Consider the following 57,671-nt stretch of genomic DNA (forward strand, 5'->3'; position numbering starts at 1 on the left):
CGCCCGCCTGTCTTCGACCCTGCGTCCTACCGGCTGCGTCATGCTGTGGAGTGCGGCATCAACCTGCTCAAAGGCAACCGCGGCATGGCAACCCGTTACGACAAACTCGCAGTCCGCTACGAAGCCGTCATCGTCATCGCCGCGATCAACCAGTGGCTCAACGCCTTATGAAACAGGACCTAGCCCGTTGCGTGGTCTCGCGGGTCTCCGCAGAGACCGGTCGTCCTGCTTGACGGCCGGACTGCCGGGCCCGCTGGCTGTTGGACATCACCGCCCAGATGGGCGAGGGGCGGAGTGGCGCCCATCGATCGCCTTCTACGTTCATTACGAACAGGCGATCGCGTTTCTGGCCAAGCGACCTCCGCATACAGTCTGCGTTCTCCCGCAGTTCGAGCGCCGAAAGCGATCAAGCCCCTCGTTCCGCGAATCCGCAGACTCTGTTGCGGAACCACCGTCCCAGGTGTGCAGTGACAGCATGCAGCCTCCGAGCGCGCTTGACGAGCGTGAGCTGTCCTGGCCGCGGTACCAGCGTCCGGCAGGACCTGCCGCTGGACCGGCCCGGCGATGCCTTCATCTTCCGTCCCAGGTGCGCCGCTCCTGGGACGGCCCGCAACACTCCGACCGTGCGCCTGCCGATAATTGCATCCGCCCAGGTCATGGCTCTGCAAGGGCTTCGCGTAGCGTACGCGAGCTCCGGTCACCCGGGCGACGGAAACGGGGGCGGCAGGACGTGAACCGTGGGGAGTCGTAGAGCCGCGGGCCTTCGGGGGTGATATCCAGGCCATGAAACGTTCCGGGGTTCAAGGGGTTGGCGGCCAGGAAGCGGAGAATGACACCGTCGGGATCGGGGATGTCGAGGCCGGCACCGTACGGGCCGCGGTCTTGCACGCCGTTGTGGAGGATGCCGAGCTTTTCGCAGTGGTCCGCCAGAGCGTGCAGGGTTTCGATGTCGTCGGCCTCAAGAGCGAAGGAGTCGAAGCCGTCCAGGACGGGCCGGCTGGCGCAAGAGGCGCGCTCGCGCAGCGCAATGCCGAAGGCGCCGTCCTTCGCCACGAGCGCCACGCCGCGCAGAACGCCTTCCTCGAGGAACTCCGCGACGAGCTCAAGATCCAGCAGTTGCCGCTACCAGCTGATGCTCCGCTGGAGATCAGTCACCGGGATTTTCACATGCCTGATCCTTCGCAGGCCCATGCGCACTCCCTGGCTCGTCGGAATTTCGGTGCTGGGAAATGATCGAAGACTGTGGGTCTTCCGGCAGGGGTGCCTCCCTGGGAAGACAGACCCATGCCGCTTACGGTAGTGCCTAAGACGCGCGCTGACGACCGTCGGCAGATCCATCGACGACGAGGGAGAACCGGCAGGGACGGGCCAGCCCCGGTCGGGTTCTGGACGCCGCTGTGGGAGGTGCTTTCACAGGTCAGGGGAGGAGCATGCTCCTTCCGCCGGGCGCTGGGTACGGGCATTGACGATTGCTCTCTCACGTATGTGTAACCTGCGCCCGATCGTTGCCGAATACCCGTGAGGGTCGCGCTTGCTTATCGGATAATCGTCGTATGTCCGAGATCGATTTACCTCGGGAAGACGGCGAGCGGCGGGTCGTCGCCACCACCCTTACTCCCCAGCCACCCTCAGAGCAACTCTGGCTGGGTCATCTGAGCGAGTTGTGGCCGAGTATGTTGTTCGGCCTGCTGGGCGTGCTCGCGGTGTTGAAGTTGTTCGCCGCCGCTCATTTCGACCCGAACACCGCCTCCGCCCTGATCGAGTCCGGCGACGTGCCCCGGGTCGTCCTAGGGGCGACGTTGACGGCTTTTCCATCCGCCATCCTCTTCGCGCTCTTTGTCTTGTTTGCGCTCATTCCCACGAAACGAGCCAATCGGAGTCGAGGCAGCGAGGGTACGGTCAGGGCGTCGTCCGACGGTCAGGGCAGATCTTCGGTCAGTATGTCTTTCGGCCCCGCAGCCGCAAAAGGACCAGGGCAATGGTGGAACCCGACTCTCATACCCGTGGCGCTCTTTCTCCTTCTGAGCCTGGCGATGACCGCACCCTGGACGTATTTCCTTCTCCTTGTCATTCCCCTGGTCGCCCGATGGGCGCTGCTGCGCTTGCGGCTTCGGCCGACCATCATCACGGCCACCACCGAAAAGGGGAATCCCGAAATCCACCATGTCATAGGGAAGCGTGCCGGCGCGGACAGGCTGGCATCACGCGACGCCGGGCATGAGGATCGAGGCACGTACGGCAGTATCCAGACCGCCACGGCTGACGACAGGCGGGTGCGCACCGCGCAGCGCTGGACCGGCGGGGTGTCCGTATTGGCGCTCGTGGTGGCGACTGCGTTCAACACCTCTTTGTGGCTGCCCACCGAGACCATCCGTCTGGAGGCTTTACCGCTTTCCGTAAAACCGGTCGTGGGACACGTGCTGGCGGTGGGCGAGGACTGGACCACGTTGTTACGGGCTTCCGACCGCATGATCTTCAGAGTGAAAACCAGCACTATCGCAAGCCGTCAAGTGTGCACTCCGTCCAAGTTCCCGCTCACCAACCAGCCCACGCTGCTCTACTTGGCCCGCCAATGGTTGTCGGCAGACTTTCTCGCGCCACCGGATTACCCGCCGTGTCCGTTTACGTGATCAACTAGTACTCCAGTGAGCCGTTTTCATCCCCGTGTGGCGGGCTGCTGATCACAGCATGATCGCAAGATCGGCATTCGCCTGATGGCATGGCGAAACCCCTGGTAGACGGGTTGATCACCACAATCACGTCCGTCACCACCAGGGGCCTCGGATGCTCTTCTGGAATTGCCCCGGTTCGATAGACACATCAGGGCTTGCGACTACGCGGCAGCATAGTCGAGGACTTGGGCGTTCTTGAGCGTGTGTCGGCGTTCGTATTCGGCCGGGCTGAGCTGACCGTTGGCGGAATGGCGGCGGCGTGGGTTGTAGAAGCCCTCGATGTAGCTGAACAGGGCTCGTTCGGCATCTGACCTGGTGCGGAAGGTGCGCCGGTCGATCAGCTCGCACTCCAGCGAGGCGAAGAAGCTCTCGGTGATCGCATTGTCGAAGCATGTCCCGGTGCGGCCCGTGGACGGGCGGACGCCGGCCTGCTCACAGCGCTGACCGAAGGCAAGCGCGGCCAAGAGCTACAACGTGCCTGTCCCCTGTGACCGTCACGCCGCCACCACCGCCCAGGGTGCAGGGGTCGATCTGGGACTGGATCGGAGGGTTCTACCAAGCCATCTCGGAGATGACTGCGCCCGTCGCGGATGAGTGCTCCGATCCGGAATGCCAGGCAGCCAGGCACGATATCAACAACATCCTCGGCATCGATTCGAACTCCGAAAGATACCTTGCCGGTCGAAGGCTCGTCCTCGGCGAGCCGACTTCAGGCGCCCAGCCGAACACTGGGGTGGTCATTCCCCCGTCGAAGGCGATCGGGGAGATGGCGCAAGGAGCGACTCGCCTGACCGCGTGGGTCCTCAACAACGCCTCGCGGGCCGCCGACAAGCAGGGGCTGACACGGGCCGGTTTCGAGTTGAAGAAGCACGCGAGCAGATCCACGAACACGGGACAATGGCCGACTCCGACGGGGAAGAAGAACGCGCCGGCGTGGAACAGCCTGGGCGACCAAGTGGTCACCTCCATAACCCGGGATCCCCGCGCCGCGGTGCAGGTGTACACCAACAAGGCCGGAGATAGAGTCGTGGAGTACCTGCTGCCTGACAAGGGACTTCAGTTCCGGCAGCCTGGGGGGACGGGGTCGTGGACGCTGCATTCGTTCAGGGAAATGGGATGACATCGTGATCGTGACAAAAGAAGGGGAACGGCTCATCGAGCTCTCTGTCCTCAGCGTTCCGGGTACTGATGACTGGGTCGCCGAGATCTGGGATCTGGCGCCGAACGGTGGAGAGCTCATGCACGTCCACAAGTCGGCGACCGGAGAGATCCGCGTGACGGTTCTCGAGGAAGGGCTGGATCCCGCATTCGTTTCGCGATGGTCACGTCGCGCGGAGGAGGAGCTGCGCGACTACTGACATACGCACCGCCGGGTCTCCTTCCCCAGGAGGCCCGGCATGGCGGCAATGGAGCCCCGTGTGATGCCACAACTCACCCATGGCATCTGATCTGGCCTTCGTCCCTCGGCACACGTGCTCCTACGTCCGCTCTACCTGCTCCTGGTCCGTTTGTTCGGCTGGCTGACGCTACTCCCGCCGGGCGACACCTCCAAGGAAGTGGAGACCTGGCGTTCCTGATCCGCGACCGTGGCCACTAGCTCTGCACCTGCCGATAATCGCATTCGCCCAGGTCATGGCCATCTGGAGGCTTCGCGTCGCGAGCTCCCAACCACCCGGAGAGGGTGAACGCCTACGGCAGGATGATCCGCTGTGCTCCTACGCTTGGCCTACCTGCCCGTCACGAACGCGTTCGCCGCGCTGCGGTTGCTCCCCATGCGCGATCGGGACAAGGACATCGAGATCCTCGCCCTGCGCCACCAGATCACCGCCCTTGAACGCCAACTCGGCACCGACACCAGAGTGCGATTCGCGCCCGAGGACAGAGCCTTCCTTGCCGCTCTCCTGACCTCGCTGTCACGTAAGGTCCTACGCCCGCTGCGACTCCTCGTCCAGCCGGACACCGTGCCGCGCCGGCACCGCGATCGATGAAACGCCGTCCCGCTCGTACCTGTCGGCCCAAGCGCCCCGGGCGCCCACACACGATCCGCTCCATCCGTGCCCTCATTCTGTGTCTGGTTCGGGAGAACCCGGGCTGGGGCTACCGGCGGGTTCGCCACACTCGGTATCAAGGTCGCGCCGTCCACAGTGTGGGAGATCCTCAAACAGGCAGAGCTTGATCCGGCGCCAGAGCGGGCGTCCACCACGTGGGCCGACTTCCTGCGCTCGCAAGCCGATTCCCTGCTGGCCGCCGATTTCATCGAGACCATCACCCTCAAGGGGCAACGCAAGTACATTCTGGCGGTGATCGAGCACGCCACCAGGCGGGTCCTGGTGCTCGGCACCACCGCACACCCGAGCGCCGGCTGGGTCATCCAGACGATCAGGATTCTGGTGATGGATCTGGACGATGCGGGCTGTCGGGCGCACTTTCTGCTCCGCGATCGGGATGGGAAGTTCCCTGCCCTCACGGACGAGGTGCTCGCCGAGGCCGGCATCAAGACGGTGCTCGCCGACATCCGGATGCGGCGGATGAACTCGATCATGGAGCGGTGGGTCCAGTCGTGCCGTCACGAGCTTCTCGCCCCCTGCCTGATCTGGAACGGACACCACCTGCAGCACGCCCTGCGCGAGTACGAACGCTTCTACAACCAGCACCGGGCCCATCAAGCCCTGAACCACTCCGCCCCGCTGCGTCCCGCCCCGGACCCGATTACGGACCCGGAGCGAATCACCGACCTGAACATACGCCGACGAGACCGACTCGGCGGCGTCCTCCACGAGTACTCACACGCCGCTTGACCAGCATGGATGCAATTGTCGGTAGGCGCAATGACGCTGGGTCCGCCGATGGGGCGGCTGAGCACTCCCTCGTCAAGCACCACCAGGTAGCGAGGGGAGTGGGTGCGGGTGAGTGCCAATCGGAGCAACATGAGAGCCGGCCGTTGACGGGTCGAATCTGTGGCCCTGCGCTGGCAAGGTGCAGGGCCACCTTCCACGTGTGGCCTCGCCGCAGCTTCCTGACCGAGTCGAGCCGGGTCTGTTTACCGTCCAGGCATGGATGCGTAGTGTAACGATGAGGAGCGGGTGGGCGTTAACAGGATGTTCTGTACGCCCCACGGCCAGACGGAGGTCAACAAAGATGAGCTCTAGATCCGGCTTCAAGAGTCTGTTGGCCCGGCTCGCGGCACGAATGCGGGGGGCAAGATGGAGACGCCTTGCCTCTCCTGAAGACGTCCTGGAGACCGCATATGCGCGCTTCGTGATAGCGATCAAAACACTACCGGAACTAGGCGACGTCGACCTCCAGGAATTCATAGCAAACACACTTCATCTGGGTCGACACAAGCCATCCGAAGCCCTACCCCCCATCATGGATGAGCTGCAAAGACAACATCCGTCGGCGGTCTACAGGTTTGTGACGGTGTACCTGGATACGTTGCGCTCCGTGCACTCCCGGCGTGTTCACGAGCTTAGTGTCGGGCAGCTAACGGAGGCGATGGACCGCCTCGAAGATTCAATCTCTAGACACCGCGTGCGGCGGCTCTTCTACCTCGATAATGATGAGTTCACGAGACGGTCCGAGGCGCTGATTCGGGCCGCCATAAAGTCAGGGGTCTTCGATGGGAATACCACTGCCGAACTCCTCTCCACATTTGAGAAGCAGGGCGAGGCTGAGGAGCATTACGAACCTGAGAAGCAGGATGAAGTCGAGGCTACGCGCACGCTGGTGAATGGCCTTGACACGCTCTTCGCAAGGCTCGGACCTCCACCTGACCATCTGCTGACGAAAGATCGCGTACCCGTAACGAGCGGCGGAGGAGGAGCGGGGCAGTGAAGACTCGTCAGCCCCGCACCTCGCCCGACGAAGCGCCTGGCTCGCCGTCCGGCTTCGAGATCGCCTCCCTGTGGGGGCAAATCCCGGTTGAGCACTTGCAAGTGGCGCTGAAGGCTCTCGAACCTGAGCTGAAGCGTGAGCACGAGTTCCGCATGAAGCGGCTCGACAAGGAAGAGGCCGAGACATCTGCCCGACGGATGCACGCGCTCCAGATGACCGGGGTCATCGCTGGGCTCGTCCTGGCGGTCGGTATGATCGGCGGTGCGGTACTGCTCGGCAGTAACGGGCAGCCATGGCTCGCCGCACTGCTCTGCGGCGGCCCGAGCATCATCGTCCTGATCAAGATGTTCGTGCTGCGGAAGTCAGACAAGAGCGATACGGCAACAGTCAGCGAGGCGGGCAAGGCTGCCCTCCGAAGTCTCGTCCCGTAACACCCGTTTGTGGCTCCTCCGAGAACGCGGCCCCATCTGGTAGGCCCACGCAAGGCCGCCCATATCGGCTACGATCGCTCCTGATCGGCGAGTGTTACCGCAGGTTACACGCGCCGGAGGTGTAACAGTGCACACCCCGCTCCCGGTGGGGAGGATCAGGTTCAACTCCTGGCGGCGCTCTACAGGCTGCAACCGGGGGGTGGTCATGTTTCACGGCTCCATCCTCACCGACATGTGCCGCATCGTGCGCGAGCATGTCTCGCTGTGGAGCGACGTCACCGACGTCTACAACGCCTGCTGCGGCAACTTTACCGTCGAGCGGACCATCGCCCTCCCTCGGCAAGCGGCTGCACTCATGCGACATGCTCCTGTACTCGACGGCGATAGGCCGCTACTACGCCGGGACGGCTGAGCCGCTGCGGCTGTGCGCCTGCCGAAAATTCCATCCGTGCAGGTCAAGCGGCATGTGAGTATTCGTGGAGGACGCCGCCGAGTCGGTCTCGTCGGCGTATGTTCAGGTCGATGATTCGCCCGGGATCGGTGATCGGGTCCGGGGCGGTGCGCAGTGGGGCGGCTTGGTTCAGAGCTTGGTGGGCTCGGTGCTGGTTGTAGGAGTGTTCGTACTCGCGCAAGGCGTGCCGCAGGTGGCGTTCGTTCCAGAGCAGGCAGCGGTCGAGGAGTTCGTGACGGCAGGACTGCACCCACCGCTCCATGATCGAGTTCATGCGCGGCATCCGAATGCCGGTGAGCACCGTCTTGATGCCGGCCTCGGCGAGGACCTCGTCCATGAGGGCCGGGAACTTGCCATCCCTGTCTCGAAGCAGAAAGCGCGCCTGGCAGCCCGCATCGTTCAAGTCCATCACTAGGTTCTTGATCGCCTGGATGACCCAGATCGCGCTCGGGTGCGCGGTGGTGCCGAGCACGCGGATGCGCCTGGTGGCGTGCTCGATGACGGCCAAGACGTACTGACGCTGCCCGTTAAGGGTGACGGTCTCGAAGAAGTCGGCGGCCAGTATGGCATCGGCTTGGGAGCGCAGGAAGTCGGCCCACGTGGTGGACGCCCGCTCGGGCGCCGGATCAAGACCTTCCTGCTTGAGGATCTCCCACACCGTGGACGGCGCGACCTGGATGCCGAAGGTGGTGAGCTCCCCGTGGATCCGCCGGTAGCCCCAGCCGGGATTCTCCCGAAGCAAGCGCAGGATGAGGGTGCGGATGGAGCGGACGGTGGGCGGGCGGCCAGCCCGCTTCGGTCGGTAGGTACGGGCATGACGCCGTTTCATCAGATCGCGATGCCACCGTAGGACGGTGTCCGGCCGGACGATGAGCCGCAGTTGGCGCAGGGCCTCGCGGGGCAGCGAGATCAGGAGCGCGGCGAGAAAGGCTCGGTCCTCAGGCGCGAATCGCACTCTGGTGTCAGCGCCGAGTTGGCGTTCAAGGACGGTGATCTGGTGGCGCAGGGCAAGAATCTCCACGTTCTTGTCCCGATCGCTCATGGGTAGCAACCGCAGTGCGGCGAAAGCGTTCGTGACGGTGAGGTAGGCCAGGCGAAGGAGCACGGCCGATCATCATGCCGCACCCGCCTCCCTCTCCTGCTCGCCGGAACTCGTGCATGCCGCACGTAGCCCCCTAGCAGGGGCATGACCTGGGCGGACGTAATTTTCGGCAGGCGCACCTGCCACAGCTCACAGCCGCAGACGAGGCGATTGACCTCCTCCAGCCTGCGAAGAGATGACACGCATCACGGCACTACCGTCTGCACGGAGTCGAAGCGCAGCCCGCTGGAGCCCTCACCCGCCCCAGTGCTCCTGTGCCGCCCGGACCACAGGTGATACCGCCCGTCGCTCCATCGCGTGAGCTGGAAGGTGCGCACCACGTGCGTGCCGTCGCGCGGCACCTCTTCCTCTTCGAGCCGAAGCGGCTCGGCCGCGGTCAGCACGCGCCCGCGCGGCTCCACCGCGGTGGCGGTTCCGTCCGCGGCTATCCGTACCAGCGGCCGCCGCTCGAGCTGGATCACTCCCGATGTCGCTGCCACTCCCGCCGCCCGCACGGGGACGAAGGGGTGCCAGTGCTCGGGAACGTCGGTCATGAGCCGGTAGAGCAGCTGCGCGTCGGGCGTCTCGGTCTCCACCCGTTGCTGGGCGGCCAGGCGCTGCTGATGCTCTTCGTACCGGTCGACGGGCGTGCCCGCCCCGCCCTGGAATCGGCGTTCCACCCCCCACACCACGTTCGCCAGCTCGTCGCGGAAGAACGCCACTTCCTCGGTGGGTGGCGACTCCAGCACGTCGGCCACCGCCGGGGCCAGGAAGAACACACCGTCCAGGCGCCGAGGTCCACCGGGCGCGTCGAGGTCGAACATCCGAAAGCCGGCCGAGCGTGACGGCCCGACCTGCGTCGGCAGCCCGAACGTGTCCGTCACGGTGAACCGGTCCATGGTGGTCACCGATCCGACGGGCAGATCCACAGGAATGACGAACCAGTCGTTGCCGTACGTGAGCGCGAACTCCGTGAGCAGCAGCCGGCCCAGGTCGGTGCGGCCCGTCTCGAGCGCGCCGAAGCGCACGGTCCCATCCTCGATCTCCCAGAACCGGCCGGTCGGCATGCCGCCGTAGGACACGGGCGTGGGCAGCACGGTGCGCACCAAAGTACCAGGAGGCCGCGGCGTCGCCGGCGCGCCGAGCGACGGCCTGCCTGCCAGCGTGAACGAGTGCCAGTCCAGGCTCCCGCCGCGGTACTCGTCCGCGCGCAACAGGGCCAGGCCACCGGTCACTTCGGCCTGTATCGCGAACGCGTGCTCCAACCGGTTCGGCACCCACGCGTCGGCCGATCCGGCGGCAGGCTCGCTCAGCAGCGCACCCCACGCGGCCAGAAACGCGTTGGCGGCGGCGAGCACTTTCTCGCGGTCGCCCGCAGCGATCGCCGGCACAGCAGGAAGCGACGTCAGCTCTGCCGCGCTCCCCCGGTGCTCGACCAGGTCTGCGGCAAGACGCCGCGCGTCGGGAGCCCGTCCGACGGCGCGGCGACGCAGGCGCTCGGCCTCGGCGTCGTTGCCCGGCAGGTCCTCCACGCGCAGCGCGTAATGGTCCAGGTAGACGCGTGCGGCAGCGGTCGCCTTGTAGAAGCGCAGCAGCCGGAGCAGGTGCAGGCCGGCGGAGACCACGACACCGCTGTCGACGCCTGCCCCACGCACCGGCTCGCGTTCGACAAGCGCCTCCAGAGGCGCCACGGCGTCGTCGTGGTCCGTCGCGAAGTCCGCGGCATCGTCGCCGGGCGCTCCCAGGTGCAGCCGCGAGATCCTCCCCACGCTGAGCTCGAGGTTGGCGACGACGGGCGAGCCGGCGTCCTCTCCGCGCAGCTCGCCGAACTGCCGCTGCCGGGCGAGCATCCACAGCGGGTCAGCGATCTCGGCCCGCAGCCCTACGCGCAGGTCGTCGGTCCGCGGTAGCGGCTCGAGGCGCTGCCAGGTGGTGACCGAGCTCATGACTCCTCCTGAAGGAAGATCGCGTCGAGCTGCGCCACGGCGGCCACGATCATCGCGTTGAGATTGATCGAGGGCACCTTCGCCTCGAGGTTGAACGGCAAATAGGCGGCGGGCAGGAACCGCGCGGCCATGTCGACGTCGTCGATGTCGAGCTGGCGGATCCGGGCCAACGCGACCGCCTCGCGCACGGCCCCGGCCAGCGCCTCGACGCTCCACGCCGTCGCGCCGGCGTCGGCGGGCACGGCCAGTAGTATCGACTGCGGGGCGCGCGCCCCGGGCGCGTCGAAGTGGAACGACACGCCCGTGGTCTCCTGCCTGCTCGGCACGGTGTCGCTCCACTGGTCCACGACGAGCACCGCGAACGGCGCCTCGGTGTCCAACGCACCGGTCCAGTGCAGGACGAGCGACGTCGTCGGTGGCGGCGGGGTGTCGAACGGCAGGGCGACCCACCGTGCGCCGGGGCGGCGTGGGAGCTGCGCGACGACGAGATCGGCCAGTCCCGTGCGCCCGCCGAGCAGCTCGGAGCCTTCGAGGCTGCGAGTCAGGCGCGCGAGCGCCGGCCGGACCAGCGCGTGCTGCATCGCCCACGACGCGATGGCGAGGTCCGCCCCGGCGAGCAGCGCGGGGTCGGCCAGGCTCGCCGTGATCGACGCCCGCCAGTCCTCACCGTCGGGCGGCACGGGGCCGGGCAGCGTGAACCGCGCGAGCACGGGGAAGTCCTCGCCCAGCACCGCGCGCACGCGCGCGAGGTCGTGCGCGGCGATCGCCGCATCCTCAGAAGCGGCCCGGTCGAAGGCGTCCTCACGAGCGACCAGGTCGTCGAGCAGCCTTCTCGCGCCCCCGAGCACGCGCGCGGCCTGCGCCACCGGGTCCTGCGACCCGGGCACCGCCGCGGGCAGCAGGTCCGCGGCCCGCAGCAAGGCCTCGACGATGTCGTCGGCGGGCGGGTCGGGGTCGAGTGCCTCCAGCGCGTCCACGATGTCGGAAAGCGTCCCGACCACTGCGTCCGCGCGGCCCCGCAGCTCAGCGACGTCGAGCCCGGACGGCGGCCGCTCCGTGTCGGGCAGCAGCGACCGTGCGTCGCCCGGCCGCGAGCTCGACAGGAGCGCGGCGATGTCGGCCCCGAGCTCGATGAGCCCGCGCAGCCCGGCCGCGGTGGCGCCGCTGCCGGCGGGCGGCTCGTCCAGAAGCGCCACCTCTGCGGCCCCGGTGGCCGTGACCTGCGCGGCGACGCGCACCAGCAGGCGCTGTTCGAGCTCCGACGGCGCGCCCTCGGTGCTCGTCGTGCAAGCCATCACCGTGCCGAGGGCGGACAGCCCAAGCTCGGGCAGTGCGACGGCGACGTCCTGCAGCACGGCGCCCGCGGCGTCGCGCACCTGCGCGGCGAACCGGAACCGGTCGGCAGCCCCGAGCACCGCCCCGCACCAGGCGTCGACGCGCGGCTCGGCCGCGCGTCGGGCGTCGTCGAGCCCCGACCACCCCGCAGCGGGCGCGGCATCAGCGAGCGCCACGAGCACGCGATGGGAGTGCGTCGTCGCGGTCCGCGGCGTCCGGACCACACCCGGATCGGGGATCGGGTGCTGGCGGTCGAGCGCGTCGAGCGCCGCCGCGGCCCGCTCGGCGTTGCCGAGCACGGTCTGGTGGACCGACTCGGCCAGCAGCACGTCCGACACCGCGTCGAGGGCGTCGTCAAGCTGCTCGAGCAGCCCGTCGAGCGCCGTGCGGTCGGCCGCCGGCACGTCGACCGACAGCGAGTCGTAGTAGGCGTCGCCGCCCGCGCGCCAGACCTCGAGCAGGCGCACACCGTCGACGACGTCGCGCGCCGCGACGGCCTCGACCGCCGAGGCGGGCACCGGCCCGGTCGAGACCGCGGCGAGCGGGGTGCGCTGCCGGATCGGCAGGATGTATTTGGCGAGCGTGAGCCGCAGCTCGCGGACGCTGCGCTCGAAGCGGTATCCGAGCAGCGCGCCGATCGGCTGGCCGCGCCGCACGCCGTCGATCAGGTCGAGCGCGCGCTGGACGCGCACCGAGCCGAGGTCGACGGCGAACATGCCCTCGGTACTGTCCCCGTGCGCGAGATGGCCCGAGCGCAGCAGCGCCGCAGTTGTCGCGTGGGCGATCGAGGGCCCGTGCAGGAATCCCTGGCTAGTCGGCGCGGTGCGCGGCCGCAGGTCCTCGACGTAGCCGAAGCCACCCACGTACGTGCCGTCGGGACGGTCCTGCCGGACGGCGTCGAGCCGGCGCGTGGCGAGCGAGGTGTACCAGGCATCCAGGCGGTGGGACACGGTGTCGAGCGAGTCAGCGGCGAGCCGATCGAGCTCGGCCGTCGGCAGCGTGGCGAGCCGGCCCAGCGACTGGCGGAACTCGGCGAACCGCCGGGTCGGCATTGACCTCAGGAGCACGGTGTCGGTCTGAATCGCCAGGTGGTTGGCCAGCGTGCGGTTGCCGCTCACGGACCTGAGCACGGTCTCGGCCATCGCGACCGGCCCGTCGACCGTGGCGACCATCGACACGGGCTCGTCGTCGTCCGCCACGGTGCCGCCGGTCGTGGCGCCGATCCGCCCGGCCGCGCCGGCGCCGATCCCGAACACCTCCCGGTGTGGCACGCGCCGGTGCTCGGGCAGCGCGGTGATGGTGCCCTGGCGCAGCTCGGCCTCGAAGGTGAGCAGCGTGGAGCCGATCACGTACTCCTGCGCGGCCGACTGCCGCAGCAGCGCATCCAGCAGCGTGGACGCCGCGGCCGGGTTCGAGAGCAGCCGCCGGAACCCGCCGGTGGTGCGTGTGGCGTCGATCACCTCGGTGATGTAGTCGTTGGCCAGCCGCTCGGTCTCCGACAGCGCCCCGAAGGCGACCAGCGGCACGGGCACGGCCCGCGGAGTGGGCTGGATCGTGACGCCTGAGATGCGCGGCACCTGGCCGAAGCCCGCCAGCGCGAACGCGATGCGCCCGAGCAGCTCCTGCAGCGTCGCCGTGGCGGACATCAGGTCCAGGCTCGTGGTCGTGGTCCCGGCGAACGCCTCGTGGAAGCGGAAGCCGGCCGAGCGCGGCGTGCGTCGCAGCAGTTCCAGGACGTCGGCGTCGGGTCGGTCGGAGTCCCCCAACCGCGGCACAGCGCCGACGGCAGAGGCCCAGAACGGGCGCATGCCGTCGAGCCGTTGCGCCAGGGCGTCGAGGAACGCGTCGCCCGTGGCGGTCCGCCCGGCCAGCACGGGCAGCACTCCGTACGGCTGGCGGCCGACCCGCAGGGCTGGCAGAGGGCCTCTGCCACGGACCCACCGGCGGTGGTGCTCGTGCACCAGGTCGGCGGTGGCAGTGCTGACCAGCGGCTCCATGAGGTCGTCGAGGAATGCGCCGAGCGTCGAGGCCCACAGCGCGTTGTTCATGTCGGCGCAGGCGACGTCGTCCAGCGAGCCGCGCGCCGGGACGGCGTCGAGCACGTCGTCGGCGCCGATGCCGAGCGCCGCGTCGAGGCGCTGGGCCGCCTGCGGCGCCGTCCGCAGGACGACCGGGTCCAGCTCGGCGCCGTCCAGCAGCGGGTCGGTCCCGCGTGCGGCGCGGTCGGCGTCGGTCGTGTTGGTGGGTACGCCCGCGCCGAGCAGCGCGAGCCCGTCGGAGTAGAGGTGGTGGCGCAGCGTCTCTTGCAGCGTCGCGGCCGCGGCCCGCGGGTCGGCGCCCCAGTCGACGCCGAGCACGAGCAGCTCGTCGACGCCGTCGGCCAGCCGGCCGCCGCTCACCTGCGCCTGCGTGACGGTCACGGCCATGCCCGCGGCCTGCGCGGCGTCGTAGTCGACGAGCCACGCGATGGAGGGGTCGAGCGCGAGCGCGTCCTGCGTGTCGGGCGTGGGCGGCGGGGCCGACGCCGCGGCGTCCTGCGAGGCCGACGGGTCGTCGGGGTCGGGCGGCAGGCCGACGGGCAGGCCCTCGGTGACCGGCTTGCCCCAGCTGCGGAACACCTCGACGCCGCCCCGCAGCCCGATCGCGACCCACTGCTCAGGTAGCAGGCGCGCCGTCGGCTGGCGGGTGAAGGGCCCGGGCCGGGCAGCGGGCGGGACGCCGGAGGCCGGGTCGGTCGCGTCCACCAGGAAGCGCGCACGGGTCGGGCGCACCTTGCGGATCAGTGCGGCCCACGCGGCCGAGGCCTCGGCGTCGTTCGAGGCCGCCGCGCGCGCCGCCCAGTACGCCTGGCCTGCCGCGAACTCGCCTTCGGTCAGGCCCGGCTCGTGCGCGTCAACATGCACCTGTTCGGGATACACACGGATCTTGAGCGTGTTGCCGCCGTCGACGAACCGCGTCTCCAGCCGTACCGGGAACAGCGCGACCGGCACCTGTCCGTCCAGGCGCGCGACGTCGTCCTCGGGGCGTCGTAGCGTGCGGACGCGCTCGCGCAGCGCATCGATGCTCGCGCGAAGGGCGGCCTCGCGGTCCTGGGCCGTCTCCAGGTCACGGCGTGCTTTCGCGGCTGCCCGCTCGACGGCCCGGCGGGCGGTGGCCGCCGCGCCCTGCCGGTTCAGGGTCGCGAGCCGCGCGGTCGCGCGATCTAGCTCGACCCGGGCGGCGAGCCTCTTGGCGGCGGCCGCTTCGAGCGCGGCGCGTGCCGTCGCCAGCTGGGCGAGTTCGTCGGCCATCTCAGTCTCCCGGGAGCACGATCGGGCGCAGGATCCGCGCCTTGGACAGCACGGGCCGCAGCTGCGCGAGCCCACCGCCGTCCACGCCCTCGAGCACCTCGGCGGTGTGCACGACGGCCCGGAACGGACGCTGGAACGTGATGGCGGCCATGTCGGCGGACGTGCGGCCGAACGTGGCCGACGGCCCGCTGTCGACGATCCGGAGCGTGGTCCCGCCCAGGCCGCCCGCGGCGAGCGTGAGGTGCTCGCCCTCCCCCACGCCGGCGCGGTCCCAGGTCAGGTCGCTCCACGTCGTGAGCGCGCCCGAGCCGCCCACGTCGAGGCCGAACCTCGGTTCGGTCGGCTGCTCGGCCAGCACGAAGTACCAGCCGGGCGCAGGTTCCACGTCTTCGCGGGTGAGCTCGAAGCCCGCGAACGTCACGTCCGGGTCCACCTGGCCGCAGAAGATCGGCACCTTGATCACGGTCGGGGACGTGTCGAAGGTCCCGTCGAAGCGTGCGGGGGCCGCGTAGAGCACGGTGTGCGGGAACCGGCGCAGCAGCTGGCCGCGCACCAGCAGCACGAGCGAGCCTCGCAGGTCCGCTCCCCCGTTGGTCCCCAGCATGGCGGTGCTCCGGAACTCGTGGACCGGTGGGATGTCGGGGCCGCCGTCGCCCCGGTCCCAGAACCGCCGGAACGGCGTGCCGCGTCGGTCAGTCGGGTAGCCGCGCCACAGCAGCTCGCGGTTCATCTCGTGGTTGGCGCCCACCATGAACGCCTCGACGAACCGGGGGTTGGTCTCCAGCAGCGTCAGTGTGTTGTCGGGGATCAGGCCGAGACCGGGCAGGAACCGGTCGGGGTCGGCTTTGGCGAGCGGCCGGTAGAGCGGCTCTCCAATGACCGGCGCGGCCATGACCGGGTCGAGCGGCGTGAGCTGGGCGAAGCGGCCCACGAGCCCTTGGTGGAGCGCGCCCTGACCGATCCGGACCGCGAGCCGGGCCCGGGCCGTCACGACGTCATGCGGGTCGGTCGCGGCGACGAGCGTCGTACGCGCGGCGACCAGGTCGAGCTTGGACGGTGGCGGGATCACCGAGACGGGCGTGAGCTCGATCGCCTTGCGGTGGGCCTGGAACGCCTCGACGAACTTGCTGACGATGGTCACGTCCTTGACCGGCACGGGCACGTTCGGCGTCGGGAAGATCGGTCTCCCGACGACGACGTCGCCGTCGCGCGGAATCGTCACCACAGGGACGTCCGGCAGCGCGCGCACCCCGGCGGCGCTCAACCCGATCTGCGCGCGCACCGCCGCGCCGCGCGGCGTTGCCCCGCCCACTGGCGACGTCACGACCGCGCGCCCGAGGCCTGCGACCAGCGGGCCCGGCGGCGCCGCCGGGCCCTGGGCCACGATGGCGGTGAGCGCGGCGCCGCGCCTCTTGGGCTCGAGCACGAATCCGGTCACGCCGGGTTGCGCCAAGCTAGTCGCGAGAATCGCCGCGGCCAGTCCGGACACGGTCGAGGTCGTTCCCGCGGAGGCGGCGCTTCCGGTCAGGGCGACGACGCCGGCCACCGCGCCGATCGCGGACAGGTGCTCGGGCAGGAGCACGCCGGTCTTGGCGAGGTTGGGGCGCAGGCGCACGGGCAGCTTGGCGGGCCCGGCCGCGACTTGCCGCGCGACGTCGGCGAGTTGCCGTACGAGTGGCGCCGGCACGCGCCCCACCGCCCCGATCTCGGCGCCGACCTCGCCCGTCGGGGCGCGCCCGACCCGGTCGAGCAGGCGCGAGGAAATGAGCCCGTCGGGCACGGTCCCGAGCAGGTCGAACGAGCGCTCGCCCTGGGCGAGCTCACCGACCACCGCGACGGGAACCGAGGCGACCTCACGCAGCTTGGCTGCGCGAGCGGCGCGCACCAGGACGGTCGAGCGCGGCGAGAGCATGCGCCGGCAGCCGACGTCGAGCGCGCCCGCGGGGACCGTGCTACGGATGACCTGCCGGCTCAGCGCCCGTCCGGCGTGCAGCACCCGTGCGTGCACGGTGGCGGTGAAGGTCAGCAGCGCGTCCTCGGGCAGCGGGAGCACGTGCCGCCGGTGAACGCGGTCGAGCACCTGCTGCAGGAACCGGGCGCGGTCGAGCAGCGCGTTGGCCGCGAGCACGTCGCCCACCTGCTCCCAGGCGGCGTGCACCCATGCCTCCTGGTTGAGCCGCACGACCTCGGTGCCGAGCCCGGCCGAGGCGCGGTGCCGCGGGTCGGTGTTGAGCTCGCTTAGCCAGCGGTGCGGCGTGCCCACGAGCCGCTCGGCCTGTACGTGCCGCCCGCCGTAGATGGGCGGGGCCACGTCCTCGGCTTCCGGCGACGCGCCCTCGGCCACGCGGTCCGCGGGCGCGTCGAGGATCTCGGCGAGCCGCGCGACCCAGGTCGCGTGCGCGGGCGTCAGTGCGGCGCCCGACCCGGCTTCCGGGGCGCGCAGCGCACCCTCCAGCTCGACGATCCGCGCCGCCTCGGGCAGGTCCGGCAGCGCCGGGTGGGCCGCCGCGATCGACATCCGGCGGCGACCGACCGTGTCGGGCACCGGTCGCGGCACCAGTCGCCGCGCGAGCTGCTCGAAGTCGCCCTCCGGGCCGGTGCGGAACTCCCAGTGGAAGTAGGTGGGCAGCGTGACCGTGGGCCCCACCCCGCCGGCACCTCCCCAGGCGGGCGCGGTGGTGGCGGCGTCGGGCACCTGCTGGCCGAGCCCGGCAAGGCGACCGGACTCGAACGCGGGCACGAGCGCGGCGACGTAGTCGGTGTCGTCCTCGAGCCGGCGCGGGCACAGCAGGCGCGCGACGTTGAGGTCGGGGTTGTGCGCCAGGTGGTCGGGCACCGACGCGGGTGGGGCCTGCTCGACCACGTGCGCGTGCGCCCACGCCCAGGACTCGGCGAGGTCGGGCAGCTCGTCGGCCGGCACCGCGGGCGCCTCGATGAGGAGTTGCGGCAGCGGCCGGTCGCGGCGCACGGTGATCGCGACCCCCGGCTGTTTCTTGACGACGACGAGCACGAGCCAGGGCCGGAGCCGGTCGCCCGCGGCGGCGGCCGCGGGCGTGAACATCCAGGGCAGGTCGGGCGCCTCGAACTCCAGGAGCGCGAGCTGGTTCGGCGGGAAGTCGCGGCTCAGCCGGACGGGGTCGGTGCGGACGATGACGCGCGGGTCGACGCCGATGACGTCGCCCGGTCCGTGCACGTGCACGTTGACCTGGGCACTCCCGCCGTGGTTGAGCGCGAGCCGCACGGCGAGGCCGGCCCGCGCGGGGATGTCGCCTGTCAGCTGGTCGGGCGTCGGCAGCCGGGCCGCGAGCCCGCGGCGCACGAACGGCAGGAACCGGTACGTCATGGCGCCACCGCCAGCTCGGCGATGTCGGCCACGTACCCGCCCTTGACGCCGCCCGCGAGTGTGGCCGCCTCGGAGAACGTCGCGGGCGCGGTGGCCGACGCGGTCGGCGCGCTCTCGGTCGCGACACCGAAGGCGCCGGGCACGACGGCGATGCGCGCGTCGTCGACGGCGAGCCTGCGTGCGATCCCGAACGACGACGCCGCCGACGCCCCGTAAGCGGCCAGGCTCGCCAGGACGTCGGCGCGGACGACCGTGAAGGGGATGTCTTGCTCCTGGCGGAGGTTGGCCGTCTCCCACTCGGGCTCGAAGGCGACCTGCGTGGTGGGGACCGCGTAGGCGTCCGTCGACACGGCGATACCCGCGCGGAACCGCTCGAACGACGGCGTCGAGAGCTTCTGCTCCTCGGTGAGGTCCAAGTACTCGGCGCGTGCGAAGTGCTCGTCGCGGAACCCCGGGATCTCCTGCTGGCCGCCGACCGTGACCTGGGTGATGTCGTAGCGCGGCCCGTCGTTGGGGCGGGACCGGCCGACCCGCACGACGTCCTGCCCAAGCGGCACCACCTTCTGCGTGGCGATGAGGCTGCCGAGCGGGTGCGCGACGACGTCGTCCCCCGCATCGACGGTCCGCAGGCTCACGAGCGGGTCGGAGCCGGGCAGCTCGGCGTGCCACGCCCCGCGCTGGGACAGGGCGTCGCGCAGGAGCGGCCCGACGGCGACGGTGGGCAGCGCGGGTGCGTCGGCCTCGCCCCACGCGACCTCGAAGTCGATGCCGACGTCGAAGAACAGCAGGGAGATCGTGGCGTGCCCCTCGACCTCCCACCGCCCCGGGCCGGTGAGCGAGCCCCGCACCGTGAGCGAGGCGAGGCTGATGCTCTTGTACTTGACCGCCGCGCCGACACGGAAGTCGATCTCGAAGTGGAAGCGCGGCTCGAACAGGAAGAGCGCGTCGAACCCGAGGAACGCCTCGATCCGGAACCCGCCACCCGCGGCGACGAGGCTGGCCTCTGCGCCGGTCTGGAAGCTGTTGGACGTAATCGCCACGTATCCGACGATGCGAACGGTGACGATCCCGTAGTGGAGCTGGACGCCCACGCGCTCCTGCGGCGGGATGCCGGGCGGCAGATCGGTGAAGCGCGGGTGGAACCCTCCGACGGCGAGCAGGAACGTCGGGTCGGCTCCGAATCGCGCGCGTACCACCATCGAGCCCTGGACGGGCAGGCTCGCGATGTGCGAGTCACGCAGAACGGCGTCGATCGACAGCTCCTGCGCCGTCGTGTCGTAGGCCCCTACGACGTCGACCTGGAGCTGGACGAGAGCGGGTGCATCGATGCCCAGCTCGTCGACCGGAGGGATCTGGACCTTGAGCTGGCCCAGCAGCACGATGCGGCTGAATGACGGCTGGCCGGGCCCGGATCCGAGCACGTTGTCCAGCTGCAGGATGAGGCCGAGCTTGAGCGTGACGAGCGCGGGCGTGCTCCAGCCGAGCGTGAGCGCAGGTCCCACGGTCAGGGCGCGGGGCACGAGAGGGAAGACCGCACGGAGTCGGCCGAGCAGGGCGGGTGCGTTGGCCACCGGGTCGCGGGGGAAGAGCACCGCGTCGACGACGCCGGTGCGCAGCCCGTCTTGCAGCGCCTGGATCGACACGCCGTGCTGCAGGCCGATGATGCCGCCAACGCCGTTGAGCGTGAAACCGAACCCGAGCTGGACGGGAGTGAACTCGCCGAACACCAGCAGCAGCAGCGCCCAGCCCTCGGCACCGCCGGGCAGCTTGGTCGTGAGGATGCCGATCGCCTTGATCGACACCGACGCGAACGACAGCTCGAGCACGCCCGCGTACTCGCCCGCCTCGGTGTCGAAGAACAGGAACCCGCCGCCCTTGACGATGCCGGCGTCGAGCGAGAGCCCGATGCCCGACGGCGGCTTGAACTCGAAGCCCACGTTCGCCGGGCCGAGGTTGCCGCCGCCCGGTGGGAACGACAGCACGGCTTGCGTGCCCATGCGCTCAACGGCCATGGCGAACGGGCCGAGCGTGGCGGAGATCGCGCCCGAGGCCTCGAGCCGCAGCCCGTCGCCGCCGACGCCGAGCCCGAGATGCAGCATCTGGATCCGGATCGGCCCCAGGTCAAGGTCCATGGGGATATCGACGGCGAGCGCCGCGCCGCCCTCGAAGTAGACGCCGCGGTCGCTGGAGAATCCGGCCAGCACGTCCAACCCGACGCGGATCCCGCCCTTGGGCAGGATCGCGGCGAGGAACCCGTCGGCGTCCGACAGGTCGATGACGAGCTCGCCGTCCTCGACCGCGACCTCGATGACGAACTCGGCGTCGGCCGTGCCGGAGCCGATGTCCCAGGTGAGGTCGGCGCCCACGCTCGCCCGGACCCGGCCGGCGAAGATGCCCGAGCTGCCCGCCAGGCCGAACAGGGTCAGCGGCCCTCCGTCGGGTCCGGTCGCGCCGACGCCCAGGCGCACGCGGCCTTCGACGGCCACGCTCGGCGGGTCGACGCGCAGATCGCCCGGTGGAAGCAGGTCGATCGCCGTGCCCCCCTCAAGCCCGACCTCGAGCCCGAGCTCCAGGTCCAGCCCCGGACGCACCGGCACCTCGACGTCGACCTGCTCGTCGAACTCGACGCGCAGCGCGGCGCGCAGGCCGGGCACGGGGTCGTCGGTGCGGCCGATGTCCACGAACCCGATCCTCAGCACCGGAGGGCCGCCCTCGGGGTCCGGCTGCACAAACGCGAAGCCCGAGGTCATCGTGGCGAACCGGGCCAGGCGGCGTAGCAGCAGGTCCCAGTCGAAGTCGGGCGAGCCCCAGCCATAGATCCTCGCGAGCGCCGCCACGGGATCGTCGAGGAACGGCCCGAGCAGGTCGAAGCGCACGCGTCGCTCCACGTGCGCCGGCGCGTTCGCGGTGGTCGCGTGCTCGGTGAGCTCGACGATGCCCAGCAGGCCGAACACGCTGCTCAGCACGGGGTGCTCGCGCTCGAGATAGGTAGAAACCGCATAGCCCACCAGCCGCTCGGGCAGCGCAGTGCCGAACGCCTCAAGCTCGGCGCGCGCTGGTCCGGCGCCCGAGGCCGCAGCCTGGACGGCCGACCCAACCGCGCCGACGGCGGCAACGACGGCCCGGGTCAACGGCGCCAGGGCGGCGAGCGCCGCAACGATCGCCTCGACATTCTCGGTCTCGATCGCATCGGCGAGCTCCTCGATGCGCGGCCGCAGGGCGCCGAGCTCCTCGACGGTGTCGCCGACGGCGGCGATCACGCCCGGTGCGCCCAGGACGACGTCGGGCGCGGGCAGGCCGAGCTCGGCGAACAGGGTCTGGATCTCGCCGGCCGCCAAGCGGTCGCGCAGCGGCTCCAACGCGCGGGCCATCTCGAGCGTGAGCGTCTCCACGGTCATCGCCATCGCGGCACCTCCTGACCCGGCTCGTGACGGGCGGCGCGATAGAGGTCGACCCGGCGCGCGAGGCGGTGGAGCACGTGGGTTCGCAGCGGGCCGCGCACGGCCGGGAACCTCTCGACGACGACGGCCGCGACGGGGCCGAGCACGGCGTAGGCCCGCACGAGCGCGCGCATGGCCAGGCCGGCTCCGGTGAGTCGGGCGAGGTTGCGGTCGCGCCAGTCGCGCAGCGCGCACACGTCGATGTGGTCGGGGTCCTGATAGACGGTGCCGGCGACGAAGCACTTGGACTTCAGGGCGGCGCAGACCACGACGGCGTAGCCCTGGCGCCCGCCGTTGGCGGCGACCTGGACCGTGAACGCGCGGACGGCAACGGTCCAGCGCCCGACCTCGGGGTTGCGCACGCGGACGACCTCGACGTTGTTGAGCGAGTCAGAGAGATTCTGGTGGTTCGGGTCTGACACACCGTTGAGGAACTGGTTCCCGCGGAAAGTGGCGCCGCTCGGCGCGGTGACGATCAGGTCCAGGTCGTTGACCTGTGGCAGGGGCACGCCCGGCGTCCCGGGCGGGTCGGCCCAGACGAGCACTACCCGGAGCTCCTCGGCGTCGTCCTCGACGGTGACGTGGTGCGTGCGGAGGTCGCCCTGCGTCGGCCCCACCGCGTGGCGGACGTCGAACACCGACAGGCGGCGACGGGCGCCTCGGAAGAACAGCAGGTTCTGCAGCCGGATGAGGCCCCAGCCCTCGGTGTCGTTGGGGAACCCTGCGATCCCGGGCATGTCGACGGTCGAGGCCACCAGCGCTGCCTTGAGCAGCGATCCGGTGGGCTGGACGGCGTTGCCGGCGATCTTCTCGCCCGTCGGGTACCAGCCCTCGGTGAAGTATTGCCGGATGAGTGCGGCCGCCCCCGCCGCGTGCGGCGTCGCACGACTCGTGCTGGTGCCGGTGTGGGTGCCCTCGGCCGTGCCGAACAGTGCGGACGTCACATTGGTGCCGACGGCGACGACGTCGGGCTTGGTGCGGCCGTCCAGGGTGGGCCCGTTGTTCCCGTCGCCGAGGACCGCCGGCTCATCGCCGTCCGTGGCCGCCGACACGCACGCCGTGTTCTTCGACGTCCCCGGAGGGCCCTGCTCCTCGTTCGCGTTGCCCGAGGACCCGAGGAGGAGGTGGTCCTCATTGGTGTAGGCGAAGGTGTCAGCGTCGACGTCGATGGCCGTGTACGGGGCGGGGTTGCCCGCGCCGTGGCTCCCGTCGTGCCAGGAGTTGGAGTGGATGAAGGCACCGGCCACCATCGCCGCGTTGAGCTCGGCGATCAGACCGTTCGCCCGGCGCATGGCGTGCGTCGATGACGTCATGCGCGCTGCCCAGGCCATCCCGCGGTTGTTGTGACCACCGGGCTGGGTCCGGTGGTCACCGACGGCGCACCCCGCCACCACCGTCCCGTGCCGCGCCGGGGCCTCGCCCGCGGCGAGCTGGCGGATCTGGACGACTTTGCGGTGCGCCGGGCCGGGCGTGTTCGGCGCGGCGCCGCGGAAGAATTCGTGGTTGATGTCGACGGGGCTACTATCGAGGATGCCGATGATCTGCCCTTCACCATGCAGACCGCGGTCCCAGATCTGGTGCCCGCCCTCCGTCCCGGACTGGATCACCGACGACGCCGGCACGTCGTCGGAGACGATCTGCGGGGCCGCGGAGACGAAGCGGACGTCGTCGAGATCCGTGATCCGGCGCAGCACCGGCTGGAGCGTATCGAGGACGAACTCGGCGCGCGGCAGGCCACCGATCGCGCGCGGGTCGGAGAGCGCGACGTCGCGTGCGCCGACGTCGTTCAGCAGGGTGGCGACGACGTTGGTGTCGGCGCCGTCGAACAGCAGCGCGGTGAGCTCAAATGTGCCGTCAGGTCGGCGCGCCTGCTGCTCGAGACCGGGCGCGAGCTTGTAGGCGGGCAGGTAGTGAGTCACGGCGCGCACGAGGAGGTCGGCGCGCAGGCGGCGCACCGTGGTGCCGTCGATCCGCTCGACATACGCGAGGTTCGGCACGTACGCGGTGAGCGCCAGACCGTGCTCAGCCTGCAGCCGGGCCATGTCGCCGGCCACCAGCGAGCGCCAGAACTGCACGATGCGGGTCTGCGCGGGATCGGGGGCGCCGCGGCCTCGCCGCGGAGCGGGTGCCAGACGCGTGCGACGTCGGCCCTGCTCCTCCAACGGGTCGAAGGTCCTGGTGCCGAGGGTGACGAGGAACTCGCCGGATGCTGCGGGCTCTGTCATAGGCGCGCCCCGTCAAAACCGGCTGCCGCTCAAGCAGGCAGCGCTTCCACATCGGTGACCACGTGCGTCAAATCGGCATGCGCTGCATCCGTCTACACACCGGCACCAACCCCAACGGACCTTCCTCCGTCCCTCATCGTGGCGACCCGGCACACGGCTGGCAAGACCCACTTCAACGCCACATCACCACGATCGAGACGAGCCTCAGCCGCATCGGTACGTCATAGCGCGGTACTGCGCTTGACCACTGCGCCTGCCGATAATTCCATCCATGCAGGTCAAGCGGCATGTGAGTATTCGTGGAGGATCGCCGAGCCGGTCTCGTCGGCGTATGTTCAGGTCGATGATTCGTCCGGGATCAGTGATCGGGTCACGGGACGGGACGCAGCGGGGCTGCTTGGTTCAGGGCTTGGTGGGCTCGGTGCTGGTTGTAGAAGCGTTCGTACTCCCGCAGGGCGTGCCGAAGATGGCGTTCGTTCCATACCAGGCAGCGGCGAACTGTTGCTGGCGCTCGTGGTGCAGACTCACACTGTGCAGGCGCTGCGGGCCGCGGTGGAGCAGACCGGCGGATTCGCCACCTAGCTGGCCCACATTGGGGAGGTCGCCGTCTTCCACGGCGACCCGCACGTCGCGTGATACACGATCACGGTGGAGGAGAACCGCTGTGCGCGGCCCTACGGCAAGGCTGCGGACTGGTCACCGAGTTCGTCCGCCGCCGTCTCTTGCCAAGTCCGGACGTTTCCCCCTGACCAGCGGTCGAGGAGCACGGCGTCGTGGCTGATGGCCAGGACGCCGGCGCCTGTTCGCTCGCGGTAGGTCTCGATCCTGGCGACGAGGTGGGCCTGGGTGGAGGCGTCGAGCATCGTGGTCATCTCGTCGCAGATGAGGTAGCGGGGTTCGCGGGCCAGGGCGCGGGCGACGCAGGCGCGCTGGAGCTGGCCGTCGGACACCTCGTGCGGGCGGCGGGTGAACAGCTCGCCGGTCAGGCCCATCTCCTCGGCCAGCTCGTAGGCCCGGTCCAGAGGGCGGCGGGCGGCGCGCAGCGGCTCGGCGATCACGTCCAGCAGGGTGAAGCGGGGGTCGACGGCGAGCCGGGGCTGCTGGAAGATCAGGCCGATCGAGGTGCGCTGCGGGGCGCGGTGCCGCCAGCGGGTGATCGGCTGCCCGTCGAGGGTGACCGTGCCGCCGGAGGGGCGCAGCAGCAGGGCCAGCACGCGGGCGAGCGTGGACTTGCCGCATCCGCTGGGCCCGGCAAGGCCGAGCGTCCGGCCGGGGTGGACGGTCAGGGACACGTCGTCCAGGACCTGGTGGCGGCCGTAGAAGAGGGTGATGGCGGAGGCATCAAGCATGGTGGCAGGCCACTTCGTTCAGGACGGGCTGCTCCTCGCAGAGCGCGGTGGCGCGTGGGCAGCGCGGCTGGAAGGCGCAGCCGGCGGGGAGCCGGGTGAGCTCGGGCGGCTGGCCGGGGATCGGGGTGAAGGCGCGGGTGGGCAGCGCGTCCAGCAGGCCCTGCGCGTACGGGTGTCGGGGGCCGTCGTAGAACGACTGGGCGGAGGAGAGTTCGACGATGCGACTGGCGTACATGACGGCGATGTCGTCGGCGACCTGTTCGGCGGCGCGCAGGTCGTGGGTGATGAGGAGGACGGCTCGACCCTCGTCGCACAGCCGCCGCAGCTCGGCCATGGTGGCGTCCACGAGCGGGCGGTCCAGGCCGGTGGTGGGCTCGTCGGCGAGCAGCAGCGGCGGATCCCCGGCCAGGGCGAGGGCGTTGGCGACGCGCTGGGCCATGCCGCCGGACAGCTGGTGCGGGTAGCGGTCGAGGTCGGTGGGCCGCAGCCCGGCGCGCCGGGCGAGCTCGTCTGGGGAGTCGGCACGGCCGAGCTCGCGCAACGTCTCGGCGAGCTGGGCGCGGGCGGTGCGGACGGGGGTGAGGTGAGCGGCCGGGCTTTGCGGGATGAGCCCGATCCGGCGCCCGCGTACCTGCCGGGCGAGGGTCTTCTCGGGTGCGGCGATCAGGTCGAGGGAGTCGAGCCAGGCGTGGCCGGTGACGGTGGCGTTGGCGGGCAGCAGGCCGAGCAGCGCGTGGGCCATCACGGACTTGCCGCAGCCGGACTCGCCGACCAGTGCCAGGCAGCGGCCCTGTTCCAGGGTGAAGTGGGCGTCGGTGACCGCCTGGACGACGGCGCCGGGGATGTGGAAACGTACCGACAGCCCTTCGACGTGCAGCTTCACAGGGCCAGCTCCGATCGCCAGCGGGGGTTGGCGCGGTCGCGCAGGTGCTGGGCCAGCGCGTAGATCGCCAGCGTGGGGGTCAGGATGAGCAGCCCTGGGAACAGGCTGGACCACCAGTCTCCGGCCAGCAGGGACCGCTGCCCGTCGTTGATCATGTTGCCGAGTGAGGCCAGGTGGGCGGGCAGGCCAAGGCCGAGGAAGCTGAGCGCGGTCTCGTGCCAGATGGCGTGCGGGACCATCAGAACGGTGGCCAGCAACAGGTGTGGCGCCAGGTTGGGCAGGAGGTGCCGCCGGACGACGCGCAGCCGGGACGAGCCACCGGAGACGGCGGCGTCGATGAACGGCCGCCCGCGCAGCGACAGCACCTCGGAGCGGACGATGCGGGCGGCGGTGGTCCAGTGGGTGACCGCCACGGACACGATCACCGCGATGGCGCTGGGTGCGAACAGGGCCACGATGAAGATGCCGAGCAGCAGGTGCGGTATCGAGTTGACGCCATCGACCACGCGCATCAGCAGCCGGTCGACCGGGCCGCCCGCCGCGCCCGCGGCCAGCCCGACCAGACCGCCGATGGTCACGCTGACCACTGCGGCGACCAGGCCGACCAGCAGTGAGACGCGCAGTCCGTAGATGGAGCGGAGCAGCACGTCCCTGCCGACCTCGTCGGTGCCGAACGGGTGCGACAGCGAGGGCGGCAGGCCGGCCGCGCGCAGGTCGACCAGTTGCTGGTCCAGCCGGATGATCAATGGCACCAGCACCACGGCCAGCACCAGCACCGCCAGGACGACCAAGGCAAGGGGACGGCGGCGGGCGGACCGGCGAGCAAGCCGGACGCCTCCCGTCGTCCCGGCCCGTCGCCACGTCTTGGTGCGTGGGGCGGTCATCAGCTCACCCCCAGCACGCGTACGCGCGGGTCGGCGACCGTGTAGGCGAGGTCGGCCAGCAGGTTGCCCAGCAGGACGGCGATCGTGGCCAGCAGGGTGAGCGCGGCCAGCAGCGGGAAGTCCACCGCCAGCGCGGCCTTGATCGTGGTCCCAGCGACCCCCGGCCACGAGAACACCGCCTCGACCAGGATCGCTCCTGTCACCAGTTCCGGCACCCGCGCCCCCATGATGGTGATGAACGGCAGCAGCGCCGACCGCAGCGCGTGCCGCAGCAGCACTGTCCGTTCTCGCAGCCCGCGCGCCCGTGCTCCGGTGACGAAGTCCTCGCGCAGCACCCCGATCACCGATTCCCGTACGAACAGCAGCAGCCACGACGACTGCGAGAACGCCAGCACGGCCACGGGCAGCACCAGGTGCCGGGCCAGGTCCGGCAACGTGACCGTGGTGGAGGCGGCGTCGGTCAGCCCCCCGGCGGGCAGCCAGCCGAGCTTGACCGCGAACAGCCAGATCACCAGCAGCCCCACCCAGAACACCGGCGCGGCCTCGTTGGCGAACGCGGTCCCGCTGACCAGCCGGTCCAGCCAGGAGTCACGCCGCCAGGCGGCCAGCGTCCCGACGGCCAGCCCGGCCGCCAGCATCAGCACCAGGGCACAACCGACGACCAGCAGCGTCCAGCCCAGCCGTTCGCCGATCACCTGGGCCACCGGCAACCGCAACGACCGCGACTCTCCCAGGTCGCCGCGGAGCAAGTGGCCCAGCCAGGCGGCGTACTGCTCGATCAGTGGACGGTCCAGCCCCCAGTTCGCCCGGATCTCGGCCATGATCTGCGGGTCGGTGACCATCGCCCGCTCGCCCAGGTACTGCCGTACCGGGTCGAAGGGCGACGCCTTGGCCAGGGCGAACATCGCGAACGTCACCGCCAGCAGCAGCGGCACCGCGAATGCTAGCCGCCAGGCCACGATCCTCAGCCAGGTCACGAGGCGGGCTTCCACTCCGGCACGGTGTTGAACAGCCCGCCGGTGGCGTGCTCGTGTGCCTCCACGCCGACCGTGATGCCCGACCAGTTTCCTCGTACGACGTAGGTGTGCTTGAGGAAGACCAGGTAGACCCACACGTGGTCGTCGCTGATGCGCTGCTGGAAGGCGTCGTAGGCCTTCTTGCGCGCGGCCGGGTCGGACGATTGCCGGCCGGTGTCGAGCAGCTTGTCCACCTCGGGCACCTTGTAGTGGCCCGGGTTGAAAGAGCCCTGCCCGATGTAGGAGGAGTGGAACAGCTCGTAGTTGATGTAGTCCGGGTCGTACGGGCTGCCCCAGCCCATGATCAGCGCGTCCTTGGCCATGCGCGGGTAGATGGCGTCCCAGTCCAGGGCGGCGAGCCGGACGTCGATGCCGATCCGCTTGGCGTCCGAGACCATGGCCAGCGCCAGCTCCTTGCGCAGCGAGTCCCCCGCCGGGTACATGAGCGTGAACCGGGCAGGCGTGCCGTCCTTGGCCCTGATGCCGTCGGCGCCCGCCTTCCACCCGGCCGCCTCCAGGACCTCGATGGCCTTGGCCCGGTCCGGCGCGGGCGAACCGTTCACAGCGGCGTTGTGCCACTCGGTGCCGGGCGCGACCGGTCCGAAGGCCGGGCTGCCCGCGCCGGCCAGGATCGCGGTGACCATCGCCGCCCGGTCCATGGCCAGGTTCAGCGCCTTGCGGATGGCCAGGTCGCCGGTGACGGGCTGCTCCAGCGGGAACATCACGCCCCGGTAGTCGGCGCTGGGCGCTTCGTACACCGTCACGCCCTGCTGGTTCCTGAACTGCGCCACCGCCTTGGGCGGCAGCTCGGTGGCGGTGAACTCGCCGGCCGCCATGCGGGTGGCCCGCGCGTTGTCGTCGGCGGCGTACGCCAGCACCAGCTTCTTGATCGCGGGCTTGGGGCCCCAGTAGCGGCCGTTGGCCTTCAGCGTGATCTTGTCGCCCTTGGTCCACGACACGAACGTGTACGGTCCCGTCCCGACCGGATTGGCCTTCAGGTCCGTCCCGTCCGGCACGATGCCGAGCGTGGCGCGCTGCAGGATCGCCGCGTAGGGGTATTTCAGCCGGAACACGACCGTGCGCGCGTCCGGCGCGTCCACCTTCTCGATGGCGGCGTAGTCGCCGCGGATCGGTGAGTTGTTGGCCGGCTTGAGCAGCTGCCCGTAGGTGTAGGCAACATCGGCGCTGGTCAGCGGCTTGCCGTTGTGGAAGGTGACGCCCTGGCGCAGCGTGAAGGTCACCTGTGTGCCCTTGACCTCCGGCAGCGCCTCCGCCAGGGCGGGTTGCAGCTTCAGGTCCGGGGTGCGGCGGACCAGCCCGTCGTAGAGAAGCGCCCCGCCGTCCGGCGCGTACCCGAGCACCGGGCTGAGCGAGTCCGGCTCCGAGCCCAGGCCGAGTACGACGGTGTCCTGCGCCTTCGGCGTCGTGGACTCTGTCGGGGCCGAACAGGCGGTGAGCGCCAAGAGCATCGTCCCGAGCAGTGCTGATCTCCGCTTCATGCGGCGACCTTAAAGCGACTTTATTGTTATTGCAATATTTTTGCAATAGCTGGACCTGGGTGTCGGCTTCACGCATGCCTCCGCCGCCCGGCAGCCGCTGAACGGAGCCCGCGAGCCATTGCTCATCTGGCATGTTCGGCTCCTGCCGGCCTGGCACGGCAGGCCGTCATCCGGCCTCGTGCACCATGATGAGTCTCGTGCGGTCCTGGTGTTTGCGGATCGCGGCCACGCGCCAGCCGCGGTGTCGATACAAACCGAGAGCTGCGGCTGCCCGCGGATGCGTGGCGAGCCACCAAGGCGTGGCGGGCGCGGAGGACAGGACCGCGTCGTGCAATCTCATGCCGAGCCCGCATCCGCGCGCTGTGGGCAGGACGGCCAGTTCCTTGAGGGTGAAGTCGCCGTGCGGCAGGCGGGAGGCGAGGAGGGCGAGCCGGGAGCAGCGCACGCCGTAGGCGAAGCCGTGGATCTGATCGCCGTGAAGGGCGGCCACCAGGGTGAATCCGGGCACCTGCGCGTCCGCGGCCAAGCGGCCGGCGACCGTGCGGGCTTCCTCGGGAGGCTCGGCCCATGGCAGGCGGGTGAAGACCTCGCCCGCGGCGTCGGCCACGCCGGTCAGGATGCGGTCCACCTCGTGCGGCATGATGAGGCGGATGGTGAAGGGGGCGGCGCCCGCCTGGCCCCGCGGACCAAGCTCGGGCCGGGCGGGCGTCGCCGGCATGAGGGCTACGCGCCGCGGGCGGCGTCGTAGCGGGCGATCACGTCGTTCCAGTTGATCAGGCCCCACAGCTTCTCGACGTAGTCGGGGCGCACGTTGCGGTACTGCAGGTAGTAGGCGTGCTCCCAGGCGTCGAAGACGAGCAGCGGGGTGGTGTTCATGCCGATGTTGCCGTGGTGGTCGTAGACCTGCTCGACGACCAGGCGGCGGCCGAGCGGCTCCCAGGCCAGCACGCCCCACCCGGAGCCCTGGACGGTCGCGGTGGCGGTGGTGAGCTGCTTCTTGAAGGCTTCGAAGGAGCCGAAGTGCTCGGTGATCGCGTCGCCCAGTTCGCCGTCGGGGCGGTCGCCGCCGTCGGGTGACAGGTTCTGCCAGAAGATCGTGTGCAGGACGTGCCCGGACAGGTTGAACGCGAACGTCTTCTCCAGCCCGACCAGGCCGCCGAACTCGCCCTTGTCGCGGGCCTCGGCCAGCCGGTCGAGGGTGTCGTTGGCGCCCTTGACGTAGGCGGCGTGATGCTTGGCGTGGTGCAGTTCAAGAATCTCGCCGGTGATCGCGGGCTCCAGCGCCGCGTAGTCATAGGGCATGTCCGGAAGGGTGTACTCACCCATGAGCTATCTCTCCTTCACGGTTCCTAATTGCGTAAATCTCGCAACAACAATAGCCCCGCAACTAGCTCACGTCTCGGGAGGCATGCCGACAGCGCCGGCACCGGCCCCGCAGGAGTTGGTCGGTGCTCACCATCTCGAAGTCCGCGCCGCCCAATGCCAGCGCCAGCGCCGGATCGAGCCGGTCGGCGGGCACCTCGGTCAGCAGGCCGCAGTCGTCGCAGAGCAGGTGGTGATGCGGCGTCGTGGCCAGCCCGAAGAGCGTCTCGCCGCCGTGCTCGACGCTGTGCAGAACGCCGCGCTCGCTCATCACCCGCACGTTCCGGTAGACGGTGGAGACGTTCACCGTGGGAAAGGTACCGGCCACCCGCCGGTGCAGGCACGGGACACTGAGATGCGTCCCTGCTTCGGCCAGGATGTCCAGGATGGTCAGACGGGGGATGGTCCGGCGCAGGCCGAGGCGGGTCAGGGTGTTCTCCATGTCGCCGTTCATGCCCGAGCGGTCCGTGCGGCGGAGGGGGCCGCGTCGTCCACCGGTCCCATGTCGGCAGGGCGATCTCTCACCCAGGGGACGCTGCGGTCCAGCGCGGCCGCGATCCGCGCCAGAGACCATCCCGCCCGGCGGCGTGCGCACAGCCAGGCGAACAGATCGGGAGTACGCACCCGCGCGGCGGCCTCCGCGAACATCAGGGCGATCCGGGTCCGACGGCCTTGGGCGGTGTTCAAGCCGGTCGGGCGTATGGGGATGGCATGGGCCGACAGTGCCCGGCGCAGAACTTGGCGACCGACTCCCAGCTCGGCGGTGAGGGCTTCCAGGCTTGTGGGTCGTTCGAGGCAGAGAGTGCGCAGCCCCGTACCCGTGGTGGCGAATCCGCGAGCACGCACCGCCTGGCTCAGCCGCTGCTCGGCCGCGGTCGTACGGGTCGTCCGCCCGGCGGCCAGTTCACGGCGCTCGGCCACCACCCGCTCGGCGGCGGCCAGCTCGCCGGAGCCCGCCATGCGAGTGGTGGAGTACTTCCTGGAGGACAGCGCCTTGGAACGGAACAGGCCGAAGGCGGCGCGATACTCATCGGCAGTCATCTTGTGGGCTCGTACATGTGAGTCGAGCGAGCGGAACCATCTCCCACATAGATGACACATGACCAGATCCGCCTCGGCGTCACGGATGAGGACGCCATGCGGCGCGTAGCGCGATTCGAGGCGTCGACTCCCATAACTGCATAATAGAAGTAGTTGCAATGACTGTGCAGTAAGGTCCGGAGATCAGTCACAGGAGAGATGTCGCAGGCGAGGGGCAGGCCGATGACCGGCCGGTCTCCATGTTGGTGGACGGCCGCGGTGCCGCTCGGCACGAACGTGAAGATCGTGAGTACGGCCAGGACCACCCCAGGAACGTCAGGTAGGACGCGCGCAACCTGCCCGGGCGCTGCCGATGGCAGAGCAGCCGTGCTTGGGTACGCGTGGCGGCCGTCCCAGGTTCACTTCAGTGGTGCACGAGGCCGTCCTCGGTCTCGGTGGGGCCGCTGACTGCGTCCAGCCATCGCGCCAGCCGGTGCTCATTGAAATGGGTCTCATAGGCAGCCAGCACGCGACGTAAGTGGCGGGCGTTGACGATGAGGATCCGGTCAAGGAGTTCTCGGCGCAAGCCGCCTATCCAGCGTTCGGCGAACGCGTTGGTCCGCGGAGCCCGGGGCGGCCTCTTGAGGATGCCGATGCCCTCGGCCGTGAAGACTTCGTCGAACATGGTGGTGAACTTCGTATCCCGATCGCGGATGAGGAACCTGACCCCCTCCACCCTGTCCCCCAGTCGATCATCAGGTTCCTGGCCTGCCGCGCAATCCACGGCCCGGTCGGATGCTCGATGACGCCAAGCACGTGCACCCGGCGGCTGCTCAGCTCCATGACGACCAGGCAATACAGGCGCTTGAACAGCACGGTGTCACAGTGGAAGACGTCGCACGCCAAGATCCCCGTGGCCTGAGCACGCAGGAACTCACTCCAGGTCGGTCCCATGCGCCGCGGCGCTGGGTCGATGCCGGCCTGCCCCAAAATCAGCCACACCGTGGAGGCTCACACCCGGTAGACCAGAGCCGCGAATTCCCCGGCAATCCGCGATCACCGCCCGATCCGCCCACGACGGCCAGGGCCTTCCCACCTGCCGACGCAACACCGCGAGCTGATGACGCAAGACGAGGATCTCCGCGTCTTCCGACCTCTGCGAACGACCTTGCAGCACCACCCAACCCACGAGTTGGACGAAGATCAGATAGAGCAGCCGCAACGCCATGGACAGCGATCACGCCTGCAAGAATCGGGAACGCCTAACCCCAGGTCAGCCCCGACGGCCGAGTTTCGGGCACCCACAGGTCGTGCCATCCAAAAGGCTTCCCGCCACGGAACAAGATCCATTGTCCGAGGTGTCCACACCTCAGGGGAACCTCACCACCTCGGTGCCCTGGGTGAAGCTCCAACCGGTGGTCCCCTGCTCGAAGCCCGGGTTGGTGACGACGAGCGGGGACATTTCGGTGACGAGGGCAGCAGCCGTCGACGCACCGATTCTCATGGGGTTCGTCCCTCTGTACCGGAGTCAGGCGGGAGGGGGCGCCGTGGAGCCGCGGGCCAGCAGGTCGGGCCTGAACAGCAGTTCTCCGGTCGGGACCGGGCGCCCGGCCACGAGGGCCACGATGCTGCGCGCGACCGCGCCGGCCAGCCGGTCCATGGGCTGACGCACGGTGGTGAGCGGAGGGTCGGCGAACTCCATGATCATCGAACCGTCGTGGCCGACGATGGAGACGTCGGCGGGCACCGACAGCCCCGCCCGCCGCACCCCGCGCACCACTCCCATGGCCACGAAGTCGCTGGCCGCGACGATGGCCGTGGCGTTCCTGGCGAGCAGGGCCGCGGCGGCCGACTGACCGCCCTCCACCGTGTAGTACTGCCGGACGACCCATGAGTCCGGGTCGGCGGCACCGCGCGCCCGCAGGGCCGTGCGGAATCCCTCGACCCGGCGGTCGGCCGGCTGGTTCCCGACCGGTCCCGACACCAGCCCGATCCGCCGGTGGCCGAGTGCCCACAGGTGCTCTACGGCCAGCTCGGCGGCCAGGTGGTCGTCGGTGGAGAAGACCGGCACGTCGTGCCCCTCGAACCCGCCGTTGACCCCGACGAACGGGATACGGCGGGCGGCCAGCACGGAGAAGGTCTCCGGATCCGCGTCGGCGAGGGTGTTGCTCGCCGACAGGAACACCACGGCCGCCACACCGTGGTCGGCCATCGCGACGACGAACTCCTTCTCCTGGATCCCGCCGGGCAGCGCGGGGCAGACGATCCCCTTGAGCCCGTGCGGCGCCAGCGCCGCCTCGATCAGCTCGGCGGTGTCGGCGAAGAAGGGGTTCGACAGCCATGGTGTGATCACCGCGACCAGCTGGCCGCGGGTGGGACGCTCGTAGCCGAGCTCGGTCATCGCCCGCTCGACCGCCTCGCGGGTCTTGGTCGCGACGCCGGACCGCCGGTTGATCACCCGGCTGACCGTGGCCTCGCTGACACCCGCTCTGGCGGCCAGCTCGGTGATGCCCACTTTCACGGTGAACCCTCCAGAATGGCCAGCCCGGAGGGTGGCACCTCCAGCGCGCACAGCCCGGGCTCCAGCCGTAGCTCCGATCGGTCGATGATACGGCCGCAGGCATCGAAGATCTGCGTGCGCACGGTGGCGGGCCCGCCGCCGATCTCCAGGACGAGGCGGCCGGCGGCGGTGGCGTTGATCAAGGTGAAGGTACGGAATCGGGCGGTGTCGACGGGTACGACGCGATCGGCGCTGACGGTGATCGCGCACTCGTCCTCGCGCGCGGCGACGATCACGGGGTAGAGCTCGTCCGGGCGGCCTGGCTCGACCTCGCCGTCGAGGAACAGGTGGCGCAGCCGTCGCCACTGGCCGAGCCAGAAGGCGACCATGCCGCGCTGCTCGGCGTCGAGCCTGGTCAGCCGGGCGGAGATCTGCGGCACCGCGTGCAGCGAGGCGATGATCTGGCGTGCGGCGCTGACCGGCGTCGCCGTCTCGTCCCACATGAGCATGTCGCCGTGGACGGCGCCGCGCACGGCCAGCAGGCCCGCGTCGATGGTCTGCACACGGTTGGCGGTGGCGTCGGCAGGGCAGTCGTCTGCGCGCAGCATCTCGCCGTAGGCGGCCATACCTGGCCCGATGTACGGCTGGCGCAGCTCGATCAGCACCTCGGGGCCGAGGGCGTCGAGCAGGTCGTCGAGCATGAGGCGCATGGCGGCGCCGACGTCGGCCATGTCCAGCCCTTCGCCCAGCTGCCCCGCGTAGGCCATGGCGTCGTCCAGGAAGTCGATCTTCAGGCCGTCCAACCCGTAGTCCGCGATCAGCCTCGCGCACACCTCCACCACGTGCGCGCGCACCTCGGGCCGTCGCGGGTCCAGCACGCGCGCGCCGGGCGGCCGGCTGGTCAGCGGGCCGAAGGGTTCCAGCGCGCCGAAGCACTCCGCCTCCGGGCCGACCAGCAGTGGCGCGACCCAGGCCAGATACTTCAGCCCCATCCCCTGAATCTTCGCCACATGCCCCGCGAAGTCCGGAAATTTCGTCTCATCGGGGAGCCAATCCCCTACGCCGGCATATCCGCGGCCGTTGCCGAACCGCTGCCACCCGTCATCCATGATCAGCACGCCACAACCGGCCTCGGCCGCCAGCTCCGCCTCAGCCTCCACGCTCGCCGCGTCGACCCGCTGGCTGAACCCGTACCAGGTCGAATAGACCGGCACCCGCGCGTTCTCCTGCACAGTCGCGAGCCCCAGACCCAGCCGGAGCCGCCCGCGCAACGTCCGCATCGCGGTCGCGACCGACCGCGAGCGCGGCTCCACCAGCAGCCGGTACGGCGAAACACCGGCCGGGATGCCCAAATGTACGACGAAGGTCTGATTCTCCTCCGAGACGCCGAACCGCACGATGGTCTCCGGTACCGGGTCCTCGGCGAGGTAGGCCAGCATGGTCTCACCGTGGCTGTCGTACAGGCATCCTGCCACCGCGCCCTTCACCAGCGAGGCGTGGGCCCAGCCCGCCCAGTCGGCCGGCAACGTGCGCACCCATCGGCAGTCCGGGTGCCAGAAGCCGACCGCGTCCTTGAGCGGGACCGACAGCCTGATCTCCAGATCGCCCTCTGAGGTGACCTCCAGCACGCCGCCGTCGAAGGTCCAGCCGACGCTCGCGCCCGGCGTGTGCGTGAGCACGGCCAGCAGTACCCCGTCCAGGAGGTGTTCTGTGGGCGCGGGGGTGAGCCCGGCGGTGGTGACACTCATTCTTTTACGGCTCCAGCCAGTAGTCCGGACACGAAGTGGCGTTGCAGGAAGAGGAAGAGCACCGCCATGGGGATGGCGGCGACGGCGGTCCCCGCGAGGATCGCGCCGTAGTCGGTGTCGGTCGCGCCGGTCTGCGCGGCCAGGGCGAGCGGGATGGTGTATGCGTCGGCGGTGCGCAGCGCGATCAGCGGCCAGACGAAGTCGTTCCACTGGTAGAGGAACAGGTAGATGGCCAGGGCGGCCAGGGCGGGCCGCATGACGGGCAGCGCCACCCGCAGGAACAGCCGTAGCTCGCCGCAGCCGTCGGCGCGACCGGCGGCCAGGAGCTCCCTGGGCAAGGCCGACATGCTCTGCCGCATCAGGAAGATGCCGAACGGCAGCGCCAGGTTGGGCAGGATGATGGCCTGGTAGGTGTTGAGCCAGTCCATGGCCAGCATCATCTTGAACAGCGGCACCAGCGTGACCTGGCTGGGTACGACCAGACCGAGCATGATCAGGCCGAACAGGACTTCCTTGCCGCGGAAGTCGTAGACCGCGAAGCCATACCCGGCCAGCGTGCAGACGGCGCCCGCGCCCAGCGTGTAGAGGCCGGAGATGAGCACGGAGTTGAGGATCGTCCTGCTGAAGCCGACGCGTTGCTCCAGGGCGGCGAGGTTGTCCATCAGCTCACCGCCCGGCAGGAGCGGGGGCGGGCTGCCGAAGACGTCGGCGTTGGAGTGGGTGGCGGCCACGATCAGCCAGTAGAACGGGACGAGGACGACGGTGACCGTGATCAGCATCGACGAGGTCAGCATCACGCGCTTCACGTTCTCTCCCTCAGAACCCGGAACTGGATGATGCCGAGCACGCCGATGATCACCGTGAGCGCGTAGGCGATGGCCGAGGCGTAGCCGAGGTCGAAGAAGCGGAAGCCGTTCTCGTACAGGTAGAGGCCGAGCGTCAGTAGCGCGTTGTCCGGGCCGCCCTTGGTCAGGACGTACGGCTCGTCGAACAGTTGCAGCGTGCCGATCGTCGACATCACCACCGTCAGCAGGATGACCGGGCGCAACCCGGGAAGCGTGACGTGCCAGAAGCGCCGCCACACGCCTGCGCCGTCCACGGCGGCCGCGTCGTACTGGTCGCTGGGCAGCGCCTGCAGCCGGGAGAGGTAGACCATCGCGTTGAAGCCCACGTAGTGCCAGGTCAGCGCCAGCCCGAGGGCGACGCGCGCCCAGAACTTGTCGGTCAGCCACGGGATGTCCAGGCCGAGCGCCCAGTTGACCAGCCCGGACTGCGGGTTGAGCAGCACCGCGAACAGCAGGCCGTACGCGATCGGGCCGGTGACGATGGGCAGGAAGAAGCCGAGTCTGACGAACGACCGGAACCGCAGCAGCGCCGAGTTGAACGCGACCGACAGGGCGAGCGCCAGGCCGAGCATGACCGGGACCTGCACCGCCAGGACGGCGCCAGTGTTGCGCAGCGCCGTCCAGAACAGCGGGTCCCGCAGCAGGCGGGTGTAGTTGGCCGTCCCCGCGAAGGTCTGCAGAGCGCCGTCCGTCCTGAACAGGCTGAGCACGAACGACCAGGCGATCGGATACATCTTGAAGATCGCGAAGAGGGCGACGGCGGGCAGGATGAACAGGTACGGCGCCACTTTCATGGCGCGCAGGGTCATCGCACGACCTTGCGCCCGGTCTGGTTGCCCAGTTGGTCGGCGGCCTCGCGCAGCGCGGTGGCCGGGTCGGCGCCCTGGAGCAGGACCTTGGACTGGGCGTCGTCGACGAGCTTGAGCGCGCGGCCGTAGTCGGCGGAGTAGTTGGTCACATAGGAAGGCTGCTTGAGCGAGCCGAGGAAGATCTCGCCCATCTTCTGGCCGCTGAAGTACTCCGACGGCTGGTGGAAGATCGGGTCGTCGTAGGCGGCCATGAGAGCCGGGGCGATGCCCTTGCCCTTGTAGATGTGAACCTGACTGTCCGGCCTGGTCAGCACGTACTCGGCGAAGGCGAAGGCGGTCGCCTGGTTCTTGCTGGTGCCCGCGACGGCCAGGTGGGTGGAGTTGACGATGGCGGCGGCCTTGCCGCCGGGGGTGACCGCGGGCGGGAGCCTGACCTTCCACTTGCCCTTCTGGTCGGGGGCGCTCTCGGCGATGATGCCGCCGAACCAGGTGGGCATGGGCTGCACCGCGACGCTGCCCTTCTTGATGGAGCTGATCATCGTGTTCCAGCCGCCCGCGCCGTCGGCGACGATTCCGGCGTCGTTCATCTTCTTGATGAGCGTCATGGCGGTGACGCCGGCGGGCGAGTCGATGGTGACGTTGCCCTGCATGTCGAAGTAGAAGGCGTCCTGCAACTGCATGAGGAACTGGAAGAGGTTGGCCGAGTCGGCCTGGGTGGCGGCCTTGTTGATGGCCAGAAGCTGGATGCCCGTCTTCTCCTTGAGCTTGATGCCCGCCTCGATCATCTCGTCCCAGGTCTGGATCGCCTCGACGTCCACGCCTGCCTTGTCGAACAGGTCGGCGCGGTAGTAGAAGCCCGCGGAGTTCGCCTCCCAGGGCAGGGCGTAGACCTTGCCGTCGCGGCTGACGGTCTCCCACATGCCCTGGGCGAACTTGGCCTTGTGCTTGTCGGCGCCGAGCGTGGTGAGGTCGGCCAGGCCGCCGGGAAACTTCTCGATGTAGGCGGGCAGGTAGTCCACGCCGATGTGCAGCACGTCGCCCAGGCCCTGGCCGCCTGCCGCCATCCCGGTCGTGATCTTGTCCCAGATGGCCGGGTTGCCGATGTCCTGGACGTCGACCTTGACGCCGGGGAACTGCTTGGCGAAGCCAGGCACGAGTTCCTTCATCATCGCGGCCGGACCTGCCCAGCTCCACACGGTGATGCTGCCCGAGGGGGTGGCGGCGGCCTGCGGCTGCTGCTCCGGCTTCGCCTCCGATCCGCAGGCGGTCAGCAGTGCACCTCCCGCGGTCAGGGCACTGAGCTGGAGAAAGCGGCGTCGATCCATGGCGTGGCTCCTGTTGGGGGGTGTCGTTGGCGGGGACGCTACTCCCAAGCTTGCAAGAACTCAATGAAAACTTTCGCACGATCCGGCAACTCTGCCTCGCGCGCGAACGTTAGCCGATGACGCCGGAGTAAACAACTATTGACATGAATCACACACAGGCACTCAATAGGCGACATAGTCCAACTCATTCCAACAGAGGGAGTCGCATGCGTCCGTTATTGGCCCTCCTGGTGGTGGCGCTCACCCTCGTCGCCACCCCCGCGGAGGCCGCGAGGTCGTACGTCATCGAAGCCGAGAGCATGTCGCTGTCCAACTTCACGACCGCGACCGTGGATCAAGTCACCTACGCCCAGGGCGTCTCCCGGCAGACCAGCACCGCTACCACGAATTTCAGCGGCAGCGCCGGCTTCTACGACCTCATCACCCGCTACAACGGAAAAGTCGCCAACGGTGTGACCTACAGCATCTCCATCGGTTCCACCGTTGTGGATTCGTGGCAGACCTCGCAACGGAGCGGCACCGATTACACCGACCCGCGCAATATCGACACACATACCTCGCCGAAGGTCGCGCTCGCCGACGGTGACGTCATCAAACTGACGGCCGTGTCCGCCGGCGAAACGCCGCGGGTGGACAAGCTCACGATCCAGGAATACGTGGGTCCACCGACCGGCGAGCTGACGCTCGACTCGCCGAACGCGATCCTGAACGACGGCTTCACCTGGGGAAAGAACCGGGCCCTTGGCATGGTGTTCTACCCGGGGAATCCGATGATGGGGCACGAGCAGGAATGGTGGCGGCTCACCGATTCCACGCACACGTCGGTGGTCCCCGGCTATTGGGGCTCCTACGTCAGCAGGGAAGCCTTCTACAACCGCGACATCTCTCATCAGTCGGATGGCGCACATGCGCTCGGCCTGGACGCCGAGACCTTCAACATGATGAGGACATTCGCCGGCGACGCCGACGATCCCGGCCAGAACGGCTGGCCGCTGTGGGCGCACAGTTCCTACGGGGCCATGTATTACGTCGACGGCACCGGATTCCGCGAGCTGCCGTCACCGTTCAACGTGATGGCCAAGGCGTACAAGCAGTATCTGTGGACGGGCGATTCGAAATGGATCAATGATCCTGCCCTCTCGGGTTACTACGACTCGACCATGGGGTCGTTCCTCACCGATCATGGAGTGACCTGGAACGACTCGAATCCGTCCGATGAGCAGCCGGTGGCGCAGATGCAGCCCGGCGAATACACCGCGACGTTCTTCGAGTTCCCCAACGAGAATCTCACTTCCGCCGCCGACGCCCTGGGCTACCAGTACCAGTCGATGCTGGCGTACGCGGCCATCCTGAAGACCAGAGGCGACACCGCGGGCAGCACCAGGTGGACCGCCCGCGCCCAGCGGGTGCGGGACCACTTCGAGGCACACTGGTGGGATCCGGCGAGCAACCGCTACATCCGCGGCAAGGACGCGAACGGCACCGGCTACAGCAGTTGGGGACACGAGGCCAGCTTCCTGATGATGCTGACGGGGCTGGGCGACCACGGCCCCAGGACCAGCGACTACCTCGACTTCATCGCCGCCAACGACGACGACCTGAATGTCGAGGCGACGTCCTACCTGCCGGAGATGTACTACCAGTACAACCGCCCCGCGGAGGGCTGGTCGTGGCTGAAGAAGCTGATGACCGGCAGAAACGCATACCCGGAGATCTCATTCCTGGCGGTCAGCAGCGTCATCGACGGCATGATGGGCGTGCAACCCGACGCCCCTGCCAAGAAGGTGTCCACCGTCCCGAGGCTGACGTCCGAAGTGCCGTGGGTGGAGATCGACCACCTCAAGGTCGGCGCCAACGATCTGAAGCTCAGGCACACCGGCACGACGAGTTCCACGCTGACCAACCATTCCGGCGGCACCCTCGACTGGGAAGCCCAGTTCTACGGGACGCTCTCCACGATCAGCGTGAACGGCACCCCGCGAACGCCGCGGACCAGATCGCTGTACGGCCGAACGGTGTCCTACGTGACGGTGCCGGTGGCCGCCGGCACCTCGGTGACCGCGACCGCCGGAGCCCCGGGCGGCGACACCACGGCCCCCACCGCGCCGACGGGCCTCGTGGCGAGCGGCGTCACCTCCAACAGTGTGAACCTGAGCTGGACCGCGTCCAACGACGACGTCGGCGTGACCGGCTACGGCGTCTACCTCGGCTCCACGCTGGTCGGTTCGTCGACCGGCACGAGCTACACGGCGACCGGCCTGTCGGCCTCGACCTCCTACACGTTCACGGTGAAGGCGAAGGACGCCGCCGACAACCTCTCCGAAGGCAGCAACGCGGTCACCGCCACCACCTCCATCAGCGGAAACGGGCAGACAGCCGAACTGAGCGATCTCACCTGGACCGGGGCGACGAGCGACTTCGGCACCGTTCGCAAGGACAGGAGCGTCGACGGGCACCCCATCACCCTGAACGGGACCGTCTACGACAAGGGCCTCGGCACGCACGCCAACAGCACCATCACCTACACCCTGAACGGCGGATACTCCAGGTTCCAGTCGCATGTCGGCGTGGACGACGAGGTCGGCGCGAACGCCACGATCGCGTTCGAGGTCTGGGGTGACGGCGTCAAGCTGTGGGCGAGCCCGTCGGTGATGACCCCGTCGAGCGCGGCGGCGTCCGTCGACGTCAGCGTGGCGGGCGTGAGTTCGCTGGTGCTGACGGTGACCGACGCGGGCGACGGCATCAACAGCGACCACGCCGACTGGGCCGACGCCAAGCTGGTGCCATGAACCACTCTCCTGGAGACGGCCCGATGTCCAGCCTGAAGCGGCGCCCGGGCCGCCCGCCCTGACGAGGGCAGACCGGGATGAACGCGGACGCCTCAGCGGGGACCAGTCGCGCGGCGGGTCGACTGGCCGGACCGGTCACCCGTGGGAGCCGGACCGGGCGAGCGGTCAGAGGTCTTCGCGTGGCATGACGAAGTGCCGCAGGTCAGGGGAGATGACGGCGCCCCCTTGCCCGGCGGTCATCACCTCGTTGACCGTCATGAAGTGGAACTTCCCCGTCTGCGGGTCCCAGACCCGGAAGCGGTGGGTCCCGCCCTGGGTGGCGTATCCGTGGATGGGCAGCCAGTGCCGCAGAAGGGCGTTGACGTTGCCCACCCACGGCAGGTTCGCCGACTTGGCCAGCAGCAGCGTCGGCTGGCCGCGATCGATGAACCGCCTGCTGCGGCCCATCGTCCTGCCGATGAGGCCCGCGTCGTTGTCGTTGATGTTCACGAGCTCGTTGTTGTTGTACGGATAACCCACGATCTTGGCCGGGTACGCCGCCATCTTGCCGTACACGCTGGTGCCCAGCGCGCTCCGTCGCCGTGCTCGGCACGTGCTCCGGCAAGGACGGACGTGCTGCCTCGCCGCCTTCGGGATGGAGTCGGCAAGCTAGCGGCCGGCGAAGGGCGCGCCGCTCGTCCCCTACCCCGCGAGACGAACCATTCCCCATCGAGGAAGCGCCTCAGAGATCCGGCCGACAACGCAACCAGCCCGCAGCTGATCAAACTCTACAACCCGCGCTCCATCCGCGTAACTACAGCTCAGGTCACGCAACTCAATATTCGAGCGGCACACGCCGGAGATGAACGGGACGATCAGGAGGAAATCTCCATCAGCCGAAACCGATCAGGAGGGACGACCACCTCGTGAGTCATCGAGGTTTGTCTTCACCGCTCGATCCGGGACGGAACGGCAGATCATCGGCTACATCGAACGGTTCGACAAACCGCGGCCGCCTGGGCAATGCCCTCAGCCGCCCGAATCACCTTTGCCGATCAATGTCATATCGTCAGCGGTAATGCGTACGCGCATACTTATCCCGCACGCCTTGGCACACATGGATGGGCGAACGCGTCCGGCAATCCTCGTAGGCAGCCGTGGCCGCTACACAGACGTCGCCACTCACCGTGACCCCCCAGGCGTGCCGGCACTTTTGGTATTCGATGTTGCCCTCCATGCAGAAACTACGTGCGATGTCAGTGTCACCACGAGTGCGACAGGCTTGATAGACAGGCTCGGAATCTCCACAGATCGCTCCGCCGCCACGATAGACGCATGCCTCGTGAACGGCGACGTTCTCGCACTGCAGCAATGTCTTCCCCGCGGACCGGCAGGTCGAGAACGTCTCCGCCACCCCCTCCGCCACGTCGGCGCACGTGTTCGGCCAGAGCCCGACGACATCGGCGGCCACGCAGTCCGCGATGAAGGCTTCGCGCTCGTGTCGCCGAGGCTTCGCCTTTGCGCACACCTCATGCTCGTCCGCAGGGGTTTCGCAGGGTTTTCTGGATGGCTCATCCGGCGAGAAGGTCGTGTCCTCACCCGTGCGGCCATCGTGCTCGAAACTGCCGGAGGCGACGGTGAGGGCCTCGTTCGTCTGTGCCTGCACGGCGAACAGGGCGCCCGCAGCCAGCAGGACAACCGCCGCACCGGCGCGATAGAACATCCTCATCTTGGCTCACCGTTTCGAATGCCTGGAAGGATCAAGCGGGATTGTACGTCAAGGGACCACATCTCCAAGGCGCCTTCAGGCCGATCCCGTCGTCCTCCCTCATGCACTTTTCTCTGACGTTTATCCCCCGGCCGGGATACTTCGTGCGGAACTCATCCCATTTCTTGTTCATCGCGTCCACGTCCGGCCCCAGGGAGTCGAGAAGATCGATCCCGTCCTTGATCGCTCCGCACACCGTGTCCGCTGCTCCTTGCGCAGTTTTGGCCCCCGGTATGCGGCCCAGGAACTTCGAGAGGTCGCAGATGCCCGGGGCGGTCATGCCCTTTTCCTTCTTGTAGATGTTCGACATGAACCACGCCTGTACCGGCGAATAATAAGTCGTACATGTCCTGTAGGTATGGCCGTTCTTTTCTGAGCGAACACAGTGTTTTCCGGGCGTGGAATCACAGTATGTCGACGTGGGGTGGTCGATGCACCAACGGATGGAGTCCCCCAGCTTTCCGCATGCGGCCATCTTGTGTTTCTTGGCCATGCAGTCGAGCTCCACCACGGCGGCGGCGAAGCAGTCACCCAGCGATCCCTTGATCTTGGTCAGGCACTGGGTCGCGTCGGCTGCTATTCCTTGGCAGTATTTCGCGCTGTTTCCGTTGCCGTGCCGTCCACCCAGCCCTTCCGGCAGGCCACCCTTGTAGGCACACACCGAGTATGCCTCGCTCACAACCTTGCATTGGTCGGTGTCGCCGCCATGTTCTCTGTCGCCACGACACTTCGCATACTCGATGGCCGATCCCCTACACACCTTCGTAGTGTTCGAGTACCGATGCATGCACTCCTGGTACTCAGGACCCGCTTCGATGCAGCCTACGCGATCGGAGTTTTTCCCCGCCATGCACTGCGCGTACACCTTCTTCTGCCCCGAGCAGGTGCCGCCGCCCCCGCCAGCGACACACGCGGAGTACACCGCTTTCTCCTCGCACGTCTTCGCCTTGGAGCCGGCGAATCGGCAATCGTTATACTTCTCGTTCGCGGACTTGCATCCCTTGTCCTTCGTCAAGCCGGCCGTGCAGTCGTTGTAGAAGGACTCGTACGGATCACACTTCTTGCCCTTGAAGCCATTGTCGACGCACTTGTCGTATTGCTTCTCGCATTTCTTCTGGTACGGCTTCTTCGCACAGGAGGCGTGGCCATCGGGATCGACGTTCGTGAGCGGGTTGTCGTTGGCGTAGGTGTAACGGTTGAGCTGGACAGAGGGGTCGGCACTTTGGGTGAGGGTGTCTCGGCTGATGAAGCTGCCGGTGGTGGGCTGGTACCAGCGGGCGGCCATGTTGACCTTGCCGGTGCTCGGGTCGGTGTAGGCGCCCTGATAGCCAAGGCTGTGGACCGCTCCGGTGCGGGTGACGACCTCCCCGAAGGGGTTGTAGGCGACCGAGTCGATCAGTGAGGTGCCGGTGGCGGTGAAGGCTCCGATGAGATCGCCGCGCAGATCGCAGAACGCGAGCTGGGCGCCGGCGCTGGCGCCGTCCGACAGGCCCAGGGTGCGGCCGAGCGCGTCCCGGCCGAACATCGCGGTCTTGACGCCGGTGGCGGTGTCGGTGACGGCGACGAGGTTGTTGGTGGTGCCGTCGTAGGTCATGCGCTGGGTCTTGCCTCCTTGTGTGCGAGTCTCGACCCGGTCGAGGGCGTCGTAGTCGTACTGCACGCCGTCGTCGTTGACGAGGCGGTCGAAGGCGTCGGACTTGGTGAGGCGGACCATGCCGTTGCCTTCTTCGGCGAGGGTTCCGCGAGCGGTGTAGGTGTACGTCTTGCCGTCGCCCGCAGTCAGCCTGTCGCGTTCGTCGTAGGTGTAGGTCTTGTCGCCTGCCTTGACACGATTGCCCGCGGCGTCCCAACCGTAGTCGGTCTTGGCTCCGTCGGGCGCGGTCCAGGAGGTGAGCCGGTTGGCCCAGTCGTAGGTGTAGGTGTTCTTCCCCGCGCCGGCGGTTCCGGTGGTGGTCTTGGACGTCATGTTGTCGTCCAGGTCGTAGCCGTACTCGATGGACGCGATCGGCCCCGCGGCCGAGGTGGTGAGCGTGTCCTTGGCGAGCCGGCTTAGGTCGTCGTAGCCGTAGGTGCGGCGAGCACCGCCCGCACCGTAGGCCATGCCGGTCAAGCGGTTGGCCTTGTCGTAGGTGTAGTCGATCGTGGTGCCCGACACCGGGTCTACCGATTGGGTGAGCCGGTCGGCGTCGTCCCAGGTGAAGGTGGAGGTGCCGGTGCCGTCGATGCGCTGCACCACGCGGTTGTCGGCGTCGTAGGCATAGACGTTGAGGTCGCCGGCGACGGCACTGCTGGACTTGAGCAGCTGGCCGCGGTCGTTGAGGGTGAAGGTCAGATCGTTGGCGGTGATCATGCGGCCAACCGAGTCGTAGCCGAACCTCTTGGCCTCGGTGTCGGCCTCGGCTCCCGTCCCGGTCTGCGTGACGAGCCGGTTCAGCTCGTCGAAGGTGCGCTCGACCCGTACCCCGCCGGGAGCCAGGCTGACGGCGGGGTTGCCGGCCACGTCGTAGGCGACGGTCCAGGTGCGGTCCTTCAGGTCGGGGTGCTGCGCGGTGGCCGGCTCGATCACGGTCTCCACCAGGCCGAGGCTGTTGTAGGTGGTGTAGGTGGAGTTGCCGCGGCCGTTGGTGGTGCGGGTCTGCGCGCCGGCGGCGTCGTAGCCGAAGGTGCTGGTGATCTGCTCGGACGCGGAGACCTGCTCGACCAGCGAGGTCATCCGGTTGGCGGCGTCGTAGGTGCGGATTACGGTGTGTCCCTCGCCTGACGTGCTGCTGATCGGGTTGCCGGCCAGGTCGTAGCCAGCCTTCACGGTGCGCAGCACCTTCCCTGTCGCGTCCTGCTCCTGGGTCTCGGTCTTGCGACCCGCCAGGTCGTAGAAGGCCGTCGAGGTGAGCCCGAGCGCGTTGGTGGTCGTGGTGGGCCGTCCGGCCAGATCGTAGCCGAAGGTGGTGGCGTTGCCGAGCGCGTCGGTCTGCTTGGTCAACGCACCGGTCGCGTCGTAGGCGCGGGTGGAGGCGTCGCCGGTGGGACGAGTGGTCTTCACCACCCGTCCCGCGTCGTCGTAGTCCAGCTTGGTGACGTAGACGCCCGGCGTCGGCTTGCGCTCGATGGTCGAGAGTGTGATCTGCCGCCCTAAGTCGTCGTAGGTCGCCTCGGACCGTGCTCCGGTCGGGTCCACGGTCCACGACGATTCACCGAGCAGGTCGTAACCGAACGTCCACGTCCCGGCCGCCGCTCCGCCGGCGGGCGGGTCGGTGACCTTCACCTTGCGGCCCAGCACGTCGTAGACGGCGGTGGTGACCTGGCCGCGCACGCCGGTCGCCTTGACCAGCTGACCGGCGGCGTCGTATTCCGCGGTCGTGGTCGGGGTGATCAGCTGTCCGCCGGGCGGGGTGTAGGCCGGGAGGGCCTGGGTGATGACGCGCCCGGCCCGGTCGTAGGCCGCCGTAGTGGTGCGGCCTACGGGGTCGACCTGGTGCGTACGCTCGCCGAAGGTGTTGTAGCCCAGCTTGGATGTGGGCCGCTCGGTGACGGCGGCACCGCCGTTGCGTTCCACCTGGACGGCGGGCATTTCCAGGCGCATCGGCTGCCCGGCCGTGCTGTAGGTCACGCTGGTGGTGAAGTCGGCCGGGTCGGCCCCCGCGGCGTTGCCGCGCGGGTCGGTCATCGCCGTCACCAGACCGCGGTCGTCCACAGTCAGCGTGGTGACCAGGTCTGCGCCGTCATTGTGGAGGGTCTGCCGGATCGGCTGGTCGAGCACGTCGTACTCGAACTCGGAGACCTCGCTCCGGCTGGTGCCCGCGGCGGTACGCGTCACCTTGGTCACGTTGTTGTTCGCGTCGTAGGTGAAGCTGGTCTTGCGCGCCAGCGTCTCCGGGTCCACCACCTGCGAGCTGATCCGCCCGGCGGCGTCGTAGGCGGCGTCGACACGCAGCGTGCCGCCGTTGGTCGTCTGCCGGACAAGTTGCGCGGCCGCGTCGTAGACCCGGGAGTCCAGCACGACGTCGCGTCCGGTGGCGGAGCCGTTCAGCTTGGCTCCCTTGGTGGTCGCCTCGAACGGCAGGTTGTCGGCGTAGTAGGTGTAGGTGGTGGTGCGTCCCATCGCGTCGGTCTTGGACGCGATACGGCCGGCGGGGTCGTAGGCGATGGACTCCATCACCACGTCGGTGGCCGGCTGCGGGTCGAGCGGGCTGCCCGTCCATCCCTTCAGCACCGTGGTGGCCAGCTCTCCGCGCGGCGTGTAGGTGTAGGCCAGGGTGGCGCCGCGCGGGTCGGTGGACGTGGTCTTCTGTCCCTTGCCGTCGTACCTGGACCGCGTGACCGCGCCTTCAGGATCGGTCACCGTTTCCTGCCGGCCGTTGGCGTCGTAGGTGTAGGTGGTGGTCCGCGCCGCGTCCCCGCCCGTCAGGTCCGCGCTGGTCTCAGTCAGCAGCAGCCCGTCGGCGTCGTACGTGGCCGACCACTTCAGCGTGTGGGTCTTGCCGTCGACGTCGTTCTTGATCCCGGGCCCTGCCTTGGTCAGCGGCTTGCCCATGCCGTCGTAGCTGGTCGTGGTGGTCACGCCCTCGGGGTTCGCCTTGGAGATCTCGGTGGTCGAGATCACCCGGCCGAGCGCGTCATAGGTGTACTTCTTCACCAGCCCCGACGGCAGAGTCTCAGTGACGAGGTCACCGGCGGCGTTGTAGGCGTAGGTGGTCTCGTTGCCCTTGAAGTCCTTCTCCGCCTTTGTCAGGCCCGCCGGCATGGTGCCGCCGCCGGCTGCGGGTTCTGTGCCGTCGGTGTAGGTGTTGCTCGTGCTGCGACCGGTCGGGAAGTCTTCCGTGGCCGGAGTAGTGATCTTGATCTCCTCACCAAAGGAGTTGTGCGTCCAGGAGGTCATGTAGGACTCATCGGTGGGCGAGGCCGATCGGCCGTCCCGCTGGGCGATCTTCACGTCGTTGCGCGGGTCGAACGGCTTCTCGGTGTCGTTGAAGTAGTTGTAGTACTCCGTCGAGCAGTTCACACCCGCCGTCCGGCAGGTCTTCCTCGACAGCAGGTTTCCCCGGCCGTTGTACGCCAGCTCGACCACGTTGCCGTTCGGATCGATCGCCTTGGCCGGATATCCGCCCACGTCATAGGTGTACTTCATGGTCGCGCCGACCTGGTCGGTCACCGCCACGTCCCGGTAGCCACGCTGCGCGTCGGAGACGTAGGTGACGACCCCGTTGTCCGGATCGGTCACTGTCACGGTGGCGAAGGTCGAGATGGTGGTCTGCTTGGCGTACACCGGGTCCGACAGCTTCCACGTGCCGCCGTTGGAGTCGGTGTACGTCACCAACCGGCCGCCGTCCGGGTTGTAGGCGTTGACCGCCCATACCCGACCCGACGGCTGAGTCACCTTGGTCAGCTGCGGCTGTGGCTTCCCGGCTGCGAAGTGCCGCTGTACGGCCGCCGCGCCCATGGGCCTGCCGTAGATCGCGACCTCGTCGATGTCGCCGTTGAATGGGAACAGCGTGGTGGTGGTCGTGCTGGACGGCCAGGCCGTGGAGCCGTACCCGGAGCCGATCCGGGTCTCCGCCATGTCGCCATGCTGGATCTCCCCGGCCAGCGTGCCCATCGCGGCCCCGTCCAGGTACAGCGTCTGCGTGTGCTCGGCGGGCTCCGAGCTTGAGGCGGGCTTGGTCTCCACCGACGAGAGCACCGCATGGTGCCAGCTGCCGTCGTTCACGGCGCCGGTGGAGGTGATCGGGGTCTGCGCAACGGTGGAGGAGCCGGTGAAGAACTGGCCGCGCAGCTTTCCGTCAGTGCCTACGTACACCACCGGCGTGAATGCCGACGGGCCGTTGGTCCCCGTGTTCTGCATTCCGATGATCGTTCCGGACGCGGTGGTCTTGAACCACGCCTCCACGGCCAGATCGCCGCCCTGGCCGCTGATCGCGTTGGGCGGCAGTTGCACGTAGGTGGAGGTCGCCGCTCCCTTGAAGCGCATCGCGGTGTCCGGCGACCCGGCCAGCGCGCCCGGGACCCGGGGGCCGAGGTCGGCCGGGGTGGTGCCGTTCAGCTTGGCCTGCTCCTCGGTGATGTTCCAGCCCGCCGCGCTCGTGACGGTGGTGCCGGTACGGGTCTCGGCCTCGTTCAGCCGGTAGTAGTACTCCGGCCCGGAATCGGTGATCACACTCTTGTACCGCGAGGCCGTGCCGTACTCGTACGTCGTGCAGGCCGTCACCGAGGTAGGCGGGCACACCTTGACCAGCTGATCACCTGTGTAGGTGTAGGTCCAGGTCAGCGGGTTGCCGTCTACGGGATCGGTGGACACGCTCGCCACGTGGTTCCCCACCCAGGTGAACGTCAGCGACCTGCCACCCGTCGCGGTCACCTTGGTCAGCTTGCCGTCGGTGCCGCGGGTCAGTTGCTGAGCCCGCCCCCGACGATCGGTGATCTTGGTGAGGCTGCCGGACGTGTCGAACCAGTAGGACGTGGCCGACTTGTCCATCAACCGCCAGCCACCCGTCTGCTCGGCGGCCATCGTCGCGAACGTCCCCGACGGGGGCGCGTACGTGCCGTTGCCCGCCAGGACGAACCGCAGCTGCTCTCCGCTGGGATAGGTCACCAGCAGGCTCCCGGTCGGCTCCTCCTCGATCCGCATGTCCCATCGGGTGGTCCACCCGGCACCGAAGATCCCGTCGGTGCGTGGGTCCAGGCTGTTGTAGGTACGGCTCACCGACAAGGGCGGGCCGAGGACCGCCACCGAGGCGTCCGTCGTCGTGGGCGCGTAGTTGCCCGACATGTGGTTGAACTCCTGGTCCTGCGTGCCGCCTGCCAGCAGGCCGTTGATGTTCGCCTGTTCCGGCACCAGCGTGAAGGTCCGCCAGGAGGAGGCCACCGTAGCGTAGGTGGTGGCGGCCTTGGCCATCCACGAGTACGTCTCGCCCCACTTCAGCCGCTCATCGACGACCTGCCACACACCTTCCTTGGTCCAGTCCTCGGTCTTCTCCGCCGAGTCCTTGCACCAGCGCCAGTTCGGTGCGCTGCCCGCGCAGATCTGGAACCAGTACTTGACCTCGCCCTTGTTGAAAGGCCGCGCGTTCGCCGACAGCACCGGCGCCAGCGAGCCCACCTGGCTGTTGTTCGCCGGGGAGAACGACTCGAACGGCAGCGCCGCCACGCTCGCATACACCCAGTCCGACCACGGCCCCGACACCCCGGACGTGGTGGTGGCGCGGGCCCGCCAGCGGATGTGCCAGCCGTCCGTCAGCTTGTCGGCCGGTACGGCCGTCCAGGCGTTGGTCCCGGAGGCGTACTCCTTGTCCGAGGTGCCCGACCAGATCAGGCCGGTTCCCTCGTCGCCGTTCGCCGGGTCGTGCTCCACCTGGACGTCGAGCTTGCCGGGGCGGTTTTCCGGGTCGGTGATCTTGGCGTACATCCACGGCGTCAGCGACTCCGCCGTCCAGGATGTCGTGCCCCGGATGGCGGGGTTCATCCCCAGGCCGTCGATGCTTGGTTTGCCGAGATCCACGGTGCCGTTCTGCCAGGGTGACCATTCGCCTTCCGCACCGGCGGTGGTGATGCCGCGTACCCGCCAGCGGATCTTCATGCCGTCGGTCAGTTTCCCGGCCGGGACCTGCAGCCAGGCGTTGCCGCCGGAGGCGTACTGAGTGGTGCCCTTGCCGGACCAGATCAGACCCGTGCCCTGGGCGGGAGCGGCCGGGTCATGCTCGATCTCGGCGCCCAGCACCAGTTTGGAACCTCCGGCGTCGGTCACCTTCGCGTACAACCACGGTGTGATGGACGCCAGCGTCCACGAGTCGGTGCCACGGGTGGCGGGCACCGCGCCCAGGCCGTCGCCCGCCGTTCCGCTCACCGCGACGGTGGACGCCTGCCACTCCGTCCACGGGCCCGCGATCCCCTCGGCGGTGGACACCCGTACGCGCCAGCGGACCAGCCAGCCGTCCTTCAACTTGCCCGACGTCACCGTGGGCGTCTGCAACCAGCATTTGCTGGTCGTGTAACAACCACCGCTCGACACCGTGCCGGTGCCCGACCAGATCAGGCCCGTGCCCTGCGTGGTGACCGACGGGTCATGCTCGACCTGCGCCTCCAGGCGTAAGGTCCGCGAGTCGGGGTCGCCGCCGTAGGCGTAGAAGGTGGGCTGGGTCGAGGTCAGCGTCCACAGTCCTGACGTCTGCTGTCCTGGGGAGGCCGTCGCCTCCGAGACCACAGGCTTGGAGGCGTCCACCCGGGTGGCCTGCCACTCCGACCACGGGCCGGCGACTCCCTCAGCGGTGGACACCCGTACGCGCCAGCGCACCTGCCAGCCGTCCTTCAGCTTGCCGGCCGTCACCGCGGGGGTCTGCAACCAGCACTTGCTGGTCGTGTAGCAACCGCCGCTGGACACCGTGCCGGTGCCGGACCAGATCAGCCCTGAGCCCTGCCCGGCGGCCGACGGGTTGTGCTCGACCTGCGCCTCCAGGCGCAACGGCCGCGAGTCCGCGTCCCCGCCGTACGCGTAGAAGCTCGGCTGCGTGGACGGCAACGTCCACAAGCCCGCGACCTGCTGGCCAGGCGAGGCCAGCGGCTCCGACACCACCGGCTTGCTGGTGTCCACGCGCCCGGCCTGCCACTCCGTCCACTGGCTGGCGACCGAGGCCGCCGTGCTCACCCGTACGCGCCAGCGGATCAGCCAGCCGTCCTTCAGCTTGCCGGTCGTCACCGCGGGGGTCTGCAACCAGCACTTGCTGGTCGTGTAACAACCACTGCTCGACACCGTCCCGGTGCCGGACCAGATCAAACCTGAGCCCTGCCCGGCGGCCGACGGGTCGTGCTCAACCTGCGCCTCCAGGCGCAGCGGCCGCGAGTCCGGGTCGCCGCCGTACGCGTAGAAGGTCGGCTGCGTGGACGGCAACGTCCACGAACCTGCCGCCTCCTGCCCTGGCGTGAGCAGCGGCTCCGACACCACCGGCTTGCTGGTGTCCACGCGCCCGGCCTGCCAGTCCGACCACTGACTGGCCACCGAACCTGACGTGCTCACCCGTACGCGCCAGCGGATCAGCCAGCCGTCCTTCAACTTGCCGGTCGTCACCGCAGGGGTCTGCAACCAGCACCTGCTGGTCGTGTAACAACCGCCGCTCGACACCGTGCCGGTGCCGGACCAGATCAAGCCTGTGCCCTGGGTGGTGGCCGACGGGTCGTGCTCGATCTGCGCCTCCAGGCGCAACGCCCGGGCGTCCGGGTCGCCGCCGTACGCGTAGAAGCTCGGCTGCGTGGACGGCAACGTCCACAGACCTGCCACCTGCTGACCGGGCGAGGCCAGGAGGTCCGACGTCACCGGCTTGGAGGTGTCCACCCGGCCGAACTGCCACTCCGACCACGGGCCGGGCACTAGCGCGCCGGGAGCGGCGGTGGATTGCACCACCGCGCGCACCCGCCACCGGATCTGCCAGCCGTTCTGCAGCCCCGTCACCTCGGGCGACTCGTGGGAGGCCGAACACGTCTGGTTCGTGAAACAGGTGTCACCGAACGTCGTGCTCTGTCCGGTCCAGATCAGGCCGGTGCCCTGGCCGGTCGCCGCCGGGTCGTGCTCGACCTCCGCCTGCAGCACGCCGGGCCGCCGGTCGGCGTCCGCGATCGCGGCGGTGAAGGACGGGCTGGTGCTCGGCAGGATCCACTTGCCGGACACCAACTGCCCGACCGGCGCCGACACCGTGCTCACGACCGGGCCGGGCGGGATCGTCTTGGCGATCGCCGTGTCCACCCGCGCCGACACCCAGGCCGACCACGGCCCGGACGCCCCTGACGTGGTGGTGGCGCGGGCGCGCCAGCGGATCTGCCATCCGTCGGTCAGCTTCCCGGCCGGTACGGCCGCCCAGGCGATCGTTGCCGTCGCGTAGTCCTGGTCCGATGAGCCCGACCAGATGAGCCCGGTCCCCTGCCCGGCGGCGGCCGGGTCGTGCTCGACCTCCACGTCGAGCTTGCTCGACCGGTTGTCAGGATCGGTGACCTTCGCGAACAGCCACGGCGTCACCGTTCCGGCCGTCCACGACGCGCTGCCCTGAAGCGCCGGGTCCATGCCCAGCGACTCGACCGACGGCTTGTTGAGGTCCACGCGTGCCTGGGTCCAGTCCGACCACGGGCTGATGGCGCCGCTGGTGGTCTCGGCACGGGCCCGCCAGCGGATCCTCATCCCGTCGGTCAGCTTCCCGCCCGGCACCTGCACCAGCGCATTGTCACCCGAGTGGTACGCCTGAGCGCTCTTGCCCGTCCAGATCAGGCCGCTGCCCTGCCCGGTCGCGGCCGGGTCGTGCTCGATCTCCACGGCGAGCAGGGAATCCCTGGTCTCCGGGTCGGTCACCTTCGCGTAGAGCCACGGCGAGGTCGCCGCCGCCGTCCAGGTTCCCGCGTCCCAGGTCGCGGGCGTCATCGACAGGCCGGACACCGACGGTTTGCGCAGGTCGAAGCTGGTCTCGGTCCAGTCGGTCCATGGGCCGAGCGTGCCGGTGGTGGTCTCACCGCGTACGCGCCAGCGTACCTTCATGCCGTCCGTCAGCTTGCCCGCGGGGACCTGCGCCCAGGCGTTGCCACCGGAGGCGTAGGCGGTGGTTCCCTTGCCCTCCCAGATCAGGCCGCTGCCCTGCCCGGTCGCGGTGGGGTCGTGCTCGACCTGCACCGACAGTTTCGAGGCCCGCGAATCGGGGTCGCTGACCTTGGCGTAGAACCACGGCGTCACCGACGACGCCGTCCAGGACGTCGCGCCCTTGGTCGCCGGGGTCAGACCCGCGTCGGACGCGGCGGGTTTGGTCACGTCGACGCTCGCGCTCTGCCAGGGCGACCACTCGCCCTCGGCGCCGGCGGTGGTGACGCCGCGTACCCGCCAGCGCACCTTCATCCCGTCGGTCAGTTGCCCGGCCGGGACCTGCAGCCAGGCGTTCCCGCCCGAGGCGTAGGAGGTGGTGGCCTTGCCGGACCAGATCAGGCCCGTGCCCTGGGCCGGAACTGCGGGGTCGTGCTCGATCTCGGCGCCCAGCACCAGCTTGGAGCCGCCGGCGTCGGTGACCTTGGCGTACAACCACGGTGTGACGGACGCCAGCGTCCACGAGTCGGTGCCACGCGTCGCGGGCACCGCGCCCAGGCCGTTACCGGCCGTGCCGCTGACCGCCACCGTCGACTCCTGCCACTCCGACCAGGGGCCGGCCACCCCGTCGGAGGCCGAGACGCGCACCCGCCAGCGAACCAGCCAACCGTCCTTGAGCTTGCCCGCTGTCACCGCAGGTGACTGTAAGTAGCACCTGCTGGTCGTGTAACAACCGCCGCTCGACACCGTGCCGGTGCCGGACCAGATCAGGCCCGTACCCTGCGCGGCGACCGCCGGGTCATGCTCGACCTGCGCTTCCAGGCGCAACGGCCGCGAGTCAGGGTCGCCGCCGTACGCGTAGAAGGTCGGCTGCGCGGACGACAACGTCCACAACCCCGCCACCTGCTGGCCTGGGGAGGCCGTCGCCTCCGACACCACCGGCTTGGAGGTGTCCACGCGGCCGGCCTGCCACTCCGACCACTGACTGGTGATGCCGTCGGCGGTGGACACGCGCACCCGCCAGCGAACCAGCCAGCCGTCCTTGAGCTTGCCCGACGCCACTGCGGGAGACTGCAACCAGCATCTGCTGGTCGTGTAACAACCGCCGCTCGACACCGTGCCGGTGCCGGACCAGATCAGGCCCGTACCCTGCGTGGCGACCGCCGGGTCATGCTCGACCTGCGCCTCCAGACGCAACGGCCGCGAGTCAGGGTCGCCGCCGTACGCGTAGAAGGTCGGCTGCGTGGACGGCAACGTCCACATACCCGCCACCTGCTGGCCCGGCGAGGCCAGTTGCTCCGACACCACCGGCTTGGAGGCGTCGATCCGCGCGGACTGCCACTCCGACCACGGGCCCGCCTCCCCTTCAGCGGTGGAGGCCCGCACGCGCCAGCGGATCAGCCAACCGTCCTTGAGCTCGCCCGACGCCACTGTCGGGGTCTGCAACCAGCACCTGCTGGTCGTGTAACAACCGCCGCTCGACACCGCGCCGCCGGCCGCCCAGATCAGCCCGGAGCCCTGGCTCGCCGCCGACGGGTCGTGCTCGATCTGCGCCTCCAGTCGCAACGGCCGCGAGTCAGGGTCGCCGCCGTACGCGTAGAAGGTCGGCTGCGTGGACGGCAACGTCCACAGTCCTGACGCCTGCTGACCTGGGGAGGCCAGCGGCTCCGACACCACCGGCTTGCTGGTGTCCACGCGCCCGGACTGCCATTCGGACCACGGGCCCGCCACCTGGTCGGCGGTGGACACCCGCACCCGCCAGCGAACCAGCCAGCCGTCCTTCAACTTGCCCGACGCCACTGCGGGAGACTGCAACCAGCACCTGCTGGTCGTGTAACAACCACTGCTCGACAGCGTGCCGCCGGCCGCCCAGATCAGCCCGGAGCCCTGGCCGGCGGCCGACGGGTCGTGCTCGATCTGCGCCTCCAGGCGCAGCTTGCGCGAGTCGGGGTCGCCGCCGTACGCGTAGAAGCTCGGCTGCGTGGACGGCAACGTCCACAGGCCCGCCACCTGCTGACCTGGGGAGGCCAGTTGCTCCGACACCACCGGCTTGGAGGTGTCCACGCGCGCGGACTGCCACTCCGACCACGGGCCGGACACCAGCGCGCCCGCTGTGGCGGTGGACTGCACCACCGCCCGCACCCGCCACCGCACGTGCCAGCCGTTCTGCAAGCCCGTCACCGCGGGCGACTCGTGCGAGGCCCAGCACGTCTGTCCCTTGAAACACGTCTCATCGAACGTCGTGCTCTGCCCGGACCAGATCAGCCCCGTCCCCTGCGCCGGTACGGCCGGGTCGTGCTCGACCTCCGCCTCCAGCGCGCCGGGCCGCCGGTCCACGTCCGAGATCGCGGCGGTGAAGGACGGACTGGTGGTCGGCAGGATCCACTTGCCCGTCACCAACTGGCCGGTGGGCGCCGACACCTCGCTCACGGCGGGCCCGGGCGGGATCGTCTTGAACACCGTCGTGTCCACGCGCGCCGACACCCACTCCGACCACGGCCCCGACGCGCCGGACGTGGTGGTGGCGCGGGCGCGCCAGCGGATCTGCCAGCCGTCGGTCAGCTTGCCCGACGGCACGACCGCCCAGGCGTTGGTGCCCGGCGCGTACGCCTTGTCCGAGGAGCCCGACCAGATCAGCCCCGCCCCCTGCGCGGGAACGGCCGGGTCGTGCTCGACCTCCACGTCGAGCTTGCTCGACCGGTTCTCCGGGTCGCTCACCTTGGCGAACAGCCACGGCGTCACCGTCCCCGCCGTCCAAGACGCGGAGCCGGGAAGAGCGGGATCCATGCCGAGCGACTGGATCGCCGGCTTGTTGAGGTCGATCGCGGTGGCGGACCAGTCGGTCCATGGGCCGAGCGCGCCGGTGGTCGTCTCACCGCGTACGCGCCAGCGCACCTTCATGCCGTCCGTCAGCTTCGCGGCCGGGACCTGGACCCACGCGTTGCCGCCCGAGGCGTAGGCGGTGGCGCCCTTGCCCTCCCAGATCAGGCCCGTGCCCTGCGCGGGTACGGCCGGGTCGTGCTCGACCTGCACCGACAGTTTCGAAGCCCGCGAATCGGGGTCGCTGACCTTGGCGTACAACCACGGCGTCACCGACGACGCCGTCCACGAGGTCGCGCCCTTGGTCGCCGGGGTCAACCCCGCGTCGGACGCGGCGGGCTTCGTCACGTCCACCGCGGCGCTCTGCCAGGCCGACCACTCGCCCTCCACGCCCGCCGTGGTCACACCGCGCACGCGCCAGCGGACCTTCATCCCGTCCGTCAGTTGCCCGGCCGGGACCTGCAGCCAGGCGTTCCCGCCCGAG

36 protein-coding genes and 1 pseudogene (1 of these 37 running past the window's edge) are annotated in these 57,671 nt (G+C 69.3%); 10 read left to right on the forward strand and 27 right to left on the reverse strand.

Annotated elements, in window-relative coordinates; all coding sequences use genetic code 11:
- The first annotated feature begins 783 nt into the window (after positions 1-783).
- Both ABZ444_RS33250 and ABZ444_RS33255 read left to right on the forward strand, forming a co-directional pair.
- Positions 784-1,233 carry a hypothetical protein gene (locus tag ABZ444_RS33250; RefSeq protein ID WP_358005566.1) on the forward strand — a complete coding sequence of 150 codons (450 nt, stop codon included), beginning with the start codon at positions 784-786 and terminating at the stop codon, positions 1,231-1,233.
- Between the two features lie 320 nt (positions 1,234-1,553).
- Entirely contained in the window at positions 1,554-2,630 is a 1,077-nt protein-coding gene (locus tag ABZ444_RS33255; protein ID WP_358005569.1) for a hypothetical protein, read from the forward strand.
- A 203-nt stretch (positions 2,631-2,833) separates the two neighbouring features.
- Here ABZ444_RS33255 and ABZ444_RS33260 read toward each other — a convergent pair.
- Positions 2,834-3,130 (reverse strand): annotated as a pseudogene (locus ABZ444_RS33260) (IS3 family transposase); the annotation flags it as partial.
- Positions 3,131-3,159: 29 nt separating this feature from the next.
- On the opposite strand from ABZ444_RS33260, the gene ABZ444_RS33265 reads away from it, so the two are divergent.
- The 7 genes from ABZ444_RS33265 to ABZ444_RS33295 all read left to right on the forward strand — a co-directional run bounded on the left by ABZ444_RS33265 (position 3,160) and on the right by ABZ444_RS33295 (position 7,349).
- Positions 3,160-3,792: a hypothetical protein gene (locus ABZ444_RS33265; protein WP_358005572.1), complete on the forward strand. Its 633-nt coding sequence runs from the start codon at positions 3,160-3,162 to the stop codon at positions 3,790-3,792.
- Positions 3,793-3,796: 4 nt separating this feature from the next.
- Positions 3,797-4,030 (forward strand): hypothetical protein, encoded by a 234-nt coding sequence (locus tag ABZ444_RS33270; protein WP_358005575.1) that lies wholly within the window; start codon positions 3,797-3,799, stop codon positions 4,028-4,030.
- Between the two features lie 363 nt (positions 4,031-4,393).
- Complete coding sequence (locus ABZ444_RS33275; RefSeq protein ID WP_358005578.1) at positions 4,394-4,660, forward strand: hypothetical protein; 267 nt, start codon at positions 4,394-4,396, stop codon at positions 4,658-4,660.
- Between the two features lie 156 nt (positions 4,661-4,816).
- Entirely contained in the window at positions 4,817-5,470 is a 654-nt protein-coding gene (locus tag ABZ444_RS33280; protein WP_358005581.1) for an integrase core domain-containing protein, read from the forward strand.
- A gap of 340 nt (positions 5,471-5,810) precedes the next feature.
- A complete protein-coding gene (locus ABZ444_RS33285; RefSeq protein ID WP_358005584.1) occupies positions 5,811-6,506 on the forward strand; it encodes a hypothetical protein in 696 nt (231 codons plus the stop codon).
- Positions 6,503-6,937, forward strand: a complete 435-nt coding sequence (locus ABZ444_RS33290; protein ID WP_358005587.1) for a hypothetical protein — start codon at positions 6,503-6,505, stop codon at positions 6,935-6,937. The genes ABZ444_RS33285 and ABZ444_RS33290 overlap by 4 nt, the downstream gene beginning before the upstream one ends.
- A gap of 205 nt (positions 6,938-7,142) precedes the next feature.
- A complete protein-coding gene (locus tag ABZ444_RS33295; RefSeq protein ID WP_358005590.1) occupies positions 7,143-7,349 on the forward strand; it encodes a hypothetical protein in 207 nt (68 codons plus the stop codon).
- Positions 7,350-7,392: 43 nt separating this feature from the next.
- Here ABZ444_RS33295 and ABZ444_RS33300 read toward each other — a convergent pair whose 3' ends face one another.
- The 23 genes from ABZ444_RS33300 to ABZ444_RS33410 form a co-directional block, all read right to left on the reverse strand.
- The gene (locus ABZ444_RS33300; RefSeq protein WP_358005593.1) at positions 7,393-8,493 is read right to left on the reverse strand and encodes an integrase core domain-containing protein; all 1,101 of its coding nucleotides are present in this window, start codon (positions 8,491-8,493) and stop codon (positions 7,393-7,395) included.
- Positions 8,494-8,675: 182 nt separating this feature from the next.
- The gene (locus tag ABZ444_RS33305) at positions 8,676-10,415 is read right to left on the reverse strand and encodes a hypothetical protein (RefSeq protein WP_358005596.1); all 1,740 of its coding nucleotides are present in this window, start codon (positions 10,413-10,415) and stop codon (positions 8,676-8,678) included.
- Positions 10,412-15,040 (reverse strand): hypothetical protein, encoded by a 4,629-nt coding sequence (locus ABZ444_RS33310; protein ID WP_358005599.1) that lies wholly within the window; start codon positions 15,038-15,040, stop codon positions 10,412-10,414. The genes ABZ444_RS33305 and ABZ444_RS33310 overlap by 4 nt, the downstream gene beginning before the upstream one ends.
- A 1-nt stretch (position 15,041) precedes the next feature.
- Complete coding sequence (locus ABZ444_RS33315; RefSeq protein WP_358005602.1) at positions 15,042-18,383, reverse strand: hypothetical protein; 3,342 nt, start codon at positions 18,381-18,383, stop codon at positions 15,042-15,044.
- Entirely contained in the window at positions 18,380-21,787 is a 3,408-nt protein-coding gene (locus ABZ444_RS33320; protein ID WP_358005605.1) for a DUF6603 domain-containing protein, read from the reverse strand. Before ABZ444_RS33320 ends, ABZ444_RS33315 begins: the two co-directional genes overlap by 4 nt.
- Positions 21,778-23,985, reverse strand: coding sequence for a S8 family serine peptidase (locus tag ABZ444_RS33325; RefSeq protein WP_358005608.1), 2,208 nt, complete (start codon positions 23,983-23,985; stop codon positions 21,778-21,780). Before ABZ444_RS33325 ends, ABZ444_RS33320 begins: the two co-directional genes overlap by 10 nt.
- A gap of 737 nt (positions 23,986-24,722) precedes the next feature.
- The gene (locus ABZ444_RS33330; RefSeq protein ID WP_358005611.1) at positions 24,723-25,397 is read right to left on the reverse strand and encodes an ATP-binding cassette domain-containing protein; all 675 of its coding nucleotides are present in this window, start codon (positions 25,395-25,397) and stop codon (positions 24,723-24,725) included.
- The gene (locus ABZ444_RS33335; RefSeq protein ID WP_358005614.1) at positions 25,390-26,280 is read right to left on the reverse strand and encodes an ABC transporter ATP-binding protein; all 891 of its coding nucleotides are present in this window, start codon (positions 26,278-26,280) and stop codon (positions 25,390-25,392) included. Before ABZ444_RS33335 ends, ABZ444_RS33330 begins: the two co-directional genes overlap by 8 nt.
- Positions 26,277-27,164 carry an ABC transporter permease gene (locus ABZ444_RS33340; RefSeq protein ID WP_358005617.1) on the reverse strand — a complete coding sequence of 296 codons (888 nt, stop codon included), beginning with the start codon at positions 27,162-27,164 and terminating at the stop codon, positions 26,277-26,279. Before ABZ444_RS33340 ends, ABZ444_RS33335 begins: the two co-directional genes overlap by 4 nt.
- Positions 27,164-28,156 carry an ABC transporter permease gene (locus ABZ444_RS33345; protein ID WP_358005620.1) on the reverse strand — a complete coding sequence of 331 codons (993 nt, stop codon included), beginning with the start codon at positions 28,154-28,156 and terminating at the stop codon, positions 27,164-27,166. The genes ABZ444_RS33340 and ABZ444_RS33345 overlap by 1 nt, the downstream gene beginning before the upstream one ends.
- Positions 28,138-29,679 carry an ABC transporter substrate-binding protein gene (locus ABZ444_RS33350; protein ID WP_358005623.1) on the reverse strand — a complete coding sequence of 514 codons (1,542 nt, stop codon included), beginning with the start codon at positions 29,677-29,679 and terminating at the stop codon, positions 28,138-28,140. The genes ABZ444_RS33345 and ABZ444_RS33350 overlap by 19 nt, the downstream gene beginning before the upstream one ends.
- 166 nt (positions 29,680-29,845) lie before the next feature.
- Complete coding sequence (locus tag ABZ444_RS33355) at positions 29,846-30,319, reverse strand: GNAT family N-acetyltransferase (RefSeq protein WP_358005626.1); 474 nt, start codon at positions 30,317-30,319, stop codon at positions 29,846-29,848.
- A gap of 83 nt (positions 30,320-30,402) precedes the next feature.
- Positions 30,403-31,005: a superoxide dismutase gene (locus tag ABZ444_RS33360; protein WP_358005629.1), complete on the reverse strand. Its 603-nt coding sequence runs from the start codon at positions 31,003-31,005 to the stop codon at positions 30,403-30,405.
- A 61-nt stretch (positions 31,006-31,066) separates the two neighbouring features.
- Positions 31,067-31,495, reverse strand: a complete 429-nt coding sequence (locus ABZ444_RS33365; RefSeq protein WP_358005632.1) for a Fur family transcriptional regulator — start codon at positions 31,493-31,495, stop codon at positions 31,067-31,069.
- Positions 31,492-32,241 carry a MucR family transcriptional regulator gene (locus ABZ444_RS33370; protein WP_358005635.1) on the reverse strand — a complete coding sequence of 250 codons (750 nt, stop codon included), beginning with the start codon at positions 32,239-32,241 and terminating at the stop codon, positions 31,492-31,494. Before ABZ444_RS33370 ends, ABZ444_RS33365 begins: the two co-directional genes overlap by 4 nt.
- Positions 32,242-32,485: 244 nt before the next feature.
- On the reverse strand, positions 32,486-32,746 hold the full coding sequence (locus ABZ444_RS33375; protein WP_358005638.1) for an integrase core domain-containing protein: 261 nt from the start codon (positions 32,744-32,746) through the stop codon (positions 32,486-32,488).
- A 249-nt stretch (positions 32,747-32,995) separates the two neighbouring features.
- Positions 32,996-33,289: a hypothetical protein gene (locus tag ABZ444_RS33380; protein ID WP_358005641.1), complete on the reverse strand. Its 294-nt coding sequence runs from the start codon at positions 33,287-33,289 to the stop codon at positions 32,996-32,998.
- Between the two features lie 141 nt (positions 33,290-33,430).
- The gene (locus tag ABZ444_RS33385; RefSeq protein ID WP_358005644.1) at positions 33,431-33,565 is read right to left on the reverse strand and encodes a hypothetical protein; all 135 of its coding nucleotides are present in this window, start codon (positions 33,563-33,565) and stop codon (positions 33,431-33,433) included.
- 24 nt (positions 33,566-33,589) lie between these two features.
- Entirely contained in the window at positions 33,590-34,582 is a 993-nt protein-coding gene (locus tag ABZ444_RS33390) for a LacI family DNA-binding transcriptional regulator (protein ID WP_358005647.1), read from the reverse strand.
- Positions 34,579-36,309, reverse strand: coding sequence for a glycoside hydrolase family 36 protein (locus ABZ444_RS33395; RefSeq protein ID WP_358005650.1), 1,731 nt, complete (start codon positions 36,307-36,309; stop codon positions 34,579-34,581). The genes ABZ444_RS33390 and ABZ444_RS33395 overlap by 4 nt, the downstream gene beginning before the upstream one ends.
- Positions 36,306-37,115: a carbohydrate ABC transporter permease gene (locus ABZ444_RS33400; RefSeq protein ID WP_358005653.1), complete on the reverse strand. Its 810-nt coding sequence runs from the start codon at positions 37,113-37,115 to the stop codon at positions 36,306-36,308. The genes ABZ444_RS33395 and ABZ444_RS33400 overlap by 4 nt, the downstream gene beginning before the upstream one ends.
- Positions 37,112-37,963 carry a sugar ABC transporter permease gene (locus ABZ444_RS33405; protein ID WP_358005656.1) on the reverse strand — a complete coding sequence of 284 codons (852 nt, stop codon included), beginning with the start codon at positions 37,961-37,963 and terminating at the stop codon, positions 37,112-37,114. The genes ABZ444_RS33400 and ABZ444_RS33405 overlap by 4 nt, the downstream gene beginning before the upstream one ends.
- Positions 37,960-39,288 (reverse strand): sugar ABC transporter substrate-binding protein, encoded by a 1,329-nt coding sequence (locus tag ABZ444_RS33410; protein ID WP_358005659.1) that lies wholly within the window; start codon positions 39,286-39,288, stop codon positions 37,960-37,962. The genes ABZ444_RS33405 and ABZ444_RS33410 overlap by 4 nt, the downstream gene beginning before the upstream one ends.
- A 206-nt stretch (positions 39,289-39,494) precedes the next feature.
- Between ABZ444_RS33410 and ABZ444_RS33415 the strand changes: the two genes are divergently transcribed.
- Positions 39,495-42,077 (forward strand): NPCBM/NEW2 domain-containing protein, encoded by a 2,583-nt coding sequence (locus ABZ444_RS33415; RefSeq protein ID WP_358005663.1) that lies wholly within the window; start codon positions 39,495-39,497, stop codon positions 42,075-42,077.
- 165 nt (positions 42,078-42,242) lie between these two features.
- Here the strand turns inward: ABZ444_RS33415 and ABZ444_RS33420 are convergent, their stop codons facing one another.
- The 3 genes from ABZ444_RS33420 to ABZ444_RS33430 all read right to left on the reverse strand — a co-directional run.
- Entirely contained in the window at positions 42,243-42,632 is a 390-nt protein-coding gene (locus ABZ444_RS33420; RefSeq protein WP_358005666.1) for a hypothetical protein, read from the reverse strand.
- A gap of 493 nt (positions 42,633-43,125) precedes the next feature.
- Positions 43,126-43,785 (reverse strand): hypothetical protein, encoded by a 660-nt coding sequence (locus ABZ444_RS33425; protein ID WP_358005669.1) that lies wholly within the window; start codon positions 43,783-43,785, stop codon positions 43,126-43,128.
- A 31-nt stretch (positions 43,786-43,816) separates the two neighbouring features.
- A protein-coding gene (locus ABZ444_RS33430) for an RHS repeat-associated core domain-containing protein (protein WP_358005671.1) crosses the window boundary here: on the reverse strand, positions 43,817-57,671 show its 3' portion. It continues 1,781 nt past the right edge of the window; the window shows 13,855 of its 15,636 coding nt (coding positions 1,782-15,636); its start codon lies beyond the right edge, outside the window; it ends in the stop codon at positions 43,817-43,819.

The organism is Nonomuraea sp. NPDC005730, assembly GCF_040630865.1.
Taxonomy (GTDB): Bacteria; Actinomycetota; Actinomycetes; order Streptosporangiales; family Streptosporangiaceae; genus Nonomuraea.

Coding starts and splice junctions, on each gene's coding strand:
- ABZ444_RS33410 (WP_358005659.1), bottom strand. CDS start 39,288: ATGGATCGACGCCGCTTTCTCCAGCTCAGTGCCCTGACCGCGGGAGGT.
- ABZ444_RS33360 (WP_358005629.1), bottom strand. CDS start 31,005: ATGGGTGAGTACACCCTTCCGGACATGCCCTATGACTACGCGGCGCTG.
- ABZ444_RS33350 (WP_358005623.1), bottom strand. CDS start 29,679: ATGAAGCGGAGATCAGCACTGCTCGGGACGATGCTCTTGGCGCTCACC.
- ABZ444_RS33365 (WP_358005632.1), bottom strand. CDS start 31,495: ATGAACGGCGACATGGAGAACACCCTGACCCGCCTCGGCCTGCGCCGG.
- ABZ444_RS33315 (WP_358005602.1), bottom strand. CDS start 18,383: ATGACGTACCGGTTCCTGCCGTTCGTGCGCCGCGGGCTCGCGGCCCGG.
- ABZ444_RS33320 (WP_358005605.1), bottom strand. CDS start 21,787: ATGGCGATGACCGTGGAGACGCTCACGCTCGAGATGGCCCGCGCGTTG.
- ABZ444_RS33395 (WP_358005650.1), bottom strand. CDS start 36,309: ATGAGTGTCACCACCGCCGGGCTCACCCCCGCGCCCACAGAACACCTC.
- ABZ444_RS33255 (WP_358005569.1), top strand. CDS start 1,554: ATGTCCGAGATCGATTTACCTCGGGAAGACGGCGAGCGGCGGGTCGTC.
- ABZ444_RS33355 (WP_358005626.1), bottom strand. CDS start 30,319: ATGCCGCACGAGGTGGACCGCATCCTGACCGGCGTGGCCGACGCCGCG.
- ABZ444_RS33285 (WP_358005584.1), top strand. CDS start 5,811: ATGAGCTCTAGATCCGGCTTCAAGAGTCTGTTGGCCCGGCTCGCGGCA.
- ABZ444_RS33340 (WP_358005617.1), bottom strand. CDS start 27,164: ATGACCGCCCCACGCACCAAGACGTGGCGACGGGCCGGGACGACGGGA.
- ABZ444_RS33330 (WP_358005611.1), bottom strand. CDS start 25,397: ATGCTTGATGCCTCCGCCATCACCCTCTTCTACGGCCGCCACCAGGTC.
- ABZ444_RS33375 (WP_358005638.1), bottom strand. CDS start 32,746: ATGTTCGACGAAGTCTTCACGGCCGAGGGCATCGGCATCCTCAAGAGG.
- ABZ444_RS33380 (WP_358005641.1), bottom strand. CDS start 33,289: ATGGCGTTGCGGCTGCTCTATCTGATCTTCGTCCAACTCGTGGGTTGG.
- ABZ444_RS33250 (WP_358005566.1), top strand. CDS start 784: ATGAAACGTTCCGGGGTTCAAGGGGTTGGCGGCCAGGAAGCGGAGAAT.
- ABZ444_RS33425 (WP_358005669.1), bottom strand. CDS start 43,785: ATGAGGATGTTCTATCGCGCCGGTGCGGCGGTTGTCCTGCTGGCTGCG.
- ABZ444_RS33405 (WP_358005656.1), bottom strand. CDS start 37,963: ATGACCCTGCGCGCCATGAAAGTGGCGCCGTACCTGTTCATCCTGCCC.
- ABZ444_RS33310 (WP_358005599.1), bottom strand. CDS start 15,040: ATGGCCGACGAACTCGCCCAGCTGGCGACGGCACGCGCCGCGCTCGAA.
- ABZ444_RS33415 (WP_358005663.1), top strand. CDS start 39,495: ATGCGTCCGTTATTGGCCCTCCTGGTGGTGGCGCTCACCCTCGTCGCC.
- ABZ444_RS33295 (WP_358005590.1), top strand. CDS start 7,143: ATGTTTCACGGCTCCATCCTCACCGACATGTGCCGCATCGTGCGCGAG.
- ABZ444_RS33385 (WP_358005644.1), bottom strand. CDS start 33,565: ATGAGAATCGGTGCGTCGACGGCTGCTGCCCTCGTCACCGAAATGTCC.
- ABZ444_RS33305 (WP_358005596.1), bottom strand. CDS start 10,415: ATGAGCTCGGTCACCACCTGGCAGCGCCTCGAGCCGCTACCGCGGACC.